We start from the raw sequence: 57671 nt of genomic DNA, 5'->3' as shown, positions 1-57671 counted from the left end.
TCAGCCGTAAGAATGGGGGGATGCCCACCGCCCGAATGGGATCCGATGCAGCTGCTCGGTGCCTTCCCAACGGATCTATGGTGGAGAAGATCCCCGCACTAGACGGTTTGTAGTGACCGTGATTGCGGGCCGGGCCTCGCTCACAGATGTTCGTGGGTTACCGGCAGGGGTGGGATCCGGTGCGAGGTCGTGACGCCCTCGAAACTGCAAAGACCGTCTGTCGATCGGGTGAAAACCGACGCGAAAGACGCGGTGCACTTTGCCCGGCTGCTGCGGCTGGACGAGATCACGCCGGTCGCGGTCCCGACCCGCGAGACTTCTATGAGCAACCCGCCACACGGTCCAGGCTCGTTCCTAGACACACGCGGACCCGCTCCTGCCGAAAGCGCGTTCCAGGTATCAGCACCACCACGGACGCCAACTGCACGAGTATTCGTCAGGTCTGTCCGAACATTTACTAGGACAGCGCTTCTAGAAGCGGCCGCTCCGAGTCTCTCGGTCATAGTCAGGATGGGTGAACTCGCCCTTCTTGAGAGCTTCTCGCCGACGGGTCCGGAGCCGCCGTGGCTCGTCGGAACCGCGTCGACGCGAGGATTGTGCTCCCTTGGACGTGGTCTCCCCCATTGCGGCGCGAATGGTCGTAATGAGTTGTGCAAGTTGATTCCGAGACCGCTCTACTGCTCTCAGGGTGTTGACCTGAGAAGCTGCTGTTCCGTTCAAATGCTCTCGGGAGGGCTCTCGCAAAGTCGTATGTCATGCCGGCCCCCGCTAGCGTACGTGCGAGCTTTTCGCCGCGATCGGGAAGCCATGGCAGGATGACGCATCCTTCCGTGACAGCGGCGACGAGGACGTGGAGCCTGTCTGACACGACCCAAGTCGCGCCCGCATAGACTGCGCGTACCTGTGCCTCCTGCTCGGCGTGGTCGGCATCTGCGTCCCAGCCAACGTAGTCAGCACCAAGTTGCGCGGCAAGCCAACGCAGACGAGGTTCGTCGCGCCTCACCTGACACACAACCACAGCCGAAATGCCCTCAGCGTTCAGAACATCCCAGGTCTGTTCAATCCAGCCTTTGCTCGGCGGAGTTCGATCGCCTCGAATGCTCAACACCAGGCGCCGAGCACGCGCGACGCTTTGGCGACTCGCGATGATGTCACTTGGTTCTCCTTCGAAGAAGCCCCAGTCCGGCTGTACGCCACCGAGCCCGACCGCGCGTCGGGACTGATCATCGCGCCATGTGACAACCGAAGCCATCCCGAGCAATACGCGAGTGACCCACATTGAGTTGTGCTCGACGTTGCGCAATCCCGTGCCAGTCTGAACGACGCTTCCGCGGCGAATACGAATGAGAAGAAAGATTGGCAGCATCACTAGCCTGTCCAGGAGGTACCGCGAATTGATCGTCGCTTCTCCAGCATTCAGCAACAGATGGATCTTCGAACTCGCCGCGGATTTGGCTAGATTGAGCAGCCACTTACGTCGATCCGTGTAGACAACATCCTCGGGGCGGACATCGAGGTTCGAAACGTATTCATCAGACATCGGCCCGACTAGAACGTGCCGCTCACCTAGTCCCTCGGCGGCTCGGAGGAGCGGTCGACGAAGCAGTGAATCCCCGACGTTGTCGCGCTGACCCGCAACCGCAGCGAAGACCTTTACTACCATTTCTCGCGCTCTCCTCATTATTTGGTGTTTCGGGACTTAATAGGCGCCGTCGCGCGGACTCGGTCCCGTGCAACCTTCACAAAGATCTTCAACGCGCCAACGTCTGTTCAAATTCATGACTCGAGGAAATCGCATCCATGAACACATCCGCGTAACGGGAGGCGATTGTCGCCCAATCACGTCGCGAGAGGTCGGGAACGCGACCCGCCGTGCGGCGAGCGTCCTCGACACCGCGCCGAATGATCTCGGCACTGATCATGCCGTCGTATTGGAGCACCCAGTCAGCACCGACCTCGTTCGCAAGGAGTTGATTGGACTCGGATCGAGGTACCAGAACGGGTTTACCGAGCGACAACGCCACGAGAAGCACGCCGGAATTATGCATTTCCCGATACGGGAGCACCACTAGCTCCGCTGCCGTGATCTCAGCGACCATCTGACTGTCGCTGACGAACTCGAGCGCGGCGCTAGCGTTCTTGAGGATGCGGATACGCGAGGTGATCTGTTCGCCAAGCCCGGAGCTCGGCTCTCCAACGATCCGCACACTCAGCTGCTCCTGATCAACCTCCGAGAATGCGTCCAACAGGTCGATCACACCCTTATAGGGCTCGATCCGACCGGCATAGACCAGTCTTCCCCGCGTCGGTGTCGACCGGGGATGCTCCGCGAATACGTCGACGTAGTGCCCATGCAAGATCGTGAGGGTTTTTCGCCAGTGTTCAATAGAGGTCGACTCGTTCAATAGCACAGTCACAGTCGTGACCTTGTCGAGTTCGGCGAGTAGTCGCTCCTCTAATCTGGTACCGGGTGTGTGCGGATGAAGATTGTGCAGCGTCCGGACGACTGGCGTCCCGCGTCGCCGAAGTCGACTGATGAAGAGACGAAACAGAATTTGTTTCGCGGCTGCGATGAGCTGGTTGTCTGCCCTGAGCAGGAACTCAGGCCAATGCACATGAAACACGTCGAACCGAGAGAACAGTGCGGCACGCCACCCGAAGTAGAGAAATGAGATGTTCGACGGAGCGAATCTCACCACCTGATCGATGAACTTGGTGGTGGATGCGGGTGCTGACACCGATTCGAGCACTCGGATGTTTCGGGCCTCGCCGCCGTGAGCTTCGGTTGGCCGGCGAGCGCCGACTTCGATGCGACCGCTGCGCATCAATATGCTCCCTCGCTCGCAACGACCAGGTCCAATGCTCCTCCTGCCCGAAACGCAGCCTGTGGCCGCGCCCCCGTTGTTGCCACGTGTCGCCATGATGGCAGCCACGGATGACCCTCCACAACACGATGGGTTACGAGGAGGTCACGAGCACGAGTTCGGCGATCCCGCAGAAATTCGCACCGGTCACGAATACGCTGGCCCCGTGGCGTCTTCACACGATGCCCGGTGGGCCTGACGTTGTCAAATCGAGCGCGAACTCCGATCACATGAGACGGGGCGCCCCCTAACACCAGGAAGCGCCCCCTAACACCAGGAAGGGTGACGTGCGCCGCCCACTTGAGGCGCCTCCGCCGCGTAAGCGGGCCGTCGAACGGCGACACACGCCGCACGTGGCGCACACCCGATCCGTGTTCGGGGTCAGCCGTAGGTCGCCTCGGCGAGAGTGACGGTGGTGGCGTTGATCATCGGCGTGGCGCGAACTTCGGTGGAGCCAGAGTCAGGCGTTCCGGCGAAGGTCGCGCGCACCACAGTGCCAGGCCAGCTCCCGCCAAAATGGAATGGTCGGAACAAGCCCCACCAGAGCAAATCGCGAACAGACTGCTGATCGACATCCCGGATGATGAGTCTGTACGGATCTCGCACGAGGCGATCTACCAAGCCCCCCTACGTCCAAAGCCGTGGCGCGTTGCCCCGCGAACTGGTCTCCTGTCTCGCACTGGTTGGGCCGACCTTCGTGCTGGCGTCGATCTGAGCCTGGACCGCGGTCCTCCAAGTGGGCGCGATCGCGCCTCAGTTTCAGGAGCAGCTCCGGGTAGGACCTCCCTCTTTCTGAGGATCGAGACCCATGCGATAACGAGCCCGAGAGGCACCAAGTGACCGGGGTCGAGATCTTCAAGAACCGACCAGCCAAGTACAAACACCATGATTCCGAACGCATAGCCATTGCGTGCTTTGTACGCTGCCCACAAGATGTACCCGCAAAGGAGAAGAAACGCGGCGAGAGCAAGGACGCCACCTCGGAACAGCAGTCCAAGCAAAGTCGAGTGGGTGGCGACACTTGCAACCAAGTCACTCTCTTGCGGCTTGATGCCGTACCCAAGTATTGGGATCGGAAGCACTGCAATCAGTTCGAGTGTTCGACTGTAGATCGCACCCCGCGCATCAAGCGATCCTGCGCGTTGAGCGTTGAGATCGAACACAAATTCCACCAGAGCGGCCCATTTCGTGATCAACACGATCGTGATCCCAATGGAGCCAAGGGTCACTGCAGTGAAGAAAGCGAGTGGAGACCTATTCCGTAGGTGAACAACAAGTCCTACAACCAACGCCAGGACCAGACAGACCGATACGGATCGTGAGAGTGCTAGGTCGATGGCCACGAAGCTGCCCAATACACCCAACAGACCCAAGACACGTCGTCCCCGCTGCGCGATCAGAGGCACACTCGCCGCGATACCGATGGCTGCTATTGCGCCGCTCCAAGTTGGCTGAGCCATGATGCCGGCGGAGCGAAACGTGATCTCACCGAGCCAACCCGGTTGGTAGAGCGTGTTCCTTCCAAAAGCGGCGAACCCCGCGCCGAGCTGTTCAGAATGGCCAAAGATCGGGATAGGCAGGCGTGCAGGAAAGACCTGACTGGACACGAAGATAAGAGCACCCTGAACGGCACAAACAATCGCGACGGATTCTCGCATCCGATCCAATGCAGCCGAACGATATGCGACGCTCAGGAGGGCCGCGACGACCAGCCACACGGCGACGTTCGCGAGCAATGAGAAGCTTCGACCCGCCTGGAAGCCGAACTGCACGATCCCTATCGGCCAGGAGAGTAGAAGGCAAAGCGCAACCGAGATTGACAACCAAGCGACAGCAGGGATTCTATTTTGAAGGAGATACACGACAGCGGGGATGGCAAGCAAGATCCAGAAGGCGCCTGCCCCGCCGAGCACCCATAGGACGGGATATGCGGCCACAGCGGCAACGGCGAATCGTCCAAAGAATCCGTCCGCACTCTCCCGGCCATTCATCGGGACTCCCGACTTCTAACAAACTGCTCTGGAACGAGTGCGCACACGGTGGCGATGCCGAGCGCATAGCGTCTGAACAGCCGGGTCGGGGCTTGGCTCAGCCGGTACATCCACTCGAGACCGCTGCGTTGCATCCAACCGGGAGCACGTACTTCGTCGCCCGCCAAAAATCCGAGCCAGCCGCCGCACGTCAGGATCAGTGCCTGAGGAAGATCATGTCGATAACTCTCGACCCACAGAGCCTCACGCGGCATCCCCATTCCAACAATCAGGACGTCCGGTTTGGCTAGACGAATCTCACCAAGCACCGTTGCGTAGTCATCATGGTAGCCGTGGGTAGCATAAACAACCACAGCCCCTGCTCGCTCCTCGATTGCAGGCCGTGCGCGTTCCACGAGCTCAGGCGGCCCCCCGATTAGTGCTACCCGAGCCTTGCGGCCAAGGCCCTCACCGAGTGCCTTGATGGTCACCAACCCGATGTCAGTGGTTGCAGAGCGCTCCATTTCGCGAGCCCCAGCAAGCTTTGCCAGCAGAACAACCGCAGCGCCGTCCGCGTACGTGAAATCCGCCGCGTTCATTGTGTCAACGAATCGTTGATCTCCCCGATCGTTGAGTCCACCGATATGAAGGGCGTAGGCAACAACTCGACGTCCTGGCTGGCCGCTGAGGGCGTCTACAACTGCACTTCGCGAAAGATCGGCCACTTGGAACGGACCAACCTGAACCCGCGCGGCGACATCTTGAGTCGATTCAATCACGAACGTACCGCCTCTACACTCGGTCGAATTGTCTCAATAAGCTCATGAGCTCTGCTCGACCAAGTGTTCTGTTCAACTACGCGGCCGACCAAGTCAGTGCGGTACTTGACGAGCGCCTCATGAGTCCCGAGAGCGTCCTTCATCGCCAAGCACAGAGTGATGAGGTCTGTGAATTCCCAGAGCGGCATACCTTGCATTCGCAAAGCGACTGCGTCTTCCGAAGGAGTAACTATGGCCCCGAGCCCCAGCCCCGCGTACTCGTAGAGCTTCAGCGGCGAGTGATACATACGGGCGCCGACGGTTTCGACGTGGCCGGAGTACCCAAGGTCGCATTGCCGGAGCACGTTCAAAGCCTCACGCTGCGGGAGCCTGCCATGGAACGTCACGGAGCCGTTCAGCCGGTGACGTGACACCCTCTCCTTTAGCTCGGGCATCTCCGGCCCTTCGCCCACAAGATCAAGGTGAAGTTGTTGGCGATCATGTGCGCCCATCCGTGCCATCGCTTCAATGAGGACATCAAGCTGTTGCCACTTGACGACCGCTCCTACGAAGCCGATACGCAGACCTGGCTCACCGTTGCGGGGCTGCCGGACCTTCAGGACGGCATCGTCGGTGATCACAAATGGAATGGCGTTGGGCAACACGAGGATCTTGTCTCTGGTGATCCCTGCGAAGTTCGCGATCTCCTCCGCGAGCGCGTCGCTAACGGCCACAATAAGGTCCGCTCGCCGGTAAACGTGCCGCTCAACTGCGACAGCCACCCTCTTCAGGAGCAGAGCGTTGCGGTCGCCAGCCGTCTCCATAGCCATTAGTCCGTTTGACTCGACGACTCTCGTAACGCGTCCCTTCCACCTGTGAAAACTGGTTAGGGATTGCATGACAGCAACGCGTTCATAGATGAAGTAGGGCTTCTCGGAGCGCAGGGAGCTCGAGAAAACGAGCGCGCCGCTCCAGCACGCTGCCATCGCCCTCACTACATCGGATACCAGCAGACGCGCGCTCGAGCCTGATGCACCGTGGCCCTCACGTATCTTTGCGAATCGCTTGAGCCCAGGGGCACGTGAGGCAAGGAAAGTCCTGACAATTAGTCCTTCGCGGCGCAACCCTTCACAGAAGCCCAGAATGTGGCTACGCGGCCCCGGTGTGTTCGACTCCTCGTCGACGCCAATTCGCAGACCGCCGACTAGGTAGTCGACCTGACTACGCTGAGCCTCGTTGCTGATGCCCTGCATCAGATATCACCTCGGACACTGCGCAGGGGCGCCGACGTATCCGTCGCCATCGCCGAGCAGAATCGTACGGCAGATCCCGACGGCATCCTGATATTGCGTCGTCCGACGCCATCGCGATGAACAGCTCCTTTGCCCACGTTAGTATGCCCCCTCGCTTGCCAAGACGGCCTTTGCAGTCCGCCAGAGGATCACGAGATCTCCGGTAACCGACCAGTTTTCGACGTAGTAGAGGTCGAGACGCACCGTGTCCTCCCACGAGAGGTTCGACCGGCCGCTCACCTGCCACAGCCCGGTGATGCCCGGCTTGACGAGGAAACGACGGTGCACATGGTCGGCGTAGTGCTCGATCTCGCGAAAGAGCGGGGGACGTGGGCCCACCAGCGACATGTTCCCGGCGAGGACGTTGAAGAGCTGCGGGATCTCGTCGAGGCTGAATCGTCGCAGCAGCCGACCGATTGGAGTGACCCGCGGGTCGTCCTTCATCTTGAACATGACGGTGTTGCCCGCGTCGCGCTGCTGCACCTCGAGGTCCTTCAGACGGGCTTCGGCATCGACGACCATCGAACGGAACTTCAGCATTTTGAATTCGTCGCCATTGAGTCCGACGCGCGGCTGCTTGAAGAGCACCGGGCCGGGCGAAGCCAGCTTGACAGCGATGGCGATGAACACGAGCACCGGCGAGAGCACAAGGATCAGCGCGCCCGACGCGACGATATCGAAAGCACGTTTCGTGAACGCCTTTTGGCCGCCGAGCTTCGGCGTCTCGACGTGGATGAGCGGCAGGCCGGCGACGGGGCGCGTGTGGATGCGAGGACCGCCTATGTCGATCAGGCTCGGCGCGACGACGAGGTGCTCGCTGCCGGGCACGAGGCCCCAGCTGAGCTGGCGCACACGCTGCGGGTCGAGCTCGTCGGCACTCGTCACGACGATGGTGTCGGCGCCGAGCTCCCGCATCACCTCGAGCGAGCGGTCGACGCCGCGCGACGTCGGTACGTCGAGACCGGGCAGCGTGCCGCCGATCGCCTCCGTCGACACACAGGCACCCACGACCTGGTAACCGGCCTCGGGCGTTCGGGCGAACTCCCGGGCGATCGTCGTCGCTGAGTCGATCGTTCCCACGAGCAGCACTTTCGACGAGTACTCGCCGTTCCGGCGCTTGACGCCGAGCCACTGGCGCCAGATCCACCGGGAGAACAGCAGGGTCAGCAGGCCGAGCGGGAACGAGATCAGAATGTACCCGCGGGCGAGATCGAGCTTGAAGAGGAAGGCGATGATCGCCACGATGCCGAAGAGTCGGATGGCCGAGTCGGCGATCGCACGATATTCCTGCGTGCCGACGCCGAGCACGCGCACCGATCGGGTGTCGAAGAGTTCGAGCGCAACCATCCAACCGGCGATGATGAGCAGCGACACCATCGTGTAGCTGATGACGATGTCGCCACGGTAACCGCTGAAACCGACCGCCCTACTGTCGAGCCCGAGCCACGCGATCTGCGTGCCGAACACCACCCAGACGAGCACAGCGAGGTCGGTGATCGCCACTCGGGTCGCGAGCACCTCCGGCCATTTGGCTGTGGGCACCCGACCCGCCGAAACCATCCGCGTGGTTGACGTCATGGTGACCACGTCGCACCTCCATCAGACGAACGAGCGACCACGTCGCCCGACCAGTACCACAGCACGCCGCTGGATGCGGCCGCGATCACCGTCGCTCCTTCGGCGGCATTCGCAGCGATACAGGCACCCGGCGCGCCCGGCGCGAGCTCGGCGGAGAGCGACACGACCTGTGCACCGTCGCACCCATCGCGGTGGGCGACCGCCACGAGATAGCCGGCGCCGCCGGTCGCCACGGATGCCGCACCTGGCACCGGTGCCGAAGTGGCCCATGCCGCGCCCGCATCCGTCGTCACCGACACCGTCGCGTTCTCACACAACACGGCCGCCTCTGAAGGAGACCGCACGGCGAGCTGCACCGGACGGCCACACGGCGTCGACACGGCGCCCCCCGGTGAGACGACCTGCTCAGCATCGAGATACCAGCGCGAGCCGAGATCGTCGACGGCAACCCAGTCGGCACCCTGCACAAAACTGCGGTGCACAACCGGCGCGCACGACCCGGGGTCGCGTGCGATGATCGACAATTCTTCCGTCGTATCGGTGATCGACTGGATCGAGCGTGCGTCGGCGGGGGCCGCAGCATTCCAGGTGGCGCCCCCGTCGACCGTCACCTCGAGGAGTGCCGCGGTGTCGGGGCACGCGCCGGTGACCGCACGGTAGGCGACCAGGTCATCGACCCCGCTCAACACGACCGACTGCGCCGCGACTGAGCTCGCTTCGGGCGTCGGTGCGGCCGAGGGTGTCGGCGTGGGCGTGGGCGTCGGCGTCGGCGTCGGCGTTGCGATCACGCTCGCCGACGACGTGGTCAGGGGCGCGGCGACACCATCCGCGCCGCTCGCGTCAGACGGCCGCGTCGAGGCGAGCGCCATCGAGACGAGCACGACATCCACCAGCACGAGCGCAGCGATGACACCGAAGGCCCACCAGCTCGGCCACGATTCGCCTCGCTTCCGCTTACGCTGCGTCACCACGGCCCGTCCTCGACACTGCGGTGAAGGCCCGCACGATCGCGGTGACCGCGGCCTCGATGACGCGGCCGGACTCTTCGTAGACCTCGGAAGAACGCCCAAACGGGTCGACCACGTCGTCGTTGATCGCCAAGTTGGGCCGTGTGGCGAATCCTCGGTTCGTCGAGACGGCACCGATGATCTCGAGCGGTGACGAGGCCTCGGCAAGGCTCACGAAGCCATCGGGATCCTGCTCGAGGAATTGCACGATGCGCGCGAACTCGCGCAGCGTGTACGAGCGCCGGGCAGCCCTCGGAACCATGGACGCCACCGCCGCGCGGTGTTCGCGAGAGGCGGTGAGCACGAGGTCGGCGGCGTCGACGAGCTGCTGAGTGAGCTGCACGCCCACATGATTGCCGGGAACGCCCCCATAGCGCGTCGAGAGCGCGACCGCCTGGACCGGCATGGGCTCGCCGACGAGCGCGGCCGTGCCCGCGCTGTATACGGTCGCGTCGAAGCCGGCATCCGCGAAGCGCGCCGCGAGCAGTTGCTCGGCCAACGGCGAACGGCACACGTTGCCCGTGCAGACGACGAGGATCGAGAGGCTCACACGCCAACGCCATTCTTCGCGGCCGCCTTCGCGGCCGCCTTCGCGCTGCGCGGGCTCTCCGTCTCGGCGGCGGAGGAGGCGTAGCCGTAGCCATAGCCATAGCCATAGCGGCCATAGCCGTAGGCATCAGGCCCCTTGGTGGGCAGCATCGTCAGGACGATGCCGGATATCTGCGCGTCGACGTTGGCGAGGGCCGCGATCGCACCCTCGAGGTGTGCCCGGTGCGCCCGGCCCGCGGAGACGACGACGATGGCACCGCCGACACTGCGGGTGAGCACCGCGGCGTCGGTCACCGGCAGGAGCGGCGGCGCGTCGAACAGCACGACGTCGAATGCCCGGCCCAGCTCCTCGATGGTCGACACCATCGCCGTCGAGCCCAGGAGCTCACTCGGGTTCGGCGGAACGCTGCCGGCGGGCAGCACGAACAGGTTGTTTCGACCCCAGCGCTGCACGACATCCTGTAGCTCGGCGCGCCCGATGAGCAAGTCGGTGAGACCCACCGCGCCCTCGATGCCCATGTAGTCGGCGACCTTCGGGCGGCGAAGGTCGGCGTCGACGAGCAGCACACGGGCACCCGAATCGGCGACCGCGATGGCGAGGTTCGCGGCCGTGGTGGACTTGCCCTCGGACTGGATCGACGACGTCACGACGAACATGCGCCGGGTGCGGTCGGTGTCGAGGAATTGGAGGTTCGTGCGCAGCGTGCGGAACGACTCGGCCCGCGGCGAGTGCGGGTCGGCCTGCACGATGAGCGGACGCTCCTTAGCCTTGGGGTCGAAGACGATCCCGCCGATGATCGGCACGTCGGTGATGTGCTGTACATCGCGCTCATTGCGGATTCGCGTGTCGAGCATCTCACGGAGCACTGCGAGCCCGACGCCCAGCGCGAGGCCCACGAGCGCGCCGAGAGCGATGTAGAGCGGCACGTTCGGGCTCACCGGTCGCTGCGGCACTGTCGCCGGCTGCACGAGCGTGAGTCGCACGGGCGAGGCGGTGGCCTCGGTCTCAATGCCTGCCGCGGGCGAATCGATCGACTGCACGATCAGGGTGAGGCTCTCCGAGACCGCAGTGGCGATCTCAGCCGCGAGCTCGGGGTCCTTGTTGCCGACCGTGATCTCGATGAGCGTCGTGTCCGGCGCAACCGAGGCGGTCACGAGCCTCGAGAGTTGACCGGCGGTCAGGTCGAGCTTCAACTCGTCGACGACCGGCAAGAGCACCATCGGCGTGGTCACGAGGCTGGTGTACGTCTTGACTCGTTGCTGTGAGAAGTTGTTGCTCTGCGCCAGCTCGGAGACGCTGCCGCTGTTCGACGTCGACACGAAGACCTTCGCCGAGGTGCTGTAGTTCGGCGTCTGCAGCAGCGCGTACGCTGCCGCGACGCCGATTCCGACGAGCGTCAGCGCCACGATGGTGACCCAGCTTTTTCGCAGCACGCGGATATAGTCGTGCAGTTCCACTGCTCCTCCTGCCCGAGACGCAGCCGTGGCCGCGCCCCCCGTTGTTGCCACGTGTCGCCATGATGGCAGCCACAGATGACCCTCCGCAACACGATGGATTACGAGGAGGTTACGAACAACGAGTTCGATGTCTCCCGCAGAATCACTCGTTGATCGCGCATACGCTGGCCCCTATAGCGTCTCCACACCATGCCTGTGGGCCCGACGGTTGTCAAATCGAGTGCACTCCTATCGCCGGAGAACCGGCCTCTCTTGGCCCGGCAAAGGGTCAAGTGGACGGTCCACTGTTCGGGGTCAGCCGCAGGGCGCCTCGGCCATGGTGACGGTAGTGGGGTTGATCATCGGCGTGGCGCGAACTTCGGTGGGGCCGGGGCCGGGCGTACCGGCAAAGGTCGCGCGCACCACCGCGGTCTGGCCGTTCACGAGGTCAACCGTGAACTTCTCTGCCGGTCGACCCAGGTCGACGACCGACGGGCCGGTCACGGTCTGGAGGCCGGACTCGGGAACCTCGACCGCGATGGTCGTGCCGCCGGCGGGTCCGTAGAGGAACACCTCGGTGCGGTAGAAGTCATACAGCCCGCTGTCGACGTAAGGGGGCAGCTCGATGTCGCCCGGGATGTCGAACCATAGGCGCGTCTCGACCGTGTAGCTCGGCGCATCGGGCGTGCAGGTGTCGGTCGTGATCGTCGCCTCGCTGTGCAAGTAGTAGTCGATCTTCGACGACGAACGGTCGCGGAAGTAGATGCCGAGCACCGTGGCGCCGACGTTGGTCTTCGGCAGCACGCCCTGCAGTCGCGTGTCGTCGAAGAGCTGCTGGACGGCGGGGTCGGCACTCCACATCATGAGCGTGCCGCGGTTCGCGGCGTCGATGACGGCTTGGCCCATGTCATAGATGTCATAGTCGGCCGACATGATGCGATCGAAAACCGCGGATGCCGCGGCGGCGAAGTAGGCGTCGGACTCCGCACCGCCTTCGGGGTACCTGAAGTACGCCTCGTTGAGCAGTTTCGAGACGACGTTGCCGCTGTCGAGCTGCTCGCCGTCGGTCAGCGTGACCGGCCCCGTGACCTCGAGCAAGCGCGAGAGGGCGATGGGATCGATCGACACGACGACGTCAGGCGTGAGACCCTGCTCACGCTGCCAGTGCGCCGTGATGAACTGCGCCGCGGTCGGGAAGTCGGGCCGGCTCGTCGACGCATTGTTCTGGTTGAAGAAGATGTCGTTGTAGAGCTGGCTCGCGCTTTCATCGACCTGGATGTCGAGCGGGGTGCGGTTGAGGAAGTCGTTGCTCGACACCTGTCGTGCGATGTCGACCGTGCCGTTGTCGACCTGCACCAGGGTCTGGGATGCCGGCCCGCCGCCGAGCGCCGCGGCCTCGGCATTGTTCAAGAACGCGAGTACGACGTTCTTCGGTCCGTCGACGCCGAGCAGCGCGCCGACGCCCGCCAGGGCGCCGTTCAGCTGCGGGATGGTCTGCTGCGCCGAGCCGAGCATCTGCTCGAACTCGACGACGGCCTCCGAGACCTGACCGATCGTGGCATCCGTGTCGATCGACTGCACCCTCTCGTGCAGGTCGGTGACGACCCGATCGGCGGTGGCGGTGATCTCGGTCGCCTCACGCAGCGGCGCGAGATCGAAGCCGCCGGTCGCCTCGTCGCGCTGCAGCCCGAAGGAGCCGATCAGCCCGACGGCCGGGTTCACGATCTCCGTCGACACCTCGTCGACGCCCTCGGCGATCACGCGCACCGCGCGGAGATTCTCGCCGACGACCGGGATCAGCTCGCCCATGCGCCAGGTCGGCGACGCCGTGGGGTCGACAGCAGCATCAGCGGATGCCGCTAGATCATCGGCAATCGGCTGCAGCCGGTCGAGCTCGCGGGCCGTCGCTGCGCTCTGGAATTCGGAGATCGAGGTGCGCGCGGCCTCGAGGTCGGCACGCACCGACATCGCATCGTTGAAGAGCGTCAACGCGGCGAACCCGCCTCCGACGACGACGAGCGCGAGCAGCGGCCAGACGATCGCGTGAACGACCCGGCGCGAACGTCGCTTCTTCTTCGACCGCGAGCGCTGGCGGCCGGAGTCGGACACGGAACTGAACTCTCGATTCGTCACGAGGGCCTAGCCTAGACGCACAAACCCGAGTGCACGCCTCGCGCACGCCGCGCACCGCCCGTCAATAGGCGCCCTCGGCTCGAGCGACCGCTCGGACCGTGCGGTAGAGCACGATGATGTCGCCGGTCAGCGACCAGTTCTCGACATAGTAGAGATCGAGCCGCACGCTGTCCTCCCACGACAGATCGGAGCGACCCTGCGTCTGCCACAGGCCCGTGATGCCCGGCCGCACCAGCAGGCGACGGCGCGTCCTCTCGTCGTACCTCTCGGCCTCGGACGCGAGTGGCGGGCGGGGCCCGACGAGCGACATGTCACCCAGCAGCACGTTCACGAGCTGCGGGAGCTCGTCGAGGCTGTATCGGCGCAGCACAGCACCGATGCGAGTCACACGCGGGTCGGCCTTCAGCTTGAAGAGCACCCCACTGCCCTCGGAGCGGTCGAGGAGCGAGGGCAGCTGCGCCTCGGCGTCGACCACCATCGACCGGAACTTCAGCATGCGGAACCGTCTGCCGTTGAGCCCAACCCGCTCCTGCAGGTAGAACACGGGACCCCGACTGCCATTCCGCACCAGCAGCCCGATCACGAGGAACACCGGGCTCAGCACGACGAGCGCGAGCGACGAGATCACCAGGTCGAACGCGCGCTTGGCCGCATACTTACGACCCGTGAACTTGGGATAGTCGACCTGGATGAGCGGGAGCCCGGCCACCGGGCGGGCGTGGATGCGCGGGCCCGCGACATCCGTCAGCGCCGGAGCCACGATGAGGATGGTCGACGTGGCCTCGAGCTGCCAGCCGAGCTCGCGCATGCCACGCGGATCGATGGTGTCGGCACCGGTGAAGACGATGGTGTCGGCGCGGGCGTCCTCGAGCACCTGAGCGAAGTTCGCGTAGTCGCCGAGCACGGGAATGCCGGGCGCGAGCTGCCGCTGGGCCCCGCCATGCTCGGTGATGGCGCCGACGATCTCGATGCCGGAGCTGCCGTCGCGCGCCATCTGCTGCGCCACGTGCACCGACTTCTGGCGCTCCCCCATGAGGATCGCACGATGCGAGTACGCCCCCGTCGCACGACGGCGTACGAGCCACTTCCGCCACAGCCACCGCGAGAGCAACAGGAGCGCGAGGCCGAGCGGCAACGCCACGAGGAGGTAGCCGCGACCGATCTCGGACTGCAGCAGGAACGCGCCGATGGCGAGCAGGGCGAACAACCGGATCGTGCCATCGGCGATGCGCTTGTACTCGGCCGTCCCCGTGCCGATGACCGTGCCGTCGCGCGTGGCGAAGAGCGAGAGGGAGAGAAACCAGCCGACCACGAGGATCGCCGACATGAGCGTGTAGGTCATCGTGATGTCTGCGTCCTGCAGGCCCGGGATGATGACCGTCCGCTCGTTCGTTCCGAAGCGAAGGAGTTGCGAACCGTAGACCGCGACGACGATCACGATGAGGTCGCTGATGAGCAGGCGAGACGCGTACGCGCGCTGCCACGTTGCGACGGCCGCTGCTGGAGAGTCGGTCGTCGACTGCCGCGTCAAGGTCATGAAGTACCTCCGCCGCCGGCCGTCGTGGGGCCGATATGGCCCGCCATCAGGCGAACTACTCGAAAGGTTACCCGTCGGCATACGTTCGCGAGAGGCCAGTCAGCCAAATGCCCCCCGAAATGGGGCGGGCGGAGGATAGATTGTACGCCCATTTTCGGCGGGCGCGCAGCATCCGCTCCGCGCGTTGCCGCTCAGTGCCGGCCGTTCAGCACGCCACCGCTCTCCTCGAGATAGCACACGCCGCAGAGCGACTCATAGGTGACATCCGCTCCGTCGATCGCCACCTGGACCCCATCGAAGACGAAGCGGCCGTCGATGAGGCGAGCGTTGAAGATCGCCTTGCGGCCGCAGCGGCAGATGGTCTTCAGCTCCTCGAGGCTGTGCGAGATCTCGAGGAGCCGCCTGCTGCCGGGAAAGGCGACGGTCTGAAAGTCGGTGCGGATGCCGTAGGCGAGCACCGGGATGTCGTCGAGGAGCGCGATGCGCAGCAAGTCGTCGACCTGGTCGGAGCTCAGGAACTGCGCCTCGTCGATGAGCAGGCAACTCACGTCACGGCCGTGGTCTTCGATCACTCGCGTGCGGTGCTGCTGGAATCGCTCGATGACCCCGGTGTCTGGCTCGATCGTGAAGTCGACCTCACGCACGTTGCCGAGCCGCGAGACGATGTGGCGGTCGCCCTTGGTGTCGATCGCCGGCTTCGCGAGCAGTACTCGATGGCCTCGTTCCTCGTAGTTGAACGCCGCCTGGAGCAATGCCGTCGACTTGCCGGAGTTCATCGCCCCATAGCGGAAGTACAGCTTCGCCATCTATTCGAGGTATCCATCCTCCGCCGCACGGCGGATCAGCTCCGACTTGCGGCTCGCAGGGCGGTCGGCCTTCGCGTACTTTTCGCGAACGCGCCGGAGGTAGGTCTTCGCCGTCTCGTATCCGACGTCCATGCGGCGGCTCACCTCAAGAGTACTGAGGCCCTGGACGTAGTACCGCAGCGCTCGCTCCTCGGCGGGGCTGAGGTGCACGCCCACGGGCGCATCGACGGGTTTCGTCGCCGGGTCGGACGAGTGTCTGCTGTGACCTGTGGTAGTTCGTGACGGATGCCGCGGCAGCCGCTCTCCGCGGACCGCTCGCCGCGCCATCTCGACAAGCTCGTCGGCCGGGAGGGTTTTCGACACGAATCCCGCCGCGCCGGCTGCGAGCGATCGTTCGCGCGACTCGTCGTCGTCGAGCGCGGTGACGACGAGCACCTTCGCACCCGCAGCCCGGCACGCGCGGATGCGCGATTCGATCGAGACAGTGTCGCCGAGCTGCAGGTCCATCAGCACGAGATCGACGGGGAACTCGGGGCTCCTGATCAGCTCCATCCAGCTGGTCGCGCGCACCACGACGTCGAAATCGGGCGCGCTATCTTCGAACCATCGGGCGAGGCTGTCGACGATGAGTCCGTGATCGTCGAGCAGCGCGAGTCGGTACGGGTTGGTCGCCTGGGACTCATTCGGCGACATAACTGAACTCCACCGTGACATTCTCTCGCGTTTGGGTCGATTCCGCGCGTAATGCGACCGCACGTGCCACGACGACGAACCGCTCGAGCTCACGACGCGACGGCGGGGCTGCGCCGCTCTGAGTCGTCAGGGTGATCTTGCGGCGTTCGCCGTCACGACCGAACACGACACGGATCGCGGTCGAGCGCGAAGCATCGCCGAGCCACGAGATGAGGGCGGTGAGCGCAGAGCGCTGGTCGCCATCGAGATCGGCCGCCGCTCCCGCGGGATCGACGACGACGGTCTCGACACCCCGGCTCTGCTGCACGTTCGCGGCGAGGTCGTCGAGCCACGTGGACTCGATGCCGGCCTTCAGCGCTCGACGCAACGCCTCGGCGAGTTCGCGGGCACGATCGGCGTCGGCCACCGAGATGCGATCGGCGGTCATCACACCGGCGAGGAACGGGAGCACCTCACGCCCGAGCACCGAGACCCGGCTCTGCTGCACCGAACGCGCGATGCCGGCGCGCAACTCGGCATCGCGCTGCAGCGCGGCCCGATTCGCTTCGCGCTGCCATCTCAGCGTCTCGCCGACGATCGAATACGCGTAGCCAGCCGCGGCCGCCGACATCGCGAGCGTCGGCGCGGAGTTCACGGCGATGACGGCGCCGATCGGAGCGATCGTGGCAATGTACGTCGACGTGCCGATCACGAGGATCGAGAGCACTGCCGACGCCATCACCCCGGCCAGCACAAGCGACGCCCAGGTGCAATACGGTGCGACGGAGAGGATGAGCAGTCCGATCACGGCCGGTCCGAAGTTGTCGTAGAGATACGTGTCGGCGCCGATCGTGCTCACGTACTCGGCGATCGCCGCACCGACTCCGAACGCAACCACGAGCCAGAGCCGGTCGGTCGTGAACGGCGCCCGGGCCGGTGACGCGGAGATCGCGGCGGCGATGCCGGCAGCAGCGACGAGCGCGATCGCGAGCACGGCGGCCACCGGCCAGCTCACTTCACTCCAGTGGAGCCACGTCAGCGCGATCGCGGCACCGACCGCCAGCACCGCGCCGACCCAGACGATGGGCGCGGCCGTGATGCCGCCGATCGGGTCGGCCTCCTGCTGCGTCAGGCGCATTCTCGCGCTCATTCGCCGCCCTCCGGCACGGTCAAGACGATCGTCGTGCCGATGCCCTTCGTCGACCAGAGGCGCACGGCGCCCTGCTCCTGCTCGATGCGGGCGCGGATCGAGGTGCGCAACCCGATGCGATCTTGGGGCACCTCCTGTTCGTCGAAGCCCACCCCGCTGTCCATGACGGCGACCGTCACCTCGCCGCCGCCGAGCCCCACGGCGACCTCGGCCTCGTCGACGCCGGCGTGCCGCGCGACGTTGATGAGACATTGGGCCACGGCCGCATCGAGCGCAGCAGCTCGCCTGGGTCCGAGCGCGCCGAGCACCGCGAGGTCACCGGTCACGCGAACCTCGAGCCCGGCATTGGCCGCCGCCGCCACGGCGTACGGCAGTCGTTCCACGTCGACGGATGCCGGTGGGCGGGCACCCGCTCGCGCCCCGATGTCGCCCGAACCATTGGTCTCGGCGTGATCGGTCACCCAGTCGCGGCCGACGATGAGGCCGAGGTCCTGCCGGATGCCCACGCGCAGCCGTTCGTCGACGGGCCCCGAGCCCGCAGCGGCGATCGCGACGAGGTGGCTGAGCGCGGTGTCGTGAAGTCTGGCGGTGGCGCGGAGCTCGTAGTCGTGACGGATCTCGAGTTCATGCGACTGCTGGCTCGCGCGATGCAGCCCGGCGTTTTGGCGCGAATCCGATCGTCGGCTCAACCCGTCGAAGGTGCGCACGATGACGACGAGCCCGAACGCACCCGCCGCGGCCAGGTTCGGCGCGTACGTGCCGCCGACGAGCGCGACCCCGAGGAAGGTCGCTGCCTCGCCGAGGCCGTACCCGAGTGCTGCCCACACGAGTGCGGTCACCGAACCGCTCCCCGCGCCACCGACGAGGAGCAGCGCGATGAGCGGGAGCGCGCTGAGCGCATTGTTCGTGTTCGCGAATCCCCCGTCGGGGCCCATGACGATGACGGTGAGTGCGCACACGACGGCCGCACCGACGACCAGGTAGACGACGGTGAGCGTCACGGTCGGGAAGATGGAGACGGCGACGAGGAATACGGCCATGGCGACGGTGAGGATGAACGCCGCCCAGTCGTCGATGTCGCCGAAGACGATCGCCGAGACGATTGCGACGGTCGCGGCTGCTGCAAGACACGTGAAGGCCGCGAAGTGGCCCGCGGTGACGAGGGCGCGGCTCATCGAATCGCGCGCGAGGTGGCCGGGCAAGCCCAACGTCATCGGGTTCCTCCCCCTTGCTTCCACCCGAGACCGACGATCTGCCTTCGGGCTTCTGCGGATTATCCCAGTTTGTGGGCGGCCGGCGCAGCCCACGAGCTCGCCGCGCCGTCGCCGCGCCGTCGCCGTGCCGCGATCAGGCCGGCGGAGCACCTCAGAAGAGGGCTGCGGGATCCGCCGGACTGCCGAAGACCTCGGGAAGCTCGACGGCCGCTCCCCCGGTGAGCGCGGTCGAGCGGATGCCGCCCGTGACCGGATCTTCGCGACCTCGCTCGAGCCCGTGAGCCCTGATGAGCGGATGGATCCGTTCGCCGAGCCAGCGCCGGTACGCCTTCGGCGCGTAGGCATTGTTGCCGTAGTACATCGACCGATACTTCGGCACGAGCTCAGGGTGTTCTCGTTCCAGCCACTGCATGAACCACGGTTTCACGCCGGCCCTGAGATGCAACGCGGTGTAGAGCACACTCGTGGCGCCGGCGGACTTCGCCTGCCGCAAGGCATCGTCGAGGTGCGCCTTCGAATCAGTGAGGTACGGCAGGATCGGCATCAGGAAGACCGCGCAATCGAGGCCGGCCTCCCGAACCGCCGAGACCGTCGCGAGCCTCGCCTTCGCACTGGGCGTGCCCGGCTCGACCGATTGCTGCAGCTCGTGGTCATAGATCGCGATCGACATGGCGACGTCGACGGGCACGAGCTTGGCCGCCTCGGCGATGAGCGGAAGATCGCGGCGCAGCAGCGTGCCCTTCGTGAGGATGCTGAACGGCGTGCCGCTCGTGGCGAGCGCGTCGATGATGCCCGGCATGAGCGTGTATCGGCCCTCGGCTCGCTGGTATGGATCGGTGTTCGTGCCGAGCGCCACCGCGTCGCGCTTCCACGACGGTTTCGCGAGCTCGGTGCGCAGCACGTCGGCGACGTTCACCTTCACGATGATCTGGCGATCGAAGTCGTCGCCGGCGTCGAGGTCGAGGTACGTGTGCGTGGGCCGCGCGAAGCAGTTGTGGCTGACGACTCCGTTCGCAATGAAGTCCCCCGTCGTCGTGGTGATGTCGAGCATGTCGACGTCTTGGCCGAGATCATCGATAGCTGCGATGCTGAGGTCGGCGGTGGTCTTCACCATGGCCCCGACAAGTTGCAGTTTTCGCGTGATCGCTGGCTGTGCGATTGCGAAGAAGGCGTTCCGTGACGACAACCCGCCCGTGATCCGTATATTCGCGACCCCATTGAGGTGAGGTGCTTCTCGGATGAACGGGATCCCGAACACAGCGAGCGCGACCTCAATCGAGTGCAGAATCGCCTCATCGGAATTGGAGATGCGGAGGACGCTGCGTGAACACGATCCTTCAGCATCGAACACCCCGCCAAGGAAACCGGCGTGCCACTCCCGTGAACGGATCGGCGGCCATGCGATCACCTCCGTGATCGCGTCGAAATCTGCACGACGACTCGTGCGGATCGCGGTCATGGCTCGACGCGTCTCGGTGGCTCCCGAGAAGGGGAATTGATTCGTCGAGACACCGACGGTCGCGAGATACATGCGCGATCTTGCGAGTGCCTCTTCATCGGCGAGGGCGAGCCGGAAGTGGTGTGCGACATACGATCCGCCACGACTTCGCGGATAAGTGCGACGGAGCATCATTCCGTCGCCCCGGATCATCCCGGAGAGGTAGCCGCGGACGTACTCGTCGGACAGCACGGATGGGGCGCGACCGACGCCTCGGCTCCCGAACCCGATCAGCGAGTTCGCCGTGGTGAGGTAAGGGCGCTGCCCGGGGCCGAACATCGCGCCCGTCACATACTTCCACCCTCGGTTCGTCAGGAATCGGTGATCGCCGCTTGCGATGAGCTCGGTGCCGTCGGCGAGTGATACGCGGTACGCGCGCTTGCGCGATTCCCACTTCGCGAGAACTTTCGAGGCCGTGTACCTGCGAAACCCGTCGACCACATGCGTTCCGAGCACTTCGTCGCCGACCTCGACCGACCACAGCGGCTGCTGTCGACCGTCGGCCATCGTGATCGAGGTCTCGGGATGCAGGCAATAGGCACAAGCATGGGTGCAGCCCCGGTAGGGGTTGATGGTCCAGCCGAAGGGCATCGCGGACTGGCCGGGCACCTTGTTGAGCGCCGACTTCGCGAGCACTTCGTGGAAGGTCACCCCGGCGAAATCGGGGGTCTGCACCGAGCGCACGAGATTGTTGAGCTTTGCGAGCCCGGGCAATGCGTCGGACTGCTCCACGCCGAGTTCCTGCCCGCTCCACCTCATACCGACATTCGAACACATGTTCGAATGAACGGCAAGCGGATGCCCCGGCGCGCCGCGGCTCGGCCGAGGCATCCGCACCGGTTCATCCGCACCGTGGACGGCCTCACAGCGACGCGCGGGGGCGGCCGGGGCGAGCGCGGCCGGCCGGCGCGTCACGCCTTGGCGACCTGTTGCTCCAGCTCCGCACCAGCAGGTCGCCCCGCCTCGAGAGCGAGGCGCTCCCCCGCCCAGCGGCGGCGCAGCCAGCGGTCGTGGCTCGCGATGATGACCGCACCGGGGTAGGCGCCGAGCGCCTCCTCGAGGTCGGTCGCGAGCCCGAGCGAGAGATGGTTCGTCGGCTCGTCGAGCAGGAACACGTGCGGCGGCCGAGCGATCACGAGCGCGAGCGCGAGCCTCCGTTGCTGCCCCACCGAGAGCGCGCCGACGGGGCGGCTCTCGTCGCGTGGAGCGATGAGTCCCAGGCTCGCGAGCGGAACCTGCTCGGCGCGTCGCTCACCGAGCGCTTGTTCGTAGAGGCGACGAGGCGAGGCATCCGGATCGGCGAACCGCACATCTTGCTCGAGGAGCCTGACGCGCAGCCCCTTGCGCCGGTGCACGATGCCGCGGTCGACCCTAAGCGTGCCCGCGAGCACGCCGAGCAGGGTCGACTTGCCCGCGCCGTTCGCGCCCGTGACGAGCAGCCGCGTGAGCGGCGCCACCTGCAGCGCGTCGAGTTCGAGGCGACCGGCGACCGCGACATCCGAGAGTTGCAGCAGCAGCCCCGACGCCTCCTCGAGCGCTTGGGAGCCCGACGGGATGCCCGCGAACTCCAAGGGGGCCGGCGGCTTTCGCACCTGCTCCCGTTCGAGCGTGTCGAGGCGCAGCTCGGCGTTGCGCACGCGGCGCGATACCGCCTGATCGACCTTCCCCCGCTTGAAATGCTTGAGGTACTTGTCGTTGTCGGTCGGCGCGCGGCCGTGCGAGACGTTGCGTGCCGTCTCGACGACGCCGAGGCGGAGTCGCTTCAGCTCATCCTGTTCGGCCTCGTATTGCCGTCGCCACCGCTCCTGTTCCTCGGCCTTCACCATGAGGAACTCGCTGAAGCCGCCACCGAAGATGGTGCCTCCGGCGGCCGCGAGCGCGTCGTCGCGAGTCGAACCGTTTGCCGCACCCGAGGCCGAGAGGGCGAGCGCGCCCGCGCGGCCCGGATCGAGGTCGAGGAGCCCGGTCGCGACCCGATCGAGGAACTCCCGATCGTGGCTCGCGAACATCACCGGTCCGCGCCACTCGCGGAGCCGGCCCTCGAGGAAGGCCGCGGCGTCGTCGTCGAGATGGTTCGTCGGCTCGTCGAGCAGGAGCGCGTCGGGAGCCCCGAGCAGCAGCGCCGCGAGCGCGAACCGGCTGCGCTGGCCGCCGGAGAGCTCGCCGATCGCCCGCTCGAGGCCCAGCCCGGCGACGCCGAGGCCCTCGAGCAGCTCGTCGCGCCGCGACTCGGCCGACCACACCTCGGCGCGTTCGGCCGCGTCGAGTGCCGCCGAATAGCGGTTCGCGGATGCCACGGACTCGTCGTGTGCGAGCGCGGATGCCGCGGCGTCGAGCTCCCGCTCGATGGCGCGCACCTCGGCGAGCGCCGCCTCGAGCACCTCGCCGACGCGCTCGTGCGGGTGGAACGGCAGTTCTTGCGCGAGGAGCCCCGTGCGCCGAGGCCGCGAGATGCGGCCCGCGACGTGGGCGTCGGCGAAGGCGGCGGCGGATTCGGCATCCGCTCGCTCATCACCGCTCGCGACGAGTCGGAGCAACGTGGACTTGCCCACGCCGTTCTCGCCGATGAGACCGAGCCGATGACCCGGCGCGACCGCGAAGGCGAGGTCGGTGAAGATGCGCCGCTCGGGGTAGGAGACCGAGAGTCCGTCGGCGCGGAGATGTTGGGAATGGGAGACGTGTAGCGCCATGGGGACGCCCTTTCACGAGTGCTCCCGGGTCGCCGGCCGTCACCGCCGAGGGCGGGCGGGCACGAACGATGCACCGAACGGCACGCCGGCGGCACGAAGGTGCGGGCGGCGACCCGGGAGCGAAGGGTTGATCCCGCCGGGCATTCGCCGTCGTGAAAGGGTGCGATCGACACTGTCGCGATCAGTGAAAAGAGCACACCCTGCAGTCAACGGCGCCTCAGGCGCGGGACGATGGGATGTGCTCACTTCATAGCGGAGTCGACGTTAGCAGAGGTCGCGCCCCGAAGACAAGCACCCTGCGGGTTCTACGCGGTGAGCTCGAGCAGCTTCGCGGTCTCGGTGAGGGATGCTTCGGCGACGGCGGGCTCGGCCGACAGCTGCCGGCCGAAGCTCGGGATCATCTGACGGAGCTTCGGCTCCCAGCCGAGGAAGCGGTCGGGGAAGCAGCGGGCGAGCACATCGAGCATGATCGGCGCGGCCGTCGACGCCCCCGGCGAAGCGCCGAGGAGCCCCGCGATCGTGCCGTCGGCGCCGGTGATGAGCTCGGTGCCGAACTGGAGCACCCCGCCCTTCTCCGGATCTTTCTTCATGACCTGCACTCGCTGGCCGGCGGTGATGAGCTCCCAGTCGCGGTCTTTCGCAGTCGGCATGAACTCGCGAAGGGCGGCCATCTTCTTCTGGCGCGAGGCGAGCAGCTCGGAGACGAGGTACTTCACAAGGTCGAAGTTCTTGAGCCCGACCTGCAGCATCGGGCCGAGGTTGTGCAGCCGGATCGAGAACGGCAGGTCGAACCAGGTGCTCGATTTCAGGAACTTCGGCGTGAACCCGGCGTAGGGGCCGAAGAGCAGTGCGGATTCGCCGTCGACGACGCGGGTGTCGAGGTGCGGCACCGACATCGGCGGCGCACCGACGGCGGCCTTGCCGTAGACCTTCGCCTGGTGCTGCGCCACGACCTTCGGGTTCGTGGTGCGGAGGAACTGACCTGAGATCGGGAAGCCGCCGAAGCCCCTGATCTCGGGGATGCCGGAGTGCTGGAGCAACGCGAGCGCGCCGCCGCCCGCGCCGACGAACACGAACCTGGCGTAGGTGATCTTCGGCGTCTGGCCCACGAGGTGCCGCACGCGGAGCTTCCATCGGCCGTCTTTCTGGCGCTTGAGCCAGGTGACCTGGTGGTTCGTCTGCACGGTCGCGCCGCGACGCTCCATGTCGGCGAAGAGGTATTTCGTGAGTGCACCGAAGTCGACGTCGGTGCCCGAGGCCACGCGGGTGGCGGCGACCTTCTGCTTGGGGTTGCGCTTCTTCGCGAGGAGCGGGGTCCACTGGGCGATACGCTCGAGGTCTTCGGTGTACTCCAGGTCGGGGAAGAGCGGCTCGTTCCGCAGCGCCTCGACGCGCTTCTTCAGGTACTCGATGTTCGCCTTGCCCTTGACGAACGTCATGTGCGGGGTCGAGTTGATGAAGTTGTGCGGCTCGGGCAGCGCCCCGGTCGCGACGAGGTACGCCCAGTACTGCCGGCTGATCTGGAACTGCTCGTTGATCGAGACGGCCTTGGCCGCGCTCACCGTGCCATCGGGCGCCTCGGGCATGTAGTTCAGCTCGCAGAGCGCGGCGTGGCCCGTGCCGGCGTTGTTCCAGGCGTTCGAGCTCTCTTGGGCCACCTCGCCCAGGCGCTCGTAGACGCGGATGCTCCAGTCGGGCTGCAGCTGCGAGATGAGGGAGCCGAGCGTGGCACTCATGATGCCACCACCGATGAGCACGACGTCGACGGATTCCTCTGAAGTCACGGATTCCAGTCTAGATGCGCCGCGAGGTCACCCCTGACCGGGGGTGATGCACGACCGGATGCCTCGCCTCAGGCGTCGCCGATCTGCGGCAGTCCTCGCTCGTCGAGCGGCCAGCCCGGGTTGTGCGCGAGCTCCCAGAGATTGCCGTCGGGATCGGCGACGTAGGCGGTGTAGCCGCCCCACGCCGTGTTCGCGGCACGCTTGGAGATCTGCCCGCCGGCGAGGACCCAGTCGCCGACGGCATCATCGACCTCCTCGCGCGAGGCGAAGTTGATGGCGATGGCGACGGCTCGGAAATGCGGCGCGTTCGCGTGGAATGTGGGGAGGGCGGCATCCTTCGCGAGCTCGGCCGTCTCCCACAGGGCGAGCACACCGCCCGGCGTCGCGAAGAACGAGACCTCGCCCGGCACCGACGACCGCGCCTCGTGCCAGCCGATGCGGTGGTAGAACGCCGTCGCCGCTTCGACGTCGGCGACCCCGAGGGTGACGAGGGAGAATCGCTGCGGAATGCCCATGTGGCGAGCGTACCGCTGACCTCAGAGCGCCGCGATACCGCCGGCGATGAGCCCGATGCCTGCCGTGATGAGCGCGGCCGTGAGCACGGCGACCCCGACCCAGAGGAGCACGATGAGGCGGTTCGGGCGCTGCGGGTCGCGGCCCGTGACCGAGAGGAAGAACCCGGCCGGCATGAGGATTGCCGCGATCGGCACGCCGGTGCGGGCGAGCCACAGCCAGAAGCCGTCGAGCGCCGCGTGGCCGATGACCGCGAGGATCGCGATCGAGAGCACGAGGAGCACCGCGGCATGGGCGTGGCCGGCGCGGAAGAATCCCTGCTGCAGGCCGTTCACCGGCACGTGGCCGCGCACGACCCGAGTGAGGAAGTACCCGCCGCTCTCGACCGTGACGAGCGCGAGCAACAGGATGCCGATGAGGATGATGTCTTGGGCGGACGGCATGAGCTGTCCTTTCGGGTGGATTGTGATTGGATAGTTTTACTCTCCAATAATAGAGAGCGGCACTATCCAATGCAAGGAGTTCGGCATGCGCATCTCGGCACTCGCTGAAGCGGTGGGCCTGCCCGTCGCGACCGTCAAGTTCTATTTGCGCGAGGGACTCCTCCAGCCCGGGCTCGCGACCTCGGCCACGCAAGCGAGCTACGACGAGTCGCACGTGCGGCGGCTGCGGCTCGTGCGCGCGCTCATCGGTTCCGTCGGGCTCAGCGTGCAGCAGGCCCGCACCATCCTCGATCTCGTCGACGACCCGGGCGACGACCTCTACTCGACGCTCGGCCGGGCTGTGGGGGCCTTGCCGCCCGACGTGGAGCGGCGCGAGGGCGACGACCCGTATCCTCGCGCCCGCGCAGCGCTCGCCGCGCTCGGCCAGGTGTTCGACCCCGAGTACGCCGCGGTGGCGCAGCTCGAGTCGGCGCTCGCGGCCGCCGAGGCGGCCGGCATGCCGATCAGCGACGAGCGCTTGCAGCGGTACGGCGAGCTGCTTCGCGAGCTCGCCGCCTTCGACCTCGAGCGGATGCCCGATGAGCCGCATGCCGCGGTCGAGTACACGGTGCTCGGCACGGCGCTGTACGAGCCCGTCGTGGTCGCGCTGCGCCGCCTCGCCCACCAGGACGAGGCTGCGCGGCGTCGCGGCGTCCCCCGCTGAGGCGCCGAACCCGCGTCGGCCACGGCGCGTCAGCCCTGGCGCTTTGGCCACCGCCGAGGGCGTTCAACCCGCAACGGAAGTGACCACCGGAACCGGAGCGTCGGCGTGCATTGCGGCCGTGACCGCCTCGCGCGCCCTGAGGAGGGCATCCCCCGTGGCGCCCGCACGACCGAGCGCGAGGAGGGCCGCTCCCACGATCGGCGCGCCGTCGAAGATCTCGATGCGCGCCGCTGGTGCTGCCACCGCGAGCCTCGCCGCGATGCCGTCGAGCAGTCGTTCGTCACCTGAGCGGATGATGCCGCCACCCAGCACGACCGGAATCGCACGACCGTGCAGCCCGAGCCTCGTGATGCACGCCCTCGCGAACGCGGCGATCTCCTCGGCCTGCCGGTCGACGAGTTGCCCCGCGACCACATCGCCCGCGCGCGCCGTCTCGAAGACGACGGGTGCGAGCCCGGCGAGCTCGGTGCCGTTCCTCGTGCCGAAATGGAGTTCCTCGATGAGCGCGGTCACCGAGGGCACGCCGAGCCGTTCGGCGATCGCCGCGGTCAGGGCGGTACGCGGCCCACGGCCGTCGAGATCCCGGGCTGCATGCCAGAGCGCCTGTTCGCCGAGTCCGCTGCCACCGCCCCAGTCCCCCGAGATCGGGCCGAGCGCGGGGAACCGCGCGTCGGCGCCGTCGGCACGCACGCCGATCGCGTTCACGCCCGTGCCGCACACGACCGCGACTGCGTCGGGCTCATCGGTGCCGGCGCGGAGGAGCGCATAGAGGTCGTTGCCGACGAAGTGCGAGGCGGAGGCCCAGTCGAGCCCGGCGATCGCCGCGACGTAGCGCTCGACTTCGATCGGCAGGTCCAGCGCCGAGAGATAGAGATCGACCTGGATGATCGCCGCATCACCCGCAACTGCGCGAACGAGGCCGTCGACGACCTCGACCGACGTGGCGAGTCCTTCGAAGTGCGGACTCGAGCCCTGCCCTCGGCGATGCGCCACGAGCTCCCCCTCGAGGGTCAGCGCGACGGCGTCGGTCTTCGAGCCGCCGCCGTCGAGCGCGACGACGAGGCCGCTCATCGCGCCCACTCCAGGAACGGCGCGTTCTGCGCGAGCAGCAGGTCGGTCAGCTGTTCGGCGCGGTCGTGCTGCAGCACGAGCGGATGCGCTCGGAGCGCGCGGAGCACGCGATCGCGACCGCCGGAGATCGCCGCATCCAGCGCGAGACGTTCGTATCCCGCCACGGCGGCGATGAGTCCGCGGATATCGTCGGGAAGCGGCGCGACCGGTTCCGCGACGAATCCCCCGTCGCGGAACACCGCCGGCACCTCGATGACATGGTCGTCGGGCAGGAACGGCAGCACGCCGTCATTGCGCAGGTTGACGACGCGCGAGCGCCCGCCGGGCGTCCGCATCGCCGCGAGCAGCTCGATCGCCGCCTCCGAGTAGAACGCTCCGCCTCGACGCTCGAGCGCAACGGGCTTCTCACGCTGCGCCTCGTCGGCGTAGAGCTCGAGGAGCTCGTGCTCGATGGCCCGAACGGATTCGGCCCGCGTCGGCTCAGCGAGCTGTTCACGGAGCACCTCATCGTGCGCGTAGTAGTAGCGGAGGTAGTACGACGGCACGACGCCGAGCTGCGCGATGAGCGCCGGCGCGAGGTGCACGTCGGCGGCGAGGTCGCCCAGCCGGTCGTGCAGGAGGCCGGGCAGTTCGTCACGGCCGCCCACCTGCACGCTGCGTTCCCAGGTGAGGTGATTCAGGCCGACATGGCCGAGCTCGACCTCCTCGTGTGCGACACCGAGGATCGACGCGAATCGGCGCTGGAATCCGATCGCGACGTTGCAGAGTCCGACCGCGCGATGGCCGGCCTCGAGCAGGGCGCGCGTGACGATGCCGACCGGGTTCGTGAAGTCCACGATCCAGGCGTCGGGCTTCGCGTGGGCGCGCACGACCTCGGCGATCCGCAGGACGACCGGCACCGTGCGGAGCGCCTTCGCGAGACCCCCCGGCCCGGTCGTCTCCTGGCCGATGCATCCGGCCTCGTGCGGCCAGGTCTCGTCGGCGTGCCGCGCGTCCTGCCCGCCGACGCGCAGCTGGATGAGCACCGCGTCGGCATCCGCGACGCCTGCGACGAGGTCGGTCGTGCCGACGACCCGGGCCGGGTGACCGGCGTGGGCGAGCATCCGCTGCGACATTCCGGCCACGAGCCCGAGTCGATGCTCGTCGGGGTCGACGAGGTGGATCTCCTCGAGCGGGAGTACTCCTCGGAGTCGGGCGAAGCCGTCGATGAGTTCGGGCGTGTAGGTGGAGCCTCCGCCGACGATGGCGAGCTTCATGGGTCCTCGATTCAGGTGCGTGGCGGTGGGTGCTGGGCGGTTCGATGGCAGGCGGGACGAGCGGATGCCTCTGCAGGCATCCGTCGATCGGCCGGGTGGGTCAGGGGGCGAGCGAGATATCGGCCTCGAGCTGCGCGCGGATCTGCTCGACGAGCTGCTGGCGCGCGCCGAGGAGCACGGGCTGCGCTCCCGTGCCGCTCGTTCGCACGGCGAGCCTCGGGTGTGCGCCCTCATCGACACGATCGGCGACGAGCTGAGCGAGGCGCGCTCCACCCGCAGTCCCCGTCGGTCCGCCGAGCACGACCATCGACGGATCGAGGATCGCAAGCAGCGGCGCGACGGCGAGGGTCACGCGGTCGGCGAGCGCGGCGAGCGCCGCTTCGTCGCCGGCAAGTCGGGGCAGGGCTTCGACGAGCGTCTCCCGTGAGCCGCCGAGCATCCGCACGACCGCAGGACCCCCGAGGAGATCGGTGAAGTCGTTCGCCTCGGGCGCGAGTCGAACCGCGGCGCTGGGTACCGCGAGGTACCCGATCTCGCCTGCTCCGCCCGACGAGCCGCGGTGCAGCGTGCCCCCGATGTCGACGCCGACACCGAGGCCATCGCCGATCCAGAAGAGCGCGAAGCTCGCGACATCCTGTGCTGCGCCCGCCGATCGCTCGGCCATGGCGGCGAGGTTCACGTCGTTGTCGAGCGTCACGGCGAGGCCGAGCGCCTCCTCGATGCGCCGGCGGGCGCCGACGGCCGGCCACCCGGGAAGGGTGTCCGTGAAGGAGAGCTCGTCGCCTTCCACGAAGAACGCGGCCTGCACGCCCACGACGACCCGGCTGACGGTCGCCTCGTCGAGTCCGGCGGCGGCGCATGCGGCACGGACCGCGGCGCGCACGTCGCCCTCGGGGGTTCGCTCGGCGGGGGCATCCGTCGCGATCTCGACGACGGGATGATCGCGATCGACGGCGTCGACGACGACAGCCTGGATGACCCGATGGAGGATGCTGATCGCCACTCCCGTGATGCGGTCGGTTCGCACGCCATAGCTCACCGCGTTGGGGCCTCGACCGCCCGACACCTCGCCGACGGGTTTGATGAGCCCGACTCGCTCGAGTCGGGTGATCATCTGGGTGGCGGTGGGCTTGGACATTCCCGAGAGCTCACCGAGCTTCGAGCGGGTCAGGGGGCCGTGCTCGAGCAGCAGCCGGAACGCCGTGCGGTCGTTGTGCGCACGGAGCCACGTGGGCGTTCCGGGGTCGATCTGGCTCATCTCTTCCATCCGTCTCTCGGCGCAGTTCGCGCTGCCGTCACTCTATCTGAAAACATTCTTTACTGAATGGAGATCACCCGCCGTTCCGTACCTCGTCGCGCAGCATCCCGAGGTTCTCGGGGTCGGCCGCGGCATCCAGCAGCGTCTTGGTGTACTCGTGCTGGGGGTCGAGGATGACGCGGTCACTCGGCCCACGCTCGACGAGCTCCCCGCGGAGCATCACGAGGATCTCGTCGGAGAAGTGGCGGGCGGTCGCGAGGTCGTGCGTGATGTAGAGCACGCCGAGCCGTTCCTCGCGCTGGAGGTCGGCGAGCAGGTTCAGGACTCCCAGCCGGATCGACACGTCGAGCATCGAGACCGGCTCATCGGCCACGATGAAGCGGGCGCCGGGGGCGAGCGCCCGGGCGATCGCGACACGCTGTCGCTGGCCGCCCGAGAGCTCATGCGGCCGCCGGTCGGCGAATCGGCTCGCGGGGGTGAGCTGCACTCGCTCGAGCAGCTCGTGCGCGCGGTTCCGGACCTGGGATGACGACCATTCGGGGTGGTGGATGCGAAGCGGGCGCTCGACGTGGTGGCGGATCGTGTGGAACGGGTTCAGCGAGCCGAACGGATCCTGGAAGACCATCTGCACGTCGCGCCGGTACTGCGCGAGGCCACGGCCACGGTCGGCGCTCGGCTTCCCGTCGATGATCACGCGCCCTGAGCTCGGCGTCTCGAGCTTCGCCATCATGCGCGCGATGGTCGACTTGCCGGAGCCGCTCTCGCCCACGAGCGCGACGGTGCGTCCTGGCTCGAGCGAGAACGACACGTCCTTCACGGCGTGCAGTGTGGAGAGGCGAACGCCGTCACGGAACCGGAAGTCCTTCACGAGGTGCTGGGCTTCGAGGATTCCCGCCTGCTGCCGGATGTCTCTCATGCCGCGTCTCCCGTCGTCGTGCCCGCGCCGCGGCGCACGAAGTCCCCGCGTTCGCCGCGGAGGCTCGGGAAGCTCGCGAGCAACCGCTTGGTGTAGTCGTGCCTCGGCGCGCGGTAGACCTGGGCCGCGGTGCCCTGTTCCACGATCTCGCCCTCGAGCATGATCGCGATCCGGTCGCTGATCTCGATGAGGAGCGGCAGGTCGTGGGTGATGAAGATGACCGCGAAGCCGAGGCGCTCACGGAGTCGCATGATCTCGCGGATGATGCCCCGCTGCACGACGACGTCGAGCGCCGTCGTCGGCTCGTCCATGATCATGACCTGCGGGTCGAGCGCGAGGGCCATGGCGATCATGACCCGCTGGCGCATGCCGCCCGAGAGCTCGTGCGGAAAGCTCGAGAGGCGCGACGGGTCGACGCCGACGAGTCCGAGCAGCTCCGCACACCGCGCCTCACGCTCACGGCGCCTCATGCCGGGTCGGTGCGTCGTGAACACGTCATGCAACTGGCGCCGGATGCTCATGACCGGGTTCAGCGAGTTCATCGACCCCTGGAAGACCATCGACACCTTGTCCCAGCGGAATGTGCGAAGTGATTCGTCGCGGAGCTCGACGACGTCGATGTCGCGCCCGTCGGCGTCGTGGAACGTCACCTCGCCGGCGGTCATGAGGGCGGGCGCCTTCAACAGCCGGTTGAGGCCGTAGGCGAGGGTGGTCTTGCCACAGCCCGACTCGCCCGCGAGACCGAGGATCTCTCCGCGGTGGAGGGTGAGCGAGGCGTTCCGCACGGCCTTGACGGGCGGGTCGACCTCGTACTCGATGGAGACGTCTCGTGCGGTGAGCACGGGCTGTGCGTCGGGCTTCATGCGATGACTCCTGTCTCGGTCACGCCGACTCCGGCCCTCGCGGCCCGGCGCACCTTCCGGGCGTTCTCGGGGGCGAGTCGGAGCTTCGGGTTCACGACCTCGTCGATCGCGAAGTTGATGAGCGAGAGCCCTGCGCCGAGCGCGGCGATCATCGCACCGGGCGGCACGAACCACCACCACGCTCCCGTGCCGACCGCCTGCCCGGTCTGGGCGTCGTTGAGCATCGTGCCCCACGTGATCGAACCGGTGGCGCCGAGCCCGAGGTAGGAGAGCCCGGCTTCGCCGAGGATCGCGAAGATGATGCCGAAGATGAACTGTGCGGCGAGGAGCGGCACGAGGTTCGGGAGGATCTCGACGAAGATGACTCGCCAGGCCTTCTCCCCCGCCACCCGTGCGGCGGCGACGTACTCCCTCGAGCGAAGCGACTTCGCCTGTACACGGAGCACCACGGCCGAGCCCGCCCAGCCGGTGATGCCCAGCACGATCGCCACGAGCACCGAGCTGCGGGCGAAATCGCCGAGTCCCTCCGACCGCTGCACGTAGGCGGCGATCACCATGACGAGCGGGAGGCCCGGGATCACGAGCATGATGTTCGTGAACAGCGACAGCGCCTCATCGGCGAAGCCGCCGAAGTAACCGGCGAGCACTCCGAAGACGACCGCGAGGACGAGCGCGATGACGCCGGCCACGAGGCCGATCATGAGCGAGCCCTGCGTGCCCCACGCGAGCTGCGAGAACACGTCGTAGCCGAGCTTCGAGGTGCCGAGCCAGTGCTCGGCGCTCGGCTGCTGGAGCGACGCGTTGTCGGAGTCACGTGGCGGTTGCGCGATCAGCGGGCCGAGGATGGCGAACAGCACGATGGCGCCGACGATCGCGAATCCGCCGATGAGCTTCGCTGACCGGCGCGGCAGGAGAGTGCGGAACCGGGACCGGGTGTCAGCCATTGTGGCGCGCCCTCGGGTCGATGAATCCATAGATGACGTCCATGAAGAGGTTGGCGGCGAGCACCGTGACGGTGATGACGAGGAACACGCCCTGCATGAGCGCGTAGTCGAGTCCCTGGACCGACTGGATCATGAGCTTGCCGATGCCCGGGTAGCTGAACACCTGCTCCATCACGATCGAGCCGGCGACGACGAACCCGAGCGCGATGCCGAATCCCGCGAGTGACGGGATCGCGGCGTTCCGCGCGGCGTACTTCGTGCGGATGCGACGAGGGGTGAGGCCCTTCGCCTCGGCGGTGACGACGTAGTCCTCGGAGAGCGTCGACACCATCATGTTGCGCATGCCGAGCAGCCACCCGCCGACCGACGAGAGCACGATCGTGGTCGCCGGGAGGATCGCGTGGGTCACCGCGCTCCCGACGAACGCCCAACTCCACTCCGGCCCCGCCGGGAAGGCGAAGAAGTCGTACCCGCCGATGATCGGGAAGAGCCCGAGGTTCACCGAGAAGACGGCGACGAGCACGAGGGCGAGCCAGAAGTACGGGATCGACTGGAACACGGTGGTGATCGGCACGAGGTGGTCGAGCCAGGTGCCACGGCGCCATCCGACCCACGCACCGACGACGATGCCGAGGATGAACGAGATCACCGTCGCCACGCCGACGAGCACGATCGTCCAGGGCAGCGCTTGGGCGATGAGATCGGCGACCGGAGCCGGGTACCTCGTGGAGGAGACGCCGAGGTCTCCCTGAAGCAACCGGCCCCAGTACGCCACGTACTGGTCCCACATTGATCCCTCGTCGGAGCCGAGGATCGACGTGATGGCGTCGATCATCTCCTGCGAGATCGGTCGTCCGCCGTTGGCACGTCGGAGCTTGCCGATCATGATCTTGGCGGGGTCGCCCGGCAGCAGCCGCGGGAGCAGGAAGTTGAGCGAGACCGCCGCCCACATCGTCACCACGTAGAAGGTGATCCGTCGGAGGTAGTAGCTCATGACGCACCCGCTCTCGCGGCTGTCGAAGGAATCGGTGACATGGGACCGCCCGTTCCTACTTCGCGGGCGAGAGGTGGGCGAGCACGACCGCGTTCGCGACCGAGGTGTACGGCAGCGGAGCCGCGTACAGATCGTCTTCCGACGGCCAGCCCGTGAAGTCCGTCGTGTTGAAGAACGATTGCGAGGCGTTCAGCACGACGGGGATGTACGGGAGGTCACGAACGATCTCGGCATGGATGGTCGCGTAGGCGTCGCGCTTCGTCGCCTCGTCCTGCGTGGCTCCGGCGGCGACGATCGCGGCGTCGACCGTCGGGTTGCTGTAGCGCACGTAGTTCTGGCCAGAGACCGGGTCCTCGCCGACCTTCGCCGTGGACGTGCCCGCGAAGTATTCGCTGTACGTCGAGTAGGGGTCGGCCACGAGGCTCGCGGCGAGTCCGTACATGGCGAGCTGGAAGTCGCCTGCCGAGATCGGCGTCCAGTAGTCGGCGTCCGAGACGGTGCGGGCCGTGATCTTGATGCCGGCCTCCGCAGCCTGCTCCGAGATGAGCTTCGCGGCATCGTTGTAGTCGGTCCAGCCGTCGGGCGAGAAGAGGTCGAGCTCGATCGTCTGGCCGTCCTTGGCATAGAAGCCGTCGACGCCCTTCGCGTAGCCGGCGGCCTCCAGGATTCCGGATGCCTCGGCGGCATTCGACTCCTGTGGGCTCACCTCGAGGGTCGGGTCGCTCAGCCAGCCCTCGTCTCGCGGCAGGAGCATGAACGTGGGCGTCGCCTCACCTGCGAGTCCGGCGAAGGCCTTCTCGCGGATCGTCGAACGGTCGATGGCGACGTTGATCGCCTGGCGAACCGCCGGGTCGGTCTGCGGCCCGGTGCAGCCGAGCTCGGCCGAGGAACAGGTCACGATCACGGTCGGGTCCTGCTGCAGGTTGAGCGTGGAGATCACGCCGTTGCCGGTGACCGAATCGGGGTTCGCGACGAACTGTCCCACCCAGTCGAGCTGGCCTGTGGCGAGGAGATCCTGGGACGACTGGTTGCTATCGATCCCGATGTACTGCACCTCCTTCACGGCGGGCTCGCCGTCGCGGAAGTGCTCGTTGGCGGTCACGGTGTAGGCGGCCTCGGTGAAGGACTTGAGCATGTACGGTCCACTGCCGACGGGCTCGGGGTTGGTCTCGGCCATGTAGTCGTCGATCTCGCCCCAGACGTGCTCGGGCACGATCCACGTCGACCCGAGGATGAGCGACGCACCGGTGAACTGCGGCTTGGAGAAGCTGAGCACGACGGTGGTGTCGTCGACCGCCTCCGCCGAGACCAGGTCCTCGCTCTTGTTCGGCCCGTAGCCGAAGGTGAACGCGACGTCGGCGGCGGTGAGCGGCTCGCCGTCGTTCCATTCGAGGTCGGGCTTCAGCGTCACGGTGATGACCGTGCCGTCTTCGCTGTACTCGTAGCTGTCGCCGAGGAGTCCCACGGGCGGCTCGCTCGAGAGCTGGTTGAAGAAGAACAACGGCTCGTAGATCGCACCGTAGGTCGCGTGCACGGCGGTGTCGACGTTGAACGGGTTGAAGTTGTTGTTGATCGGCGTGGCGCTGCCGGCCCAGACGCGGAGCGGTCGCGAGTCCGCCCCGGCCTCCGCGGAGGGGCTGCACCCGGTCAGGGCGAGCGCCAGGGCGGCCGCGCCCGCGGCGACAGCCGCGGCGATGGAGCGTTTCGGTCGACGAATCATCGTTCCTTCTTTCTCGTGCTTCGTTGCTGGAGAGAGCGCCGCGGCAAGCAGGACACGGGCCCGGGGGCGTTACTGGGAAGGAACTTATCAGAAAACGAACTATCCGGAAACTTTATTTACGAATAGGAAACAGCGGCGCCATCCGGCGGTCATTTCGCGAGGTTCGGCGGGGCGCCGCGAAGGTGCTCGGGGCAGGCCGAAGGACGGGCGCGAAGAACGGCACGCCAGGAGGTCCGGCGAAGGAAGCACGCCAGCGGAGGGCGCCCACCCGCGGTCCCGGAGGAATTCGCGACGTCAGCGCGCGAGCACCGCCGCGAGCTCAGGCAGCTGTGCCGGGTCTTCGAGCGCCGAGCCGACGGCGACCGTGCGAACCCCCGCGTCGAGGAACGCGCCGGCATTCGCGGCATCCATCCCTCCGGTCGCGACGAAACGGGCATCGGGGAACGGGCCCGCCATCGCGGCGAACCAGGGGGCGCCGAGCAGCGACGCGGGGAACGCCTTCAGCCACGTGAGGCCGAGCGCCATCGCGGCCTGCACCTCGCTCGCCGTCGCGACGCCGGGCAGCGGTGGGAGGCCCGCGGCGACCGAGGCACGCACGACGTCCGCATCGAAGCCGGGGCTCACCGTGAAGGCAGCGCCGGCGGATGCCGCGAGCTCGACGTGGCGCGCCGACACGACCGTGCCCGCGCCGACGAGGCGACCCTCGGCTCGCCCGGCCTCGGCGACGGCTGTGAGCGCCTCGAGATCTGCCGGCGACTGGATCGGAAGCTCGACGACCTCGATGCCGAGCTCCCAGGCGCGCCGGGCGATCTCGAGGCTGCGCGAGGCGCCCAGGCCTCGGAGGATCGCCATGAGCGGCCGCCCTGCGAGGATCTCATCGAATTCGGCGTTCACGATCTCGGTCATCTGCGGTCTCTCGGTCACGGTCGGTTGCGGGGGAAGTCGGCGGTATCTGCGAGCACGAGCACGGCGCGCTCGTGTCCGGCGCGCAGTCGCCCGTCGGATGGCGCGCCGTCGAGCAGGGCGGCGAGGTAGCCCGCGGCGAACGCGTCGCCTGCACCCACGGCCTCGACGAGTTCCGTCTCGATCGCGGGCACGTGCACGGCACCTCCCGCTCCGAACTCGGTTGCGCCGACTGCGCCGTCCTTCACGACGAGGAGCGCCGGCTCGGGCACCAGCGCCCTCACGTCGTCGGCCGTCGCGATGCCCCAGAGGTCGGCTGCCTCGTCGAGGCCGACGAGCACGACGTCGGCACGCGCCGCGAGGTCGCGAAGACGGCGCGCCGCGGCATCCGTCGACGGCCAGAGCGCCGGCCGGTGGTTGACGTCGAAGCTCGCGATCGCGGGACCTGACGCGATCCGCGTGAAAGCCGCGTCGACGAGGGCGTCGCACGTTGCCGAGAGCGCCGGCGTGATGCCGCTCAGGTGCACGATGCGGGCGGTGTCGAGGGGCAGCTCGTCGAGGAGCGCCGAGGTCATGCGCGACGCCGCCGACCCGGCACGGAAGTACTGCACGCCACGGCCGGGGTCCTTGAAGTACACGCCCGTGGGCGCCACGGGGTCGACGCCGACCCAGCGGGTGTCGACGCCACGCTTGGCGAGCTGTCGCACGAGGCGGCGCCCGAGCGCGTCGTCGCCGACGACGCCGGCCCAAGCTGCGCGGCGACCGAGCGCGGCGAGGTGCGAGGCGACGTTCGCCTCGGCGCCGCCGGGATCGAGGCGGAAGTCGGCAGCGCGCTCGAGCGGTTCAGCATCGGTCGGCGCGATGAGCACCATGGTCTCGCCGATGGCGACGACGTCGGGCTGCGCTGCGAGGGTCACGAGCCCTATGCTGGCGCGTGTGCAGATTCGGCGCAAACCAGTTGCAGCATACGCAACACGTCTCCGGTCGCATCGCTGAACGAGAGGATGACGGATGCCGCAACCGCGCGTGATCGCCGAGCTCGCCGAGGAGCGCCTCGAGGCGAGCGACAAGGGCCTCCCAGCTCGAGCTGCCGGACTCACGGTGCGCGAGTTCCTCGCGAGCGGGCCCCGCCTCAGCGAGTTCTGGACCCCGCTCCTCGTGCTCGACGAACGGGCCCTCGCGCACAACGCGGGCGTCATCCAGGAGTGGGCGACCTCTCACGGCTTCGACCTCATGCCGCACGGCAAGACCACGATGGCACCGGCGCTCTGGCAGCGCCAGCTCGACGCCGGGGCGGCCGGCATCACCCTCGCGACACCCGGGCAGGTGCGCACCGCGCGCACGTTCGGCGTCGCCCGGATCATGCTCGCGAACACCCTCGTCGCCCCCGCCGGGCTCGCGTTCATCGCGAGCGAGCTCGCCGATGACGGCTTCGCCTTCTCCTGCTGGGCCGATTCGGTCGCGACGATCGAGGCGATGGAGCACGCGCTTCCGGATGCCCCGCTCCCCCGCCCGATCGACGTGCTCGTCGAGCTGGGCGCAGCCGGGGGCCGCACGGGCGCCCGCACGCTCGACGAAGCCGTCGCGGTCGCCGAGCGCATCGCCGGCTCGCCGTCTCTTCGCCTCGCGGGCGTGGCGGGCTACGAGGGCAGCCTCGGCCACGACCGCTCCCTCGCGGCGCTCGCCGCCGTGCGCGACTACCTCGGTCACCTCCTCGAACTGCGCGCCGCGGTGCGACCGCTCGTCGGCGACCGCGAGTTCGTCGTGACCGCGGGCGGCAGCGCCTACCTCGACGTCGTCGCCGACGTGTTCGCACCGGCCATGGCAGCGGATGCCGCGGCGGGGCTCCCGGCGAGCTGGATCCTCCGCTCAGGCGCCTCGCTCCTGCACGACGACGGCTTCTACCACGGCATCTCCCCGCTCGACGCGGACGCGGACGCGGGCTCTGGCGCTCGCTCGGGCGGTGCTGCGCTGATCTCGGCGATGCGGGGCTATGCTCGCGTCGTCTCGCATCCCGAGCCGGGGCTCGCCCTGCTCGACGGCGGCAAGCGCGACTTCCCCTACGACGAAGGACTGCCGGTGCCGTTCGGGTGGGCCGCGCGGCTCGGCGCCGAGGAGGAGCCGCTCGTCGCGGCATCCGTCACCGCTGTGAACGACCAGCACGGCTTCCTGCGCTCGGATGCCGCGCTGCCGGTCGGCATCGGCGATGTCGTGTCACTCGGCCTCTCGCATCCGTGCACGGCGTTCGACAAGTGGCGCTGGATCCCGGTCGTCGAGCACCGCGGTTCCGACCGCGTGGTCGACCTCGTGCGCACGTTCTTCTGACGCGCCAGAGCCACCACCCACCGCCCAGCCGCCCAGCCGCCCACCGAAGGAGGAACCCGTGCCGCACCTGATCCGCAACGTGACCGTCGTCGATGGCGTCGGCGCGGGCGCGGCGCCGGCCGACGTGCTGCTCGACGGCGAGCTCATCGTGCGAATCGACCCCGCGGACAGCGTCGCCCCGTCGGCAGCCGACACCGTGCTCGAGGGCGCCGGGCGACTGCTCCTGCCCGGATTCGTCGACGCGCACTCGCACGCTGATGCGCTCCTCTTCGATCCCGACGTGCAACTCGCGCTGTTGCGGCAGGGCGTCACGACGGTCATCGGCGGGCAGGACGGCGTCTCGTTCGCACCCGGCGACGGCAGCTACGCGAGCGAGTACTTCGCAGCGATCAACGGCCGGCATCCGACCTATCGGGGCGGCGGCGTCGCTGCGCTGCTCGCCGGCTACGACGGCACCACGGCGCTGAACGCCGGCACCCTCGTTCCAGCCGGCACCGTACGGCATGTGGTGATGGGCCGGTCGACGGATGCCGCGGCATCCGCAGAGCTCGAAGCCATGACTTCGCTCGTGGCCGACGGCCTCGCCGCCGGCGCCCTCGGCCTCTCGACCGGACTCGACTACGTGCCCGGCATCTTCGCGGAGACCGACGAGCTCGCGCATCTCGTCGAGCCCGTCGCCGCCGCGGGCGGCGTCTACGTCTCCCACCTTCGCGGAGGGTACGAGGCCAACTCGGCGGCCGGCGTCGCCGAGCTGGAGGCGATCGCTCTGCATTCGGGCGTCGCCGTGCACGTCTCCCACTTCCACGCCGCGCCCGGCATCGTCCACGGCCTGCTCGACGGGCTCGCGGCAGCCGGCGTCGATGCGACGTTCGACGCGTACCCGTACACGCGGGGATGCAGCATCCTCACGATGCCGATCCTGCCCGCTGCGCTCTCGGTGCAGCCGGTCGCCGACGTGATCGAGGCGCTCGCGGATCCCGCCGAGCGCGAGGTGCTGTTCCGGTACTGGTTCCCCTCGATCGCCGACTACCCGAGCCTCGGCGCGGAGTGGCCGTCGATGCTCACGCTCGCCCACATCGCGGCCCCCGAGTACGACTGGGCGCACGGTCTCACCCTCGACGAAGCGGCGCGCCGCGCCGACACCGACCCGGCGAGCTTCGCCCTCGATGTGCTCGCCGCCTCTCGCCTCGAGGTGAACGTCGTGATGGCGGTGCGCAACGAGCGCTCGCCGGCCGAGCTGGCCTCGATCCTCGCCCATCCTCGGGCCCTCGGCGGCTCCGACGGCATCTTCGTCGGCGCCCACCCGCACCCGCGGGCGCGCGGCACGTTCGCGAGATACCTCGGCGACCTCGTGCGCGAGCGCGGCGCGCTGTCGTGGCCCGAGGCGGCGGCGCTGTGCTCCACGCGCGCCGTCGACCGGTTCGGGCTCGGCCGGCGCGGGCGCATCCGTCCGGGGTGGATCGCCGACGTCGTGCTCGTCGATCCCGATCGGGTCGCCGACACGGCGAGCTACGAGTCGCCGCTCGGGCTGTCCCGGGGCATCGACGACGCGTTCGTCGCGGGAGTTCCGGTGCTCGCGGGCGGCGCGCTCAGCGGTGCGACGCCGGGGCGCGGCATCCGTCGCTCACCTGCGCTCCCTTCTCAACCCGCGGAAGCCGAGGAGGCCTGACATGTCGCAGAGCGTCACCCGCGCCGCGCGCATCATCGATGCGATCGCCGCCGACCCGCGCACCGTCGCCGAACTCGCCGAGTCGTTCGGACTGCACCGCTCGACGATGTTCCGGGAGCTGCAGGCGCTCGAGGGGGTCGGCTGGGTGCGCCGGCGCGGCTCGGGCCGCTACTCGCTCGGCACCCGGCTCGCGGCCCTCTCGAAGCTGGCGCTCGACTCGCTCGACCTCCGGGAGGCCGGCGCCGAGCACGTGCGCCGACTGCAGCGCCGCACGGGCAACACCGTGCACCTCGCCGCCCTCATGGACCGCTCGATCGTCTACGTCGACAAGGCCGAGGACGAATCGGGGGTCCGCATGTACTCGCGCATCGGCCGCGAGGTGATCCCCTACTGCTCGGGGGTCGGCAAGGCGATCCTCGCCGGCCTCGACCGGCCCGCCCGCGACGCCGTGCTCGCCGGCGTCACCTGGCAGCGCTACACCGAGCACACCATCACCACCCGCGATCGCCTCGACCGGGAGCTCGCCCTCGTGAACGCCCGCGGCTGGGCCACCGACGATCGCGAGTTCGAGGCGTTCGTGAACTGCATCGCCGTGCCGATCCGCAGCCCGATGGGCGTCGTCGGCGCGCTCTCGGTCACCGCGATCCGCATGGTCGCCGACCTCGACCAGCTGCAGGCGCACCTGCCCGCCCTGCGCGAGACCGCCGAGCTCATCTCGCGAGAGCTCGGCTGACCACAGCGGATGCCTCGGCGCATCCGTCAGACCAGCGGATACCGCATCTGCTCGAATCCCACCGGAGGAACCATGTCCAAGACCGCCGTCACCCTCTCGAACGCGCCGAAGCCCGCAGGGCCGTACAGCCATGGCGTGGTCGCGAACGGATTCCTGTACACCGCCGGATTCGGCCCGCAGGATCCGGCCACGGGTCTCGTCGTCGAGGGCGGCGCAGCCGAGCAGACCCGCCAGGTGCTGCGCAACATCGGCGCCGTGCTCGCCGAGTACGGGCTCTCGTTCGACGACGTCGTGAAGGTCACCGCCCATCTCGAGGACCTCGCCGACTTCGCCGAGTACAACGCGGCCTACGCCGAGTTCTTCACCGAGCCCTACCCGGTGCGCACGACCGTCGGCTCGCGCCTGGCGAACATCCTCGTCGAGATCGACGTCGTCGCGGCGATCCCGCAGGACTGACGAAGGCGGGCGGCCGGAGCGTGCCGCCTGTCCCCGCCCGGCCGTGCGCTCTAGACTGGCGCCGGGGAGACACGGGCCGCACGGGGAGGGCGAAGTGGCGAGCAACGATGCACGCGGTGACGCACCGACGACGAGACGTGATCGCGTCGCGGTCGTCATCGAGGACGACGCCGACATCCGGCAACTGCTCGAGCAAGTGCTCGAGCAAGCGGGTTTCGAGACCCACAGCGCCGGAAACGGGCTCGACGGCATCGAGGAGGTTCGGCGGCACCATCCGACGCTGACAACGCTCGACATCAGCATGCCGGGGATCGACGGGTTCGAGACCGCGAAGCGCATCCGCGCGTTCAGCGAGACCTACCTCATCATGCTGACCGCTCGAAGCGACGAGATCGACACGCTCATGGGGCTCGAGGCCGGGGCCGACGACTACGTCGCGAAGCCGTTCCGGCCGCGCGAGCTCCGGGCACGGATCGAGGCGATGCTCCGCCGCCCACGCCTCGCGAGCGGGTCGGGAAACGCCGACGGCGCGGCGCCGTCCATGCTCGGCGAGCGTGCCCCGTCACCGGTGCCGCGGCGGGAGACGGCCGCATCCGAGGCCGCGAATGCGGTCGCCTCGGGACACCCGCCCGGTGGCAGGCCGCCGGCGAATCCGGCTGCACAGCCGGTCGGATCCGAGCTCGGATGGCTCGAGCATCGAGGCCTCCGGCTCCACTCCGAGATGCATCTCGTCACCGTCGACGGAGACGAACTCGAGCTCACACGCAGCGAGTTCGAGCTCCTGAGCGACATCATGTCGTCGAGGCGACGCGTGCGAAGCAAGTCCGACCTCGCCGTGGCCCTCCGCGGAGAGAGCTACGTCACGTCGTCCTTCGTCAGCGACGCCGACAAGCGCGCCGTCGAGGTGCACCTCGCGAACCTGCGCCGGAAGATCGGCGAGAGCGCCTCGCATCCCCGGTGGATCGAGACGGTGCGCGGCGTCGGCTACCGGCTGACGGCCGACGACGGCGCGTGAGCCGGCCAGTGGCTGCAGCGCGGCATCCGCTCAGGCAGGCAGGCCGTGTCAAGAATTGTGGCGGGGACGATGCAACCGGTCGAGCGGATGGACGGTAGGGAGTCGACCGGCGACGAAGTCGAATGCGTACGCTTCAAGTTCGGGATCGAGAAGCGGCTGCGTGAACCGAGCTGCGATGGTCGCCACGCCCACGGGGGTGGTCCGGGGGTGGACCTCGAGGGTGGCGAGATCGAGCATCTCGGTTTTCTCCTGACTTCTGGTGCAGCGTCCCCGCACCACGCCACGAGTCTCGCTGGGTGACCTCGAGATCAGCGCGGGGATGCGGCAACGTCTCCTCAAGATCTCCTCAAGATCTCGGCATTCGGGGTACAGCGCGCCGCCGCTCACTCCGCGAGCACGATGGCGTCTCCCCCGCCTTCGCGTGCGCTCGAAGCGGCATCCGTTGCGGCATCCATCAGCCGATCGAAGTCGTAGCCGTACCGGTCGGTGCCGGCAAGCCCGATGCTCGCCGACAACCGGATCCCCTGCGCCGCCTCGATGCGGTTCTCGCGGAGACCCACCTGGATCGCCTCGGCATTCAGCGCCGCCTGCTCGACTCGCACGTACGGCCCGACGACCACGAGCGCGCCCGGCCCAGCGGTGCCGATGTTCGAGTGCGGCGAGCTGAAGCGCCGGACCGCGGCCGTGAACTCTCCCTGGAGCTTCGAGCCCACCGACCGCCCGAACGCGGTGTTGAGCGCGTCCCACTCGTCGAGTTCCACTCGCATGAACACGAGCTGCTCGTCGTGGAAGTTCGCGCGCTCGAGCCAGTCGTCGACGATCTCCCGGAACAACTCATCGTTCAGGACCGCATCGGAGTTGTACAAGAGCGCGATGTCGCCCCGTCCCGGCATCCGTGGCACGCGCTCGCCTTGGAGGATCAGCAGGCTCGCCAAGGTCACGATGACGAGTGAGATGATCACGAACGCCGAGGCCTCCGTGCCGAGGAACGTCGCGAAGAAGGGGTCATCGGGTCCTCGCAGCAGGAAGACCGCGGTGCGCGCCGCGTAGAAGAGCGCCACCACCAGGAAGATGACGGTGAGCCCGCGCGCCGTCCAGTTCTCGTGCATCGGCGCCCGCAACGACTCGATCGCTCCGAGCACACCGAACGTCGCGATGAGCGCGAACATCACGGCGGCGCCCGCCCAGTCGCCGCCGCGGGGGCCCGCACCGAGCACCGCCGTGGCGGCTGCCGCGGAGCCGAGCACGCCGATCCACGCCAGGTGCGGTCGCCCGTTGTAGGCGCGCGCACCGCTCCAGAGCAACGCCGGGCTCAGCACGATGGCCGCGTTGCCGACGGCGACCGCCCACCATGCGCCCGGCACGACGACCCACGCAGCGTAAGCGAAGGAGGCCATGATGCCGGCCATGAACGAGACCGCCCACACGCGGCCCGCGGCATCCGTCCTCCGGAGGAAGGTGTCGAGGATGAACATCACGCCGGCAACGATGGTGACGGTGGTCGTGGCGAGCTGGATCGTGTACAGGTCGATGTTCATGCCGCCCCCGGTCCGGACACGGGCAGTGTGATGATCACGGTGGTCCCGCGTCCTTCTTCGCTGTCGATGCTCAGCCGCCCGCCGTGCAGCTCCACGAAGTCGCGGGCGATGCCGAGACCCAGCCCGCTGCCGTGCACGCTGCCCTGCCGCACGGACTCCGACCGGAAGAAGCGGTCGAAGACCCGTGGCAGCTCCGCCTCCGGGATGCCGATGCCGCCGTCGCGCACCACGATCCATGCCGTGTCCTCCTCGGCCGTCACACCGAGGGTCACCTCGCCGCCCGTGTGGTTGTACTTGATGGCGTTCGAGAGCACGTTGTCGACGACCTGCCGGATGCGGAAGTGATCGGCGCGAACGATGACGTGCTCAGCCGTCGTGACGGTCACCGTGAGTGCCCGCTCGTCTGAACGGGGACGGAGCGACTCGACGGACTCGAGCACGATGGAGCCGAGGTCGGTGTCACCGAGCTCGAGCTGAGACGGCGCATCCGCTTGACGTGCGCTCTGCAGGATGCTCGCGATGAGCTGGAGCATCCGCTCCCCGTTTCGTTCCATGATCTCGAGGTTGCGCCGTACGCCCGAGGGCAGGTCTGGTTCGTCGAGCGAGAGATCGACGAAGCCGAGCACCGACGTCATCGGCGTGCGCAGTTCGTGGGAGACGGATGCCACGAGATCGTCTCGTGCGCGGACGGCGAGCAGCTCGGCGGTCACGTCACGCGCGACGAGCACGCTGCCGTCGGGCTCGTTGTCGTCGTCGTAGAGCCGGCGCGAGGTCACGGCGACCGCGGCAAGCTCCGCGCCTCCGCGTGGGATCCACGTGATCACGTTGTCGAACTCGTCGCCCCGCGCCGCGCGGTTGAACGGCAGTTCGTCGCGTGTGAGCGGGGTGACCCTGTCTTCCGCGAAGGCGACACCGAGCCGGGCCGCGTCGGGCACGGCCATGTCGAGCCGGTAGAGGCGCGCGTATGCGGTGTTCATGACGGCCCCGTGTCCTTCGCGGTCGAGTCGCACCACTCCGAAGTCGACCGCGTTCAGCACCTCGGCGATGAGCGATTCCTGCCGGTTCGCGCGGCGCAGGGCGCGCTCGACTTGTCCGGCCTGCGTGCGCAGGAGGACGCGTTGCGCATTGGTGCGCCGGCTCGTGAGCACTGCGCTCGTCGCCACGAAGAGCAGCGCCATCGGCAGCAGCACGACTCCAGGGATGCTTCCCACGGTGAGCGCGCGTCCCGTGATGATCTCGGTGAGCCAGACGAGCCCCGCCGACGATGACACCGCGATCACGGCGCCCCGCAGGCCGAAGTAGCTCGCGAGCCAGAGTGTCGGGAACACCCACAGCAGCCCGACACCCGCTGCCGGATCCCCGAGCCGCATGAGCCCTACTGCGACGATGTCCACGATGGGCACGAGCATGACGACGTCGCGAGGCAACCGATGCCACGGGATGACCACGCTCAGCCCGGTCACGACGAACGCCACCGCGGCTCCGGCGAGCATGAGCGGCCGCGACGCGGACTCGGGCACGAACACCAGGAGCGTGAAGACGAAGACGACGACCACCGCGCCGAACAGCAGTTGCGACAGGATCACAGATCGATCGAGCGTCGCGAGCGCGCTGCCGCGTGTCGTGTCCCCCGTTCCCCCCATGCGATGAGCCTAACGGGGGCCACGACACGCGGCGCGGCCATGTCCGAAAGTCCTGACTGCGCACGCGTGGCGACCGCGGTCAGAGCCCCAGGCGCTCGAGCTCGGCGTCCATCCTGCGGGCGAGTTCGGCGTATCCGTCGTCGTTCGGGTGGATGACGTCGGACGACATCCACTCCGGGTGCCCCTCGAGCCAGTGCGACGCGCCCGAAATGTAGTCGGCGTCCACTCGGCTCGCGGCGTCCTCGACCCATTCGACGATCTGCCCGAACTCATCGGGTCGGTCGTCCTGGTACCAGAACGGCTCGACGACGACGAGCCGCGCGTCGGGCAGCTCGGTGCGGAACCGTTCGAGGTCGTCGGTGATCGCCTCGCGGATCTCGTCACCGGCCGACGGCATCGAGAACGCGTCGTTCAATCCCATCGTCACGATGACGACGTCGGGCGACGGCTCATGGTCGACGATCTGGTCGACGAGATCGCCGCCCGGGGCGAGTCCACGATTGTTCACGTAGCCGAGGCCGTCGACGCTCGGATTGAACTCGTACCAGCCGCGTTCGGCGCACACGATCGTCGACCAGCGACGCTCGGGTGAGCTCGCGCCCGTGCCGCGCGTGTACGAGTCGCCGTAGAAGGCGGCGATCGTCGCTCCATCCGATGGCGGCACCGGCTGGTCGGGGTCGGGTGCCGCGATCGCGCAACCCGTGAGTGCGAGGCAGGCCAGCGCCGCCGCCGACCACAGAGCGGCCGACGCAGGCCGCCGCGGCTGGCGCATTCTCTCCGTCAGACGGTCGCGGGCAGCTGCAGCTTCGCCGCCACGAGCTCCGCGATCTGCACGGCGTTCAGCGCCGCTCCCTTGCGCAGGTTGTCATTCGAGACGAAGAGCACGAGGCCCTTGCCGTCGGGCGCCGACTGGTCTTGGCGGATCCGGCCCACATAGCTCGGGTCGGTGCCGGCGGCCTGCAGCGGCGTGGGCACGTCGGAGAGCGCGACGCCCGGGGCGTTCGCGAGCACCTCGGTCGCCCGCTCGGGGGTGATGGGATTCGCGAACTCGGCGTTGATCGAGAGCGAGTGGCCGGTGAAGACGGGCACGCGCACGCACGTGCCGGCGACCCGTAGACCCGGGAGCTCGAGGATCTTGCGGCTCTCGTTGCGGAGCTTCTTCTCCTCATCGGTCTCGTTGTCGCCGTCGTCGACGATCGAGCCCGCGAGCGGGATCACGTCGAACGCGATCGTGCGCGGGAATTTCTGCGCCTCGGGGAACTCGACCGCGCGGCCGTCGTGCACGAGTCCGATCGTGTCTTGCGCGACGGCGGCGCGCGCCTGCTCGAGCAGCTCCTCGCCACCCGAGAGTCCGGCGCCCGACACCGCCTGGTACGTGCTTACGACGAGGCGCTCGAGGCCGGCCTCTTCGTGCAGCACCTTCAGCACGGGCATGGCGGCCATGGTCGTGCAGTTCGGGTTCGCGATGATGCCCTTCACGGCCTCATCGATCGCGTGGGGGTTCACCTCGCTCACGACGAGCGGCACCTCGGGATCCATGCGCCAGCCCGACGAGTTGTCGATGACGGTCACGCCGGCCGCGGCGTAGCGCGGGGCCTGCGCCTTGGAGAGCGTGGCGCCCGCGGAGAAGATCGCGATGTCGAGCCCCGTCGGGTCGGCGGTCGATGCGTCTTCGATGACGATCTCCTCGCCCTTCCACGGCAGGGTCGTGCCGGCCGACCGCGCCGAGGCGAAGTAGCGGATCGACGCGACCGGGAAGTCGCGCTCCTCGAGCAGGCGTCGCACGACCGCGCCGACCTGCCCGGTGGCGCCGACGACGCCGATGTTCACTCCGTTGCTGCTGACCACGATCACTCCTCCATGACCCGCTCGGCCGGTCAGCCGACGGGAACGCTCATTCCAGTTTGCAGGACATTTGCCGTTGGGGAGGACGCCTGAGCCTGCAAGTGTCCTACGAAGGCAGGAAAGTCATGCAAAGCGGCAGGGATTCGGTGTCGTGCTTCACCGCGAATCGAGCGGATGCGGCATCCGCTCGCCCTCGGATGCCGCGATCAGCGGCCGGTGCCGGCGTGCACGACCGCGTCGTCTTCGCCGTCGAGCTCGAACGCCGTGTGCACGGCGCGCGCGGCGGCGTGCACGCTGTCGGCGCGCGTGACGACCGAGATGCGGATCTCGCTCGTGGAGATCATCTCGATGTTGATGCCCGCTTCGTAGAGCGCCTCGAAGAGTCGCGCCGAGACACCCGCTGCCGAGCGCATGGCGGCGCCGACGAGCGAGACCTTGCCGATCTGGTCGTCGTACTGCAACGAGGTGAAGCCCACGGCCTCTTGCGCGCTCGAGAGCGCGGTGAGCGCCCGCTGGCCGTCGGTCTTCGGCAGGGTGAACGAGATGTCGGTGCGACCCGTGGAGGCGGCCGAGACGTTCTGCACGATCATGTCGACGTTCGCGTTCGTGTTGGCGACGATCTTGAAGATCTTCGCGGCGACGCCGGGCACGTCGGGCACGCCGACGATCGTGATCTTGGCCTCGGTGAGGTCGACCGCGACACCGGCGATGACGGACTCTTCCACAGTTTCTCCTTCGGGAAGACGCGAGGGATCGTAGACGATCGTGCCCTCACTGTTGTTGAACGACGAACGCACGTGCAGGGTCACGCCGTGCCGGCGAGCGAACTCGACGGCCCTGATGTGCAAGACCTTGGCTCCGGATGCCGCGAGCTCGAGCATCTCCTCGCTCGTGATGCGGTCGAGCTTGCGGGCCTTCTTCACCACGCGCGGGTCGGACGTGAACACGCCGTCTACATCAGTGTAGATCTCGCAGATGTCGGCCTCCAGAGCCGCCGCGAGCGCCACCGCCGTGGTGTCGCTGCCGCCGCGGCCGAGGGTCGTGATGTCGCGGGTGTCGCGGTTGAAGCCCTGGAAGCCGGCGACGATGACGATGGCGCCGTCGTCGAGCGCCTCGCGCAGCCGAACCGGGGTGACGTCGACGATGCGAGCAGCGCCGTGCGTGGCATCCGTGATCATGCCGGCCTGGCTGCCCGTGAACGAACGCGCCTCGTGGCCCATGCTCTTGATCGCCATCGCGAGCAGCGCCATGGAGATGCGCTCGCCCGCCGAGAGCAGCATGTCGAGTTCGCGGGGCGCCGGAATGGGCGTGACCTCGTTCGCGAGATCGAGCAGCTCATCGGTCGTGTCGCCCATCGCGGAGACAGCCACGACGACGTCGTTGCCCGCCTTGCGGGTCTCGACGATGCGCTTGGCGACCCGCTTGATGCTCTCTGCGTCGGCGACAGACGATCCGCCGTATTTCTGCACGATCAAGCTCACGTGGTCTCCCAGGGTGATTGCCGGCGCCGTCGCGCCCGGAGACCCAATCATACGGCGGCGCGTATACGCTCCCGGCAATGTGACGGCGGGGTAGAGTGCGCTCATGCCGGCCTACGGGGTGGGGGTGCTCGTCGCCACCCTGGTGGCTGCCGCATTCCAGTGGCACGCGATTCGGGTCATCTCCCGCGAGGCTCGGGTTTCGACGGTCGACCGCTCGCAGCCGGGGAGACGGATGCCTCGAACCGATCAGTGCGGCCGCGGCATGTACCACTCGGTGAACTCGGTCGCGCGACCGTCTGGGTCGAGCCGGACGATCCACAGGTTCAGATAGTCCTTCTCGGCCGGATACTCCGTGCGCCCCTGCACGACCACGAAGCCCTCGTCTTCGTGCAGGATCTTCCAGTCGAACGACCACGTGCCCGGCTCGTCGCGATCCTCCAGCCAGCCGGCGATGATCGCGTCGCGGCCTCGCCGCGGCTCGTCATCGGGGTTCGGAAGGTACGCGGCGTCATCGGTGAACAACGCGCCGATCTGCTCGGGATCGTTCGATTCCCACGCCGCGACGTAGTTCGCGACCCACTCCGCTCCTGCGCTCGCCACGGGTTCTGTTCTACGCGCGCCACGACGGCGCCGTCAAGCGATGTGCGACTGCGCGGTCCGACTGCGCAGGAGCATCCGTGTTCGGCTGGAGTGAGTGAATTCGCGCCTCGGCGCGAACACGGTGCCTCCACTGCGGGCGGATGGGCCCGGCTGGATGGGCCCGGCTGCCGCGGCATCCGTTCGCGCGACTAGCCGACGACCCTGCGGCCCTCGAAGGCGCGACCGAGAGTGACCTCGTCGGCGTACTCGAGGTCGCCGCCGACGGGAAGACCCGAGGCGAGGCGGGTGACCCGGATCTCGAGGGTGGTGAGCAGGCGGCTGAGGTAGGTCGCGGTCGCTTCGCCCTCGAGGTTGGGGTCGGTGGCGATGATGACCTCGGTGACGGTTCCGTCGGCGAGGCGCTGCATGAGCTGGCGGATACGGAGCTCGTCGGGGCCGATGCCGTCGATCGGGCTGATGGCGCCGCCGAGCACGTGGTAGAGACCGCGGAACTCGCGAGTGCGCTCGATCGCGACCACGTCTTTCGCCTCTTCGACGACGCAGATGAGCGCGGGGTCGCGGCGTGGGTCACGACAGATGGAGCATGTTGCCTGCTCGGAGACATTGCCGCAGATCTCGCAGAAGCGCACCTTCTCGCGCACCTCGGCGAGGATCTCGGCGAGCCGGGTGACGTCGAAGTGCTCGGTCTGCACGATGTGGAACGCGATGCGCTGTGCCGACTTCGGGCCGATGCCGGGGAGGCGGCCGAGTTCGTCGATCAGCTCTTGGACGATGCCTTCGTACACGCGTTACCCACGCTCCCCGAAGCCGGGCCGCGAGGGCGCCTCGACCTCTTCGAGGAAGGTGGCGCCGAGCACCTCGCGCACGACCGACTCGCCGTAGCGCTGGATGCCACCGCCGGTGGTCGCACCGGCAGGCGCAGCGTCGGGCACGGATGTCTCGGTCACGATGTCGGGCACCGGACCCGGGTCGAACGGCGGCTCGAAGTCTTCGGGAGGCGCATCGGCGTCATCGGGCACGTCTGCGGAAGAGACGTCGGCCAGGACGACGGAGGTGACGGATGCGGCAGCAGCGCTGGCCGCGGACGCGGTCGTGGGATCGGCCGCGACCGTGTCGGATGCCGAGTCGGCTGGCTCTGAGCGCGAGCCGGAGACCGGATCAGCAGGTGTCTCGTCGAGCTCGCTCGCATCGTTGGGGATGGCGACCGTCGCCCAGGAGTCGACCGTGGCGGCAGGCGCGGCCGTAGCCGGTCGCTTGGTCGCCGTGTTCGGCGTGCGCTGGGCTGTCGGGCTCGCGGCACGAGCTTGGGCGTCGTCTGCGCGTGGCGGCACCGAGGGTGTCGGAGCGGCAGACGCACCAGCAACTGCCGCGGCGGGAGTGGCGGTTGCCCCGGTCGGGGCGCCGGTGGCAGCGGAGCTCGCGCCGGTGTCGCCGATGCCGCCGCCGACACCCGGCGCCGGCGACGGTGCGTCGGACTGCGGCGCCGCGCCGCTGCGAGGCGCCGCGGAACCTGGCCCCTCGACCTTGGCGATGAACTTCACGCGCACGCCGAGCACCTCGATGATCGCGCCGCGCAGGAGCTCGCTCACGCTCTGGCCGGGAGCGCCGCCACGGAATCCGGCGACGTCGTGTTCACTCGGGAACGCGAGCACGAGCACGTCGTCGTCGCGGAACTCGCGTACTTGCGCCGTGAACGCGACCATCCACGCACTGCGCTTGGTGCGCTGCAACGACGCCAGCACCTCGGGCCAGGCGTCGCGCACCTGCTGGAGGGTGACCGGGCCGACCGGTTTCACGGGCGCGGATGCCGCGGAAGGTGCCGCTGCGGCCTGCGGTTCCCCCGACGCGGCCGGCGCTTCCGCCGGAGTTCGTGAGGGCTTCGAAACCGGGACTGCCGTGGCCGGCGCACGCGAGGGTTCGGTCGCGGCAGCGGCGCCCGCGCCATCGGCGCCGGCGGGGCCCGGAGCCTCCGCGGAAGCACGCGCAGGGGCGGGCGGCGCAACGGGCGCAGCAGGTGCAGAGGGCGCCAGCGCAGCCGCACGCACGGGCGGCGCCGGGCTCGCGGCATCCGTCGCCGAATCAGTCACGCCGACCCGGCGCTCGAGGCGCTCGACCCGCGCGAGGGCGCCGCGCTCGGTGTCGTCGCTCGAGGGCACGAGCACGCGGGCGAGCATGAGCTCGAGGTGCAGGCGCGGCGACGTGGCGCCGGTCATCTCGGTGAGGGTCTGGTTCACGAGGTCGGCGACGCGCGAGAGCTCGGCCGAGCCGAAGGCCTTCGCCTGCGCGGCCATGCGGGCGAGCTCGTCGGTCGGGATGCCGCGGAACACCGCAGCCGCGGCCTCGGGCGACGACGCCGCCACCACGATGAGGTCGCGCAGGCGCTCGAGCAGGTCTTCGACGAAACGGCGCGGGTCTTGCCCCGTCTGCACGACACGATCGGCGGCGGCGAAGGCACCGGCGGCATCGCTCGCGCCGATCGCATCGACGACCTCGTCGAGGAGGGCCGCGTGCGTGTAGCCGAGCAGCGCGACGGCACGCTCGTAGTCGATGGTGGGCCCCTCGGAACCGGCGATGAGCTGATCGAGGAGCGACAGGGTGTCTCGCGGCGACCCGCCGCCGGCGCGCACGACGAGCGGCAGCACACCGGGCGCGACCTCGACGCCCTCTTCGGTGCAGAGCTGCTGCACGTACTCGAGCATCGGGCCGGGCGGTACGAGGCGGAACGGGTAGTGGTGGGTGCGCGAGCGGATGGTGCCGAGCACCTTGTCGGGCTCGGTCGTGGCGAAGATGAACTTGATGTGCTCTGGCGGCTCTTCGACGAGCTTGAGCAACGCGTTGAAGCCCTGCGGCGTCACCATGTGCGCCTCGTCGAGGATGAAGATCTTGTAGCGGTCGCGAGCCGGTGCGAACACCGCACGCTCGCGCAGGTCGCGCGCGTCGTCGACGCCATTGTGACTCGCCGCGTCGATCTCGACGACGTCGAGCGATCCGCTGCCGCCTCGGGAGAGCTCGACGCAGCTCGGGCACACGCCGCACGGGGTGTCGGTGGGGCCCTCTGCGCAGTTGAGGCACCGCGCGAGAATGCGAGCCGAGGTGGTCTTGCCGCAGCCGCGCGGGCCGCTGAAGAGGTAGGCGTGGTTCACCCGGTCGGTTCGAAGCGCGGTCATGAGTGGCTCGGTCACCTGGGACTGGCCGATCATCTCGGCGAACGTCTCAGGCCGGTAGCGGCGATACAGGGCGGTGACCACGCCTCAATCGTAGTTCGCGCCGCCGACACGATCGCCGGATCCGGCGAACCGGGGATGGCCGAACACGTCGCGCAGCACGGTCTTCGCCGCCAGATGGCCGGCCATGCCGTGCACGCCCGGCCCGGGAACCGTCGAAGCCGAGCACAGGTACACCCCCGGCATCGGCGTTCGCCAGGGCCGCCGGGCGAGCACCGGCCGCGCGAGCATGCTGCGCAGCGTGAGGGAGCCCGACCCGATGTCGCCGCCGATGAGGTTCGCATCGTGCGCTTCGAGCTCGGCCGCGGTCGTCGCCCTCGATGCCAGCACGGTGTCGCGGAAGCCCGGTGCGAACTCCTCGATGCGTGCGGTGACGTGTTCGGTCGCATCGAGCGTCGACCCGTGAGGCACGTGAATGTACGCCCAGACCGTGTGCCGCCCGGTGGGCGCCCGCGACGGGTCGAAGAGGCTCGGCTGCGAGAGCAGGACATACGGATGCCTCGCCGGCCGCCCGGCCGTCACCTCGCGTTCCGCGGCCCACACCTCCTGTGCCGTGCCGCCGAGGTGCACGGTGCCGGCCTCGGCGAGCCGTTCGTCACTCCAGGGCACCGGCGCGGAGAGCGCGAAGTCCACCTTGCTGAGCCCGTTGCCCGGGCGACCGCCGCCGCCGACGTACCGCCGGAGCGAGCGCGAGGCCGAATCCGGCAGGCGATCTCCGATGAGGCCGGGCAATCGCGCCAGCCCGATGTCGAGCACCACGGCATCGACGTCGCCGAGCTCAGCGATCGACGTCACCCGGGCATCCGTCTCGACGACTCCCCCGAGCGACTCGAGCTCGGCCACGAGCGCATCGACGATCGCCTGCGATCCGCCGATCGGGATCGGCCAGCCGTCGCCGTGCGCGAGCGTCGCGAGCATCAGTCCGGTCGCCGCCGAGCCGAACGAGGGCATCGGCCCGCTCGCGTGCGCTGCCGCGCCGGCGATGAGGGCAGGTGCATTCGCCTCCCTGAACGTGCGGGCTCCGGCTCGCGTGGCGTGCAGCAGCACGCGAGCGCCGAAGCGAGCGGTGATCAGCGGATGCCGCGGCGGCAGCATCGACCCGAGCACCGACTCCACGAGCCGATCACGCTGCCGCACGAGCGGAGCGAACAGTCGTTGCCACGCTCGCCCGTCACGACCGAGATCGTCGGCCGTCCGCTCGAGCGAGCGCCACGCGATCGCGGATCGACCGGGCATCGCTTGCGCGTAGGAGGCATCCGGAATCGCGAAGCGCACGCGATCAGTCAGCCCGAACTCGCGGAAGAACGGCGAGGCGATCGCCATCGGATGCACCGCTGAGCCCCAGTCGTGCAGGAAGCCGGGCTCGGTGAGGGGCAGCGTGCGCGCGCCCCCGCCGATCGTCGGTTCGGCCTCGAACACCCGCACGTGCACGCCGGCGCGAGCGAGGGTGACCGCGGCGGCCAAGCCGTTCGGTCCGCTTCCGACGATCGCGACGCCTGACACGCGACCGAACCTAGTCGAGGTTGCGCCTCCGCACGCAATAATTCGCTGTCGGCGATGCCGAACGCTCCAAACCGATGTGGCAGGCGTACCATTCGGGAACCGGAAGGAGCGCCATGTCCACGACGATGACCCCGACTCAGCTCGAACGCTTCCAAGTGAAACTCCTGAAGGAGCGAGCCGACGCCGAGGAACGGTTCGCCGAGTTCGGCGTTGTGATGAGCGAGGTCCGTGCCGCCCGCTCGGGCGCCTCCGCCGACGACGAGCACGACCCCGAGGGCCCGACGATGACGCAGGAGTGGTCGCAGCGCAGCGCCGTGCTCGCCGATGCGCGAGCCGAACTGAGCAACGTGGATCGGGCGCTCGCCCGTATCGCCGATGGGAGCTACGGCATCTGCTCGCGTTGCGGCAAGCGCATCGCCGTCGCCCGGCTCGAGGCGCGGCCCACCGCGGAACTCTGCATCGACTGCGCCCGGCTCGTCGGCTGAGCCTTGGCCGAGGGCTCTCCGCTGAGCTGAGCACGGTTCCGGCTCGCTGGCGAGCCCTGTTTCGACCGCTTTGTCCCAATTCGGGGGACACGCGTACTCCACGCTTGCCCAGTCCCCATATGGGAGGACACGCACCCTCGCTTGCCCGGTCCCCGTAAGGGGGGACACGCGAAGCTCGCTATCTCCTCAGAACGCGCTTACGCTCGGGCTCACCAGTCATGGGACGCATGGCCGGATCCCATCAAATGGGGGACACAATGGAAACTCCACTCGAGCAGGCAACAGCGCAGGTCAATGCGTCCGGACGGCGTCGCAAGGCGATGGCGGTGATCGCCGGCGGGCTCGTGCTCGGCGTCGGCGCCGCGATCACGCTCGCGGCCTGGAACGACTCCGAGTTCGCGACCGGCAGCTTCGGATCCGGCACCTTCGATCTCGAGGGGAGCACCAACGGCACGACATTCTCGAGCGACCTGGTGGCTCCAGGAAAGACCCTGAGCTTCGTGGTCGACGCCGATGCGCTGTCGCCTGGCGACGTCGTCGCCGTGCCGTTCGCCGTGCAGCTCTCCGCAGACTCGACCTACGAGGCGGACCTCACGATCGAGGCGGTGAGCGGCGACCCGATCGCCGCCGACCTCACCTACGAAGTCGTCGACACGGGCACCTTCGTCGCCGGCTGCGATGAGGCGACGGCGGGGACCACACTCGTCCCCAGCGCCGCCACGACGGAGAGCGGACCGACTGCGCTCCCGTCATTCACGGCCACAGAAGAGCCATTGAACCTGTGCTTCGTCGTGACAGCGGGCCCTGACATCGATCAGAACCTCACGGGTACAGTCACTTGGGAATTCGTCGGAACGTCGACGGATCCGCTCTCGTCGGAGTAGCGGATGCCACGGCACGCCGAACGGCGACGCCGGCGCGGTGCCGCCCGATGGCGGGCGGTGCTCGCCGGCGGGCTGGTGCTCGGCGCAGGTGCGACGGCGACGCTCGCCGCGTGGACCGACACTGAGGTCGCAACGGGCGACTTCGGCTCGAGCGTCTTCGACGTGCAGTCGCAGAGCGCGGGAAGCCCGACCTATGCCGACAACCTGGCAGCGCCCGGCGCAAGCCTGACGTTCACTGCGAGCGCGATGTCGCCCGGCGTCTCGCACTACGCATGGCTGAATGTGCGCACGACGCCCGCCTCCACCGTGGGCGGCGACATCGTGCTCACCGGGCTCGACCGCAGCGGCGGACTGGAGACGGCACTCGAGTACCGCGCCGTGCGCACGTCGTCACCGAATCCCGGGATTGCGTGTACCGCGGCAGCGTTCGCTGCTCCCTCGACCTTCATCGTCGGCGGCACGACGACGTGGGTGCCGCTCTCGAACGCACCGCCAGCGGGGGTGTCGAACCCCATCGGCGCCGCTGGGGCATCGATCGGCTTCTGCTTCGATGTGCGGGTGATGGCGGGCGCCGCGAACAGCTTCCAAGGCCAGAGCGCTTCAGCTACGTGGACCTTCACCGGAACCTCTGGATAGACCATGACCTCGATCGCACGAAAGGCGCTGCACGTATCTGGCGAGGTCGTGCTCACCCTGCTCGCCGCGGGCGGTGCGGCGTGCATCCTGCTCGTGCTCGCCGCGGTGTGGTTCGGTGCCTCGGTCATCCTCTTCAGCACGGGCTCGATGACGCCGACGATCCCCGCCGGCTCAGCGGCGCTCGTGCGCGAGATCCCCGCAAGCGAGGTCGAGGTGGGTGATGTCGTGACGGTCGATCGCCCGGACGCGCTGCCCATCACCCACCGAGTGGTCGCGATCGAGGGCACCGGCGCCGTTCGCGAGCTCACGCTTCGAGGCGATGCGAATCCGACGGACGATCCGTTCCCCTACTCGGTCTCCCACGTTCGAGAGGTCATCTTCTCCGTGCCGGGCATCGCATCCGCCATCGACGCAGCAGGGAATCCCGTGCCGCTGGCGACCGTGACGGTGCTCATGGCCGGCCTCGTGACGTGGGCGTTCTGGCCGCGGCGGGAGCCGCCGGGTGGCGCAGCGCCCGCACGCAGCTCGAAGCGCCGGGAGCGCATGCGCCGATCGACGGGAGCGCGCCATGTCGGCGCGGCCGCGGTCGTCGTGGCGGCCGCGCTCATCGGCGTGACCACGACACCCCAGCCCGCGACCGCAGCGACCACCGAGCACATCGTGCAGGGCGAAGTGATCCGGCTCACCTCGATCCTCGACGCCGAGCAGGCCCGGAACCTCGAGCCGGGAGTCGAGTCCGTCTGGATCGTCGGAGTCGAGGCGATCACCGACGAGCCGGGCGCCATCGACATCGACCTCGAGTTCGCCGCCGACGAACCGGCGCTCACCATTTCGGTCGCCGCGTGCGACGTACGCTGGACGGATGCCGGCTGCTCTTCGGGACAGCGCGATCTCCTCGACGTGACCGCGACCGATGTGGCAGCGAGCCACCGTCTCGACGAGATGTCGACGAGCGAGGAGCGCTGGCTCCGGCTGTCGGTCGGCTTGGCCGACAGCGGCGCCGAGTCGATCGCTGCGGGGTGGCGAGACCTCGTCGTACGTGCCAGCGGATTCGGCGAGTCGTCGGGCATCGGACCAGGTGGTGACGGGATCCTCCGCAAGGGTCCGCCGG

Annotated in this window: 50 protein-coding genes and 3 pseudogenes (2 of these 53 running past the window's edge); 13 read left to right on the top strand and 40 right to left on the bottom strand. The window is 68.2% G+C overall.

Annotation, left to right across the window (positions count from 1 at the left end; all coding sequences use genetic code 11):
* Window positions 1-102, top strand: partial view of a polysaccharide pyruvyl transferase family protein gene (locus QFZ29_RS20375; RefSeq protein ID WP_373426180.1) — the end only. Its footprint begins 696 nt before the window's first position; the window shows 102 of its 798 coding nt (coding positions 697-798); its start codon lies beyond the left edge, outside the window; it ends in the stop codon at window positions 100-102.
* Window positions 103-171: 69 nt separating this feature from the next.
* Window positions 172-315 (top strand): annotated as a pseudogene (locus QFZ29_RS20465) (IS110 family transposase); the annotation flags it as partial.
* Between the two features lie 190 nt (window positions 316-505).
* Here the strand turns inward: QFZ29_RS20465 and QFZ29_RS03930 are convergent.
* Both QFZ29_RS03930 and QFZ29_RS03925 read right to left on the bottom strand, forming a co-directional pair.
* Window positions 506-1540 (bottom strand): hypothetical protein, encoded by a 1035-nt coding sequence (locus QFZ29_RS03930; protein ID WP_306892940.1) that lies wholly within the window; start codon window positions 1538-1540, stop codon window positions 506-508.
* Window positions 1541-1751: 211 nt separating this feature from the next.
* Window positions 1752-2933: a glycosyltransferase gene (locus tag QFZ29_RS03925; protein WP_306892939.1), complete on the bottom strand. Its 1182-nt coding sequence runs from the start codon at window positions 2931-2933 to the stop codon at window positions 1752-1754.
* 468 nt (window positions 2934-3401) lie between these two features.
* Between QFZ29_RS03925 and QFZ29_RS03920 the strand changes: the two are divergent.
* Window positions 3402-3540 (top strand): annotated as a pseudogene (locus QFZ29_RS03920) (IS30 family transposase); the annotation flags it as partial.
* Between the two features lie 286 nt (window positions 3541-3826).
* Here the strand turns inward: QFZ29_RS03920 and QFZ29_RS20370 are convergent.
* The 18 genes and pseudogenes from QFZ29_RS20370 to QFZ29_RS03835 all read right to left on the bottom strand — a co-directional run.
* A pseudogene (locus QFZ29_RS20370) lies at window positions 3827-4324 on the bottom strand (O-antigen ligase family protein); the annotation flags it as partial.
* Window positions 4325-4851: 527 nt separating this feature from the next.
* Window positions 4852-5613 (bottom strand): WecB/TagA/CpsF family glycosyltransferase, encoded by a 762-nt coding sequence (locus QFZ29_RS03915; protein ID WP_306892938.1) that lies wholly within the window; start codon window positions 5611-5613, stop codon window positions 4852-4854.
* Window positions 5610-6845: a glycosyltransferase gene (locus QFZ29_RS03910; protein WP_306892937.1), complete on the bottom strand. Its 1236-nt coding sequence runs from the start codon at window positions 6843-6845 to the stop codon at window positions 5610-5612. Before QFZ29_RS03910 ends, QFZ29_RS03915 begins: the two co-directional genes overlap by 4 nt.
* Window positions 6846-6983: 138 nt before the next feature.
* A complete protein-coding gene (locus QFZ29_RS03905) occupies window positions 6984-8426 on the bottom strand; it encodes a sugar transferase (protein ID WP_306892936.1) in 1443 nt (480 codons plus the stop codon).
* A gap of 32 nt (window positions 8427-8458) precedes the next feature.
* Entirely contained in the window at window positions 8459-9433 is a 975-nt protein-coding gene (locus QFZ29_RS03900) for a hypothetical protein (RefSeq protein ID WP_306892935.1), read from the bottom strand.
* Window positions 9417-10019: an arsenate reductase/protein-tyrosine-phosphatase family protein gene (locus QFZ29_RS03895; RefSeq protein ID WP_306892934.1), complete on the bottom strand. Its 603-nt coding sequence runs from the start codon at window positions 10017-10019 to the stop codon at window positions 9417-9419. Before QFZ29_RS03895 ends, QFZ29_RS03900 begins: the two co-directional genes overlap by 17 nt.
* Window positions 10016-11476, bottom strand: coding sequence for a polysaccharide biosynthesis tyrosine autokinase (locus tag QFZ29_RS03890; protein ID WP_306892933.1), 1461 nt, complete (start codon window positions 11474-11476; stop codon window positions 10016-10018). The genes QFZ29_RS03895 and QFZ29_RS03890 overlap by 4 nt, the downstream gene beginning before the upstream one ends.
* A gap of 294 nt (window positions 11477-11770) precedes the next feature.
* Window positions 11771-13564, bottom strand: coding sequence for a DUF4012 domain-containing protein (locus QFZ29_RS03885; protein ID WP_306892932.1), 1794 nt, complete (start codon window positions 13562-13564; stop codon window positions 11771-11773).
* An 85-nt stretch (window positions 13565-13649) separates the two neighbouring features.
* Window positions 13650-15125, bottom strand: coding sequence for a sugar transferase (locus tag QFZ29_RS03880; protein WP_306892931.1), 1476 nt, complete (start codon window positions 15123-15125; stop codon window positions 13650-13652).
* A gap of 191 nt (window positions 15126-15316) precedes the next feature.
* Window positions 15317-15931, bottom strand: coding sequence for a thymidine kinase (locus QFZ29_RS03875; RefSeq protein WP_306892930.1), 615 nt, complete (start codon window positions 15929-15931; stop codon window positions 15317-15319).
* Window positions 15932-16624, bottom strand: a complete 693-nt coding sequence (locus QFZ29_RS03870) for a response regulator transcription factor (RefSeq protein ID WP_306892929.1) — start codon at window positions 16622-16624, stop codon at window positions 15932-15934. It abuts the gene before it with no gap.
* Window positions 16611-17741, bottom strand: a complete 1131-nt coding sequence (locus QFZ29_RS03865) for a hypothetical protein (protein ID WP_306892928.1) — start codon at window positions 17739-17741, stop codon at window positions 16611-16613. Before QFZ29_RS03865 ends, QFZ29_RS03870 begins: the two co-directional genes overlap by 14 nt.
* An 8-nt stretch (window positions 17742-17749) precedes the next feature.
* On the bottom strand, window positions 17750-18967 hold the full coding sequence (locus tag QFZ29_RS03860; RefSeq protein WP_306892927.1) for a sensor histidine kinase: 1218 nt from the start codon (window positions 18965-18967) through the stop codon (window positions 17750-17752).
* 151 nt (window positions 18968-19118) lie between these two features.
* Complete coding sequence (locus QFZ29_RS03855; RefSeq protein ID WP_306892926.1) at window positions 19119-21224, bottom strand: intein-containing Rv2578c family radical SAM protein; 2106 nt, start codon at window positions 21222-21224, stop codon at window positions 19119-19121.
* A 152-nt stretch (window positions 21225-21376) separates the two neighbouring features.
* Entirely contained in the window at window positions 21377-23155 is a 1779-nt protein-coding gene (locus QFZ29_RS03850) for an ABC-F family ATP-binding cassette domain-containing protein (RefSeq protein ID WP_306892925.1), read from the bottom strand.
* A gap of 305 nt (window positions 23156-23460) precedes the next feature.
* The gene (locus tag QFZ29_RS03845) at window positions 23461-24939 is read right to left on the bottom strand and encodes a malate:quinone oxidoreductase (RefSeq protein WP_306892924.1); all 1479 of its coding nucleotides are present in this window, start codon (window positions 24937-24939) and stop codon (window positions 23461-23463) included.
* A gap of 68 nt (window positions 24940-25007) precedes the next feature.
* A complete protein-coding gene (locus QFZ29_RS03840) occupies window positions 25008-25454 on the bottom strand; it encodes a VOC family protein (protein WP_306892923.1) in 447 nt (148 codons plus the stop codon).
* A 21-nt stretch (window positions 25455-25475) separates the two neighbouring features.
* Complete coding sequence (locus QFZ29_RS03835) at window positions 25476-25895, bottom strand: hypothetical protein (RefSeq protein WP_306892922.1); 420 nt, start codon at window positions 25893-25895, stop codon at window positions 25476-25478.
* 85 nt (window positions 25896-25980) lie between these two features.
* Between QFZ29_RS03835 and QFZ29_RS03830 the strand changes: the two genes are divergently transcribed.
* Complete coding sequence (locus QFZ29_RS03830) at window positions 25981-26598, top strand: MerR family transcriptional regulator (protein ID WP_306892921.1); 618 nt, start codon at window positions 25981-25983, stop codon at window positions 26596-26598.
* Window positions 26599-26661: 63 nt separating this feature from the next.
* Here QFZ29_RS03830 and QFZ29_RS03825 read toward each other — a convergent pair whose 3' ends face one another.
* From QFZ29_RS03825 to QFZ29_RS03780, 10 genes are all read right to left on the bottom strand, one after another.
* Entirely contained in the window at window positions 26662-27669 is a 1008-nt protein-coding gene (locus tag QFZ29_RS03825; protein ID WP_306892920.1) for an N-acetylglucosamine kinase, read from the bottom strand.
* Window positions 27666-28925 carry a family 4 glycosyl hydrolase gene (locus QFZ29_RS03820; protein WP_306892919.1) on the bottom strand — a complete coding sequence of 420 codons (1260 nt, stop codon included), beginning with the start codon at window positions 28923-28925 and terminating at the stop codon, window positions 27666-27668. The genes QFZ29_RS03825 and QFZ29_RS03820 overlap by 4 nt, the downstream gene beginning before the upstream one ends.
* A 100-nt stretch (window positions 28926-29025) precedes the next feature.
* Window positions 29026-30183 (bottom strand): ROK family transcriptional regulator, encoded by a 1158-nt coding sequence (locus tag QFZ29_RS03815; protein WP_306892918.1) that lies wholly within the window; start codon window positions 30181-30183, stop codon window positions 29026-29028.
* A 73-nt stretch (window positions 30184-30256) separates the two neighbouring features.
* The gene (locus QFZ29_RS03810) at window positions 30257-31099 is read right to left on the bottom strand and encodes an ABC transporter ATP-binding protein (protein WP_306892917.1); all 843 of its coding nucleotides are present in this window, start codon (window positions 31097-31099) and stop codon (window positions 30257-30259) included.
* On the bottom strand, window positions 31096-31962 hold the full coding sequence (locus tag QFZ29_RS03805; protein ID WP_306892916.1) for an ABC transporter ATP-binding protein: 867 nt from the start codon (window positions 31960-31962) through the stop codon (window positions 31096-31098). The genes QFZ29_RS03810 and QFZ29_RS03805 overlap by 4 nt, the downstream gene beginning before the upstream one ends.
* Window positions 31959-32906: an ABC transporter permease gene (locus QFZ29_RS03800; protein WP_306892915.1), complete on the bottom strand. Its 948-nt coding sequence runs from the start codon at window positions 32904-32906 to the stop codon at window positions 31959-31961. Before QFZ29_RS03800 ends, QFZ29_RS03805 begins: the two co-directional genes overlap by 4 nt.
* Window positions 32899-33900, bottom strand: coding sequence for an ABC transporter permease (locus QFZ29_RS03795; RefSeq protein WP_129519804.1), 1002 nt, complete (start codon window positions 33898-33900; stop codon window positions 32899-32901). Before QFZ29_RS03795 ends, QFZ29_RS03800 begins: the two co-directional genes overlap by 8 nt.
* Window positions 33901-33955: 55 nt before the next feature.
* Window positions 33956-35620, bottom strand: coding sequence for an ABC transporter substrate-binding protein (locus QFZ29_RS03790; RefSeq protein WP_306892914.1), 1665 nt, complete (start codon window positions 35618-35620; stop codon window positions 33956-33958).
* Window positions 35621-35914: 294 nt separating this feature from the next.
* A complete protein-coding gene (locus tag QFZ29_RS03785) occupies window positions 35915-36526 on the bottom strand; it encodes a bifunctional 4-hydroxy-2-oxoglutarate aldolase/2-dehydro-3-deoxy-phosphogluconate aldolase (RefSeq protein ID WP_306892913.1) in 612 nt (203 codons plus the stop codon).
* A gap of 14 nt (window positions 36527-36540) precedes the next feature.
* The gene (locus tag QFZ29_RS03780; RefSeq protein WP_306892912.1) at window positions 36541-37440 is read right to left on the bottom strand and encodes a sugar kinase; all 900 of its coding nucleotides are present in this window, start codon (window positions 37438-37440) and stop codon (window positions 36541-36543) included.
* A 94-nt stretch (window positions 37441-37534) separates the two neighbouring features.
* On the opposite strand from QFZ29_RS03780, the gene QFZ29_RS03775 reads away from it, so the two are divergent.
* The 5 genes from QFZ29_RS03775 (at window position 37535) to QFZ29_RS03755 (ending at window position 42721) form a co-directional block, all read left to right on the top strand.
* Entirely contained in the window at window positions 37535-38848 is a 1314-nt protein-coding gene (locus QFZ29_RS03775; protein WP_306892911.1) for an alanine racemase, read from the top strand.
* A gap of 58 nt (window positions 38849-38906) precedes the next feature.
* Entirely contained in the window at window positions 38907-40517 is a 1611-nt protein-coding gene (locus tag QFZ29_RS03770) for an N-acyl-D-amino-acid deacylase family protein (protein WP_306892910.1), read from the top strand.
* 1 nt (window position 40518) lies between these two features.
* Window positions 40519-41250 carry an IclR family transcriptional regulator gene (locus tag QFZ29_RS03765; RefSeq protein WP_306892909.1) on the top strand — a complete coding sequence of 244 codons (732 nt, stop codon included), beginning with the start codon at window positions 40519-40521 and terminating at the stop codon, window positions 41248-41250.
* A 72-nt stretch (window positions 41251-41322) separates the two neighbouring features.
* Complete coding sequence (locus QFZ29_RS03760; RefSeq protein ID WP_306892908.1) at window positions 41323-41706, top strand: RidA family protein; 384 nt, start codon at window positions 41323-41325, stop codon at window positions 41704-41706.
* A 94-nt stretch (window positions 41707-41800) separates the two neighbouring features.
* Complete coding sequence (locus QFZ29_RS03755; RefSeq protein WP_306892907.1) at window positions 41801-42721, top strand: response regulator transcription factor; 921 nt, start codon at window positions 41801-41803, stop codon at window positions 42719-42721.
* Window positions 42722-42769: 48 nt separating this feature from the next.
* Here the strand turns inward: QFZ29_RS03755 and QFZ29_RS03750 are convergent, their stop codons facing one another.
* From QFZ29_RS03750 to QFZ29_RS03705, 10 genes are all read right to left on the bottom strand, one after another.
* On the bottom strand, window positions 42770-42958 hold the full coding sequence (locus QFZ29_RS03750) for a hypothetical protein (protein WP_306892906.1): 189 nt from the start codon (window positions 42956-42958) through the stop codon (window positions 42770-42772).
* Window positions 42959-43104: 146 nt separating this feature from the next.
* Window positions 43105-44259, bottom strand: a complete 1155-nt coding sequence (locus QFZ29_RS03745) for a GGDEF domain-containing protein (protein ID WP_306892905.1) — start codon at window positions 44257-44259, stop codon at window positions 43105-43107.
* Window positions 44256-45902 carry a sensor histidine kinase gene (locus QFZ29_RS03740; RefSeq protein ID WP_306892904.1) on the bottom strand — a complete coding sequence of 549 codons (1647 nt, stop codon included), beginning with the start codon at window positions 45900-45902 and terminating at the stop codon, window positions 44256-44258. Before QFZ29_RS03740 ends, QFZ29_RS03745 begins: the two co-directional genes overlap by 4 nt.
* 79 nt (window positions 45903-45981) lie before the next feature.
* Window positions 45982-46674: an SGNH/GDSL hydrolase family protein gene (locus QFZ29_RS03735; RefSeq protein WP_306892903.1), complete on the bottom strand. Its 693-nt coding sequence runs from the start codon at window positions 46672-46674 to the stop codon at window positions 45982-45984.
* 8 nt (window positions 46675-46682) lie between these two features.
* Entirely contained in the window at window positions 46683-47750 is a 1068-nt protein-coding gene (locus QFZ29_RS03730; protein WP_373426179.1) for an aspartate-semialdehyde dehydrogenase, read from the bottom strand.
* Between the two features lie 203 nt (window positions 47751-47953).
* Window positions 47954-49228, bottom strand: a complete 1275-nt coding sequence (locus QFZ29_RS03725) for an aspartate kinase (protein ID WP_306892901.1) — start codon at window positions 49226-49228, stop codon at window positions 47954-47956.
* Between the two features lie 246 nt (window positions 49229-49474).
* On the bottom strand, window positions 49475-49828 hold the full coding sequence (locus QFZ29_RS03720; RefSeq protein ID WP_306892900.1) for a nuclear transport factor 2 family protein: 354 nt from the start codon (window positions 49826-49828) through the stop codon (window positions 49475-49477).
* Between the two features lie 188 nt (window positions 49829-50016).
* Window positions 50017-50613 carry a recombination mediator RecR gene (gene recR / locus QFZ29_RS03715; RefSeq protein ID WP_129519821.1) on the bottom strand — a complete coding sequence of 199 codons (597 nt, stop codon included), beginning with the start codon at window positions 50611-50613 and terminating at the stop codon, window positions 50017-50019.
* Window positions 50614-50616: 3 nt separating this feature from the next.
* Window positions 50617-53076, bottom strand: a complete 2460-nt coding sequence (locus QFZ29_RS03710; protein ID WP_306892899.1) for a DNA polymerase III subunit gamma and tau — start codon at window positions 53074-53076, stop codon at window positions 50617-50619.
* A 3-nt stretch (window positions 53077-53079) separates the two neighbouring features.
* The gene (locus QFZ29_RS03705; RefSeq protein ID WP_306892898.1) at window positions 53080-54555 is read right to left on the bottom strand and encodes a phytoene desaturase family protein; all 1476 of its coding nucleotides are present in this window, start codon (window positions 54553-54555) and stop codon (window positions 53080-53082) included.
* Window positions 54556-54668: 113 nt separating this feature from the next.
* On the opposite strand from QFZ29_RS03705, the gene QFZ29_RS03700 reads away from it, so the two are divergent.
* The 4 genes from QFZ29_RS03700 to QFZ29_RS03685 form a co-directional block, all read left to right on the top strand.
* The gene (locus QFZ29_RS03700) at window positions 54669-55040 is read left to right on the top strand and encodes a TraR/DksA family transcriptional regulator (protein WP_306892897.1); all 372 of its coding nucleotides are present in this window, start codon (window positions 54669-54671) and stop codon (window positions 55038-55040) included.
* A gap of 257 nt (window positions 55041-55297) precedes the next feature.
* Window positions 55298-55924: a SipW-dependent-type signal peptide-containing protein gene (locus QFZ29_RS03695; protein ID WP_306892896.1), complete on the top strand. Its 627-nt coding sequence runs from the start codon at window positions 55298-55300 to the stop codon at window positions 55922-55924.
* A gap of 3 nt (window positions 55925-55927) precedes the next feature.
* Entirely contained in the window at window positions 55928-56560 is a 633-nt protein-coding gene (locus QFZ29_RS03690) for a SipW-dependent-type signal peptide-containing protein (RefSeq protein WP_306892895.1), read from the top strand.
* Window positions 56561-56563: 3 nt separating this feature from the next.
* A protein-coding gene (locus QFZ29_RS03685) for a signal peptidase I (protein WP_306892894.1) crosses the window boundary here: on the top strand, window positions 56564-57671 show its 5' portion. 254 nt of this gene lie beyond the right edge of the window; only the first 1108 of its 1362 coding nucleotides appear in the window; the start codon lies at window positions 56564-56566; the stop codon falls past the right edge of the window.

The organism is Agromyces albus, from assembly GCF_030815405.1.
GTDB lineage: Bacteria > Actinomycetota > Actinomycetes > Actinomycetales > Microbacteriaceae > Agromyces > Agromyces albus_A.
This window is presented reverse-complemented; position numbering and strand designations above follow the sequence as displayed.

Coding starts and splice junctions, on each gene's coding strand:
- QFZ29_RS03690 (WP_306892895.1), top strand. CDS start 55,928: ATGCCACGGCACGCCGAACGGCGACGCCGGCGCGGTGCCGCCCGATGG.
- QFZ29_RS03865 (WP_306892928.1), bottom strand. CDS start 17,741: ATGCGCCTGACGCAGCAGGAGGCCGACCCGATCGGCGGCATCACGGCC.
- QFZ29_RS03850 (WP_306892925.1), bottom strand. CDS start 23,155: ATGGCGCTACACGTCTCCCATTCCCAACATCTCCGCGCCGACGGACTC.
- QFZ29_RS03750 (WP_306892906.1), bottom strand. CDS start 42,958: ATGCTCGATCTCGCCACCCTCGAGGTCCACCCCCGGACCACCCCCGTG.
- QFZ29_RS03760 (WP_306892908.1), top strand. CDS start 41,323: ATGTCCAAGACCGCCGTCACCCTCTCGAACGCGCCGAAGCCCGCAGGG.
- QFZ29_RS03835 (WP_306892922.1), bottom strand. CDS start 25,895: ATGCCGTCCGCCCAAGACATCATCCTCATCGGCATCCTGTTGCTCGCG.
- QFZ29_RS03790 (WP_306892914.1), bottom strand. CDS start 35,620: ATGATTCGTCGACCGAAACGCTCCATCGCCGCGGCTGTCGCCGCGGGC.
- QFZ29_RS03855 (WP_306892926.1), bottom strand. CDS start 21,224: ATGAGGTGGAGCGGGCAGGAACTCGGCGTGGAGCAGTCCGACGCATTG.
- QFZ29_RS03860 (WP_306892927.1), bottom strand. CDS start 18,967: ATGACGTTGGGCTTGCCCGGCCACCTCGCGCGCGATTCGATGAGCCGC.
- QFZ29_RS03870 (WP_306892929.1), bottom strand. CDS start 16,624: ATGTCGCCGAATGAGTCCCAGGCGACCAACCCGTACCGACTCGCGCTG.
- QFZ29_RS03805 (WP_306892916.1), bottom strand. CDS start 31,962: ATGAAGCCCGACGCACAGCCCGTGCTCACCGCACGAGACGTCTCCATC.
- QFZ29_RS03825 (WP_306892920.1), bottom strand. CDS start 27,669: ATGAGCGGCCTCGTCGTCGCGCTCGACGGCGGCGGCTCGAAGACCGAC.
- QFZ29_RS03875 (WP_306892930.1), bottom strand. CDS start 15,931: ATGGCGAAGCTGTACTTCCGCTATGGGGCGATGAACTCCGGCAAGTCG.
- QFZ29_RS03795 (WP_129519804.1), bottom strand. CDS start 33,900: ATGAGCTACTACCTCCGACGGATCACCTTCTACGTGGTGACGATGTGG.
- QFZ29_RS03775 (WP_306892911.1), top strand. CDS start 37,535: ATGCCGCAACCGCGCGTGATCGCCGAGCTCGCCGAGGAGCGCCTCGAG.
- QFZ29_RS03815 (WP_306892918.1), bottom strand. CDS start 30,183: ATGAGCCAGATCGACCCCGGAACGCCCACGTGGCTCCGTGCGCACAAC.
- QFZ29_RS03740 (WP_306892904.1), bottom strand. CDS start 45,902: ATGGGGGGAACGGGGGACACGACACGCGGCAGCGCGCTCGCGACGCTC.
- QFZ29_RS03695 (WP_306892896.1), top strand. CDS start 55,298: ATGGAAACTCCACTCGAGCAGGCAACAGCGCAGGTCAATGCGTCCGGA.
- QFZ29_RS03910 (WP_306892937.1), bottom strand. CDS start 6,845: ATGCAGGGCATCAGCAACGAGGCTCAGCGTAGTCAGGTCGACTACCTA.
- QFZ29_RS03700 (WP_306892897.1), top strand. CDS start 54,669: ATGTCCACGACGATGACCCCGACTCAGCTCGAACGCTTCCAAGTGAAA.
- QFZ29_RS03765 (WP_306892909.1), top strand. CDS start 40,519: ATGTCGCAGAGCGTCACCCGCGCCGCGCGCATCATCGATGCGATCGCC.
- QFZ29_RS03745 (WP_306892905.1), bottom strand. CDS start 44,259: ATGAACATCGACCTGTACACGATCCAGCTCGCCACGACCACCGTCACC.
- QFZ29_RS03785 (WP_306892913.1), bottom strand. CDS start 36,526: ATGACCGAGATCGTGAACGCCGAATTCGATGAGATCCTCGCAGGGCGG.
- QFZ29_RS03840 (WP_306892923.1), bottom strand. CDS start 25,454: ATGGGCATTCCGCAGCGATTCTCCCTCGTCACCCTCGGGGTCGCCGAC.
- QFZ29_RS03830 (WP_306892921.1), top strand. CDS start 25,981: ATGCGCATCTCGGCACTCGCTGAAGCGGTGGGCCTGCCCGTCGCGACC.
- QFZ29_RS03810 (WP_306892917.1), bottom strand. CDS start 31,099: ATGAGAGACATCCGGCAGCAGGCGGGAATCCTCGAAGCCCAGCACCTC.
- QFZ29_RS03800 (WP_306892915.1), bottom strand. CDS start 32,906: ATGGCTGACACCCGGTCCCGGTTCCGCACTCTCCTGCCGCGCCGGTCA.
- QFZ29_RS03930 (WP_306892940.1), bottom strand. CDS start 1,540: ATGTCTGATGAATACGTTTCGAACCTCGATGTCCGCCCCGAGGATGTT.
- QFZ29_RS03735 (WP_306892903.1), bottom strand. CDS start 46,674: ATGCGCCAGCCGCGGCGGCCTGCGTCGGCCGCTCTGTGGTCGGCGGCG.
- QFZ29_RS03880 (WP_306892931.1), bottom strand. CDS start 15,125: ATGACCTTGACGCGGCAGTCGACGACCGACTCTCCAGCAGCGGCCGTC.
- QFZ29_RS03820 (WP_306892919.1), bottom strand. CDS start 28,925: ATGAAGCTCGCCATCGTCGGCGGAGGCTCCACCTACACGCCCGAACTC.